This window comes from Dyella sp. KRB-257 (assembly GCF_049445995.1).
In the GTDB taxonomy this organism is placed as follows: domain Bacteria; phylum Pseudomonadota; class Gammaproteobacteria; order Xanthomonadales; family Rhodanobacteraceae; genus Dyella_A.
In genome coordinates, this window is record NZ_JBMSDZ010000010.1 from 55435 (window position 1) to 113105 (window position 57671).

The following is a 57671-nucleotide window of genomic DNA, read 5'->3' on the forward strand; positions in this document are numbered from 1 at the left end:
CCGGCGCCAAGATTGATGGTGCGTGCTTCTGGCTGACCGACGCCCAGCCGGTGGTGGCGCTGTCGTTGCGGCTCGATCGCATCGACAACTTCTGGTTCGTGCTGCGTCACGAGCTGGAGCACGTCCTGCAGCGCCATGGTCAGGACCGTGGCTACATTCTCGACCAGGATCTCGACGGCACCGCCGGCGATCAGGTCAGTGAAGAGGAAACCGTCGCCAACACGGCGGCCGCCAACTATTGCGTGTCGCCGGACGAGATCACCGGCTTCATGGCCCGGGTGGCGCCGTTCTTCAAGGAAGAACGCGTTGTGCTATTTGCCCAGCGCCTCAACGTGCATCCAGGCATCGTCGTCGGCCAGCTGCAACGCCGGCTGGGTCGGTACGACCTGTTTCGCAAGTACCAGGTCAAGGTTCGGCAATTCGTGACGTCCTCCGCCCTCACGGACGGCTGGGGCGTGGTTCACACGGCCTAAGAGGGTGTCGACAAAATAATCAGCTTGCGAGTCTGGTAGCAAGGATACGCGCCTCGACCAGCCAAACCCAAGCCACCGGTGCCCATGACGAACGGTCGTGGTGCGCCATCAGGCGGCGGGCGCGCTCGTTCCACGCATGGGTACGCTCGACCACCCAGCGTTTGGCCAGCACGACAAAGCCTTTAGCGAGTGGCTCCGGCAGCAAGGGCAACTGGACATCGTCCCAAGTGCCCGTGTTGCGATTATTCGGGTGACGGACGATCTCCACATTCAAGGACGGGTGTACCGCCTCGATGCCCTCTTTGCACTTGTTGGATCAGAACTGATACTGGGCGGTGAGCACAAAACCAGACCCCAGTTGGCTGGGGTTTTGACCGGCCTTAAGTCCGTCGTAGATATTCTTCGACCCGGTATTAAGATAGGCGGCTACGAAAGTGACTTTGGGTGTCGGCAACCAGGCCAAGGTAATGTCGTACATCCGCGAAGTTTTCATCGGCCGTCCGAGACGGTCGTAGCCCACATTGCTGGAGTCTGCGTATTCGGCACCCAAAGCCATATGCCCTGACATGAATTTGGGGGCAGGCAGACCTATGGCGATGGAAGCGAAATAGGGGTTGTCCCATTTCTGGCCGAAACCCTCGACCCCCATGAGATAAGCCTTGGTCCGACGCATGCCCACATTGAGAGAAATCGGCAATGGCAGGCCCACGTTCTTGTAGAACGTTTCGGTGAGTGCAGCATAGTAATCGCCACCACTGTCATCCGGGTACAGCCGCGTACCGCCAATACCGGGAACGAAGCTGGGGATCATTGTGGCGTTGTCGGTATTCTTGTTGATGTAGCCCACGGCAAAAGCTGGCGTCAATGCGCCAAACTGCCCGGGTTTGATTACCTGCAACTTGGCCGTGATCGTGGTGAAAGTGACCGAACCCGCCCCGGTAGCCTTGCTGGCATCCACGTTGCTTTGGCTGAACCCCACCTCAAAGCGGTTGAAGAAAGACATCTGAGCCGACAGGGCGGTCCACGTAAGGTTGGAGTCGGGAAGATTCACGTACCACACGCCAACTTGCGGTATGCCGACAACGGAGGATCCATTCAGTCCTTCGCCGGGCTTGGCAATCGGATTGGCGATTTCGGCGGTTGCATTGAGGCCGCCACCGCTGACGCCTTCAATATTGGACAAAGGCGGTCCGGCAAGTGCCGGAGCGGATGCCAGCATGCCGATGCCTCCGGTGACGAGGCAGCGGGTGATTAGCGACATTTTCCTGGTCTTTGGCATAGCTAGTGTCTCCCCTTTGTTGATTTTGGACGAGCCGATTCGCGACCGGCACAAGGCATGGATCTGATCGATCTGATCCCTCAGGTTCCCAGTTGGTGATTCTTGTATTGCTCCCGCAATTTGGTCTTGAGCAGCTTGCCGGTAGCGGTGTGCGGAAGCGTCTCGACGAACACCACGTCGTCCGGCAGCCACCACTTGGCGACACGCGACTCCATGAACGCCAGCAGCTCTTCGCGTGTCACCGGCTTGCCGACCGAGCTGCGAACGGCCAGCAGCAGCGGTCGCTCCTGCCACTTGGGGTGGGTGACGCCAATGACGGCCGCCTCGGCGACGCCTGGGTGCGACACCGCGGTGTTTTCCAGATCAATCGACGAGATCCATTCGCCGCCGGACTTGATCACGTCCTTGGAGCGGTCGACCAGCTGCATGTAGCCATCCGGGTCGATCGTGGCTATATCGCCTGTGGGCATGTAGCCCTCGGCATCCAGTATTTCGCTCTTGCCCTTGTAGTAGCCGCTGGCGATCCACGGGCCTCGCACCATCAGGTTGCCGGAAGTTGTGCCGTCCCATGGAAGCGACTGCCCCGCGTCGTCGACGATCTTCAGTTCCACACCCCACACTCCCCGGCCCTGCTTCATCTTCAACGCCAGCTGAGCAGCTGGCGGAAGCGCCGCATGGTGAGGAAGCAAATTGAAATTCGATACGCCCAGAGGGCTGGTTTCGGTCATGCCCCACAACTGCACTGCACGAGCACCCAAGTCCCGATCAAAGCGCTCGATGACGGCTGCCGGCAACGCCGAGCCGCCGACCGCAATGCCTTCCAGCCGGAGCCCGCGGCGGTCTATTTCCGGATGTTCATCCAGGTACTGCAGGAACATGAGCCATACCGTGGGTACACCCACGGAAAAAGTAACGCCCTCGTCGCGCATCAATGTGTACAGGTTCTCCGCATCCATGCGGGGGCCGGGGAGCACCAGCTTGGCTCCCGCCAATGCAGTCGCATAAGGCGCCCCCCAACCGTTGGCATGGAACATGGGCACGACCAGCAGCAGGCTGGTCTGGGCGCCGAATGCCATGCCGTCCCTGGTGCAGACCATCATCGAGTGCAGCACCGTGGATCGATGCGAATAAAGCACCCCTTTGGGATTGCCGGTGGTGCCCGAGGTGTAGCACAGCGAGGACGCGGTGCGCTCATCGAACACCGGCCACTCGAAGTCGTCGCTTTGTGCGGCCAGCAGGTCCTCGTAGCAAAGAAGGTTGGGCACATCGATCGCCGGCATGTGGTCGCGGTCGGTGAGGGCTACGTAGTGGGTGACCGTTTTCAGTGTGGGAGCGAGCTTCGCGACCATGTCGCTGAAGGTGATGTCGAAGAACAACACCCTGTCTTCGGCGTGATTGATGATGTACGTGATCTGCTCTGCAAACAGGCGAGGATTGACGGTGTGCAATATGGCGCCGCTACCGGAGATCCCGTAGTAAAGCTCCAGGTGGCGCCAGGTATTCCACGCCAGGGTGGCGGTGCGGTCCGACGGGCCAACCCCCAGACCCGGCAAGGCATTGGCGATCCGCCTGGCCCTGCGCCTGACCTCGCTGTAATTGGTGCTATGCAGCGGGCCTTCCGCGCTGCGTGAGACGATTTCCGTGTGCGGATGGAACGTCGCCGCGTAGTCGATCAGCGACGAAATCAGCAAAGGCCTGTCTTGCATCAATCCGAGCATGAATGGAGTTCCTGCAATATCTGGGGCGTACCTGAGGGCGGGGCAAGCCTGTAACCCCTCGCATCCGGATCCGTCGCCCGACAAACCGCGCCGGGAGCATGGCGTTAGACCTCGCTTCACGTCGATCGGACGCGGAAACGACGTTTTTCTGACAGGACGGAATCTGCGCCGGATCCGGAGCGCTTGCATCGTCGGAAACGACGATATTGGTCGGGTGCTGCGGGCTGTGGCCGCCATCTGGTGGCGTGTCCCAGCGAGCAGCAGCCCACCTGCGGCGCCTATGCATCTGCGGTCAGCGCGTCGGCGCACACAACTGCTGCGGTCACGCCGTGGACAGGGGTTGCAACGCCTGGAAGTTCGTCGCTTTGGACGATGACCCGTCGCCCGAACCGCTTTCATAATCGCCATGCGTCTGCCTTCCGCTGACTTGGCGACTGGGCTGGGCAGGAAGTGCGAGCAAGATGAGGATGCGCCATGGCCGGTCCGTTGCAGGGTTTGAAGGTGGTCGAAATGGTCGGCCTTGGCCCTGCGCCGTTCTGCGCCATGCTGCTGGCCGACATGGGAGCGGAAGTCATCCGCATCGACCGGCCAACCGGCAAAGCCTCCGCGATCGATCAGCCCATGCGCACCGACGTGACGGCGCGCGGACGCCGATCGGTGGCCATCGACCTCAAGGCGCCAGGCGCCAGCGAGGCAGTGCTGCAACTCATTGACCAGGCCGACGTATTGATCGAGGGCTTCCGTCCCGGCGTAATGGAGCAACTGGGTTTGGGGCCTGAGATCTGTCTTGCGCGGCGCCCTGCTCTCGTATACGGCCGCATGACCGGCTGGGGGCAGTATGGCCCGCTGGCCAAGGCCGCGGGCCATGACATCAACTACATCGCCATCAGCGGCGCGCTGCACGCGGTCGGTCGTCAGGGCCAACCGCCCGCCGTGCCGCTGAACTACGTCGGCGATTTCGGCGGGGGAGCCATGCTGTTGGCCTTCGGGGTGCTGGCCGCCCTGCTCGAAACGCGGCAATCCGGCCAGGGCCAAGTGGTCGATGCCGCCATGACCGACGGCGCGGCGCTGCTTTCCGCGATGATGTATGGATTCAAGGCTGCCGGCCTCTGGAGCAACCGGCGCGGCGAGAACATGCTCGACAGCGGCGCCCATTTCTACGATGTCTACGCATGCGCCGACGGCAAATACATTGCCATCGGCGCCATCGAGCCGCAGTTCTACGCCGAGCTGCTGCGCCGCTGCGGCATCGATGATGAAGCGTCCAAGCCGCAGATGGACCCGCGCCGCTGGCCACAGCTCAAGCAACGCCTGGCAGACGTGTTCATGACCCGCAGCCGCCAGCAATGGTGCGATCTGCTGGAAGGGTCGGACGCCTGTTTTTCGCCGGTGCTGGACTGGGACGAGGCCCCCGCCCATCCCCACAACCTGGCACGTGGAACCTTCATCGATCTGGAGGGTGTCACGCAACCAGCACCAGCCCCGCGTTTCAGCCGCACCCCAGCCGGTACCCCGACGCCTCCCTCAGCCAGGGGCGCCGACAGCGTCGAGGTTCTGCGCGACTGGGGCGTGTCCGCGGAACTGGTGAAACAGTTGCAGGATGCCGGGGCGCTGTAACGTACCTGGCACAACCCTTCGTCCCGAACAATTTCGTCCCGAAACAGCTCTTTCTCCGGAGATCCACCGTCATGTCGATTGATTTCAGCCCTTCCTGGATGGATGACGATCTTGCCATGTATCGCGCGAGCGTCGCGCGCTTCCTGGTCCAGGAAATGGTTCCGGGCGACGAGGAGGCGCGCAAACGCGGCCATGTGGGGCATGCGCTATGGCACAAGGCCGGCGAGCTGGGCGTGCTCTGCTCGGACATTCCTGAAGCATACGGCGGCGGTGGCGGCGACTTCCGCCATGAAGCCGTAATGGTCGAGGAAATGGGCAAACGCGGCCTCACCGGCATGAGCACCACGGTGCATAGCATCGTCGCCCATTATTTCTACAATCACGGCACCGAGGAGCAGAAGCATCGTTACCTGCCGGCGATGGCCCGCGGCGAGTGTGTGGGTGCCATTGCCATGACCGAACCGGCTGCCGGCTCCGATCTGCAGGGCATTCGCACGCGCGCCCATCGCGCCGGCGACGACTATGTCATCCATGGTTCGAAGACCTTCATTTCCAACGGCTACCTCGCCGGCGTGGTGCTGGTGGTGGCCAAGACCGATCCGTCCCAGGGTGCGCGCGGCATATCCATCTTCATCGTCGACACCAAGGATTGTCCCGGCTTCCGCGTCAGCCGCCTGCTGGACAAGATCGGCCTGAAAGCCCAGGACACCGCCGAACTGTTCTTTGACGACGTGCGGGTGCCGGTCGACAATCTGCTGGGTGGGCGCGAGGGCCAAGGCTTCTTTCAACTGATGTCGGACCTGCCTTACGAACGCACGCTTATCGGCGTGGGCGCTGTCGCCGCGATGGAAGGCGCCTACCAGGCCACGCTGGACTATGTGCGCGAGCGCAAGGCGTTCGGACAGGCGCTGGCGGAGTTCCAGAACACGCGCTTCAAGCTGGCCGAGATCGCCACTCGGGCCAAGGTCGCACGCGCCTTTGTCGACCGCTGCGTCGAGAGCTTTGTCGCCGGTCGCCTGGATACCGTTACCGCGTCGATGGTCAAGTTGTGGACCACGGAAGCGCAATGCCAGGTCGTCGACGAATGCCTTCAGCTGTTCGGCGGCTACGGCTACATGAACGAGTACCTCATCGGACGCATGTATGCCGACGCCCGCATCCAGCGGATCTATGGCGGAGCCAACGAGATCATGAAGGAAGTGATCGCACGGGCGCTCTGACAGAGCGTCGAAAAGCGTCTTTCAACCGCCGGCTGCCACGCCAGGAACGACACCGCCCCGTTCGCGATCAGACGATGCCGATGCGTCGCGCAATCGCCACCGCCTGGGTTCGACTGTGTGCATTGAGCTTGGAGTTGACGTTGCGCAGATGGGTGCGCACCGTGCTGTCCGATACGAACAATTTTCCCGCGATGGCCCGGTTGGAAAAGCCTTCGGACAGCAATTGCAGCACCCGGCTTTCCTTCAAGGTCAACGGCTCGGGCAACGGAACCTGGCCGGGCCGTGCAACAGCGGTGCTATCGGCGACGTCGCCGAAGGCTTCGAGCAGATTGCTGACGTAAGCGACCAGCGTGGGATCGTGTCTGCGCGCATTCGCCATCTGCGCATGGCAAAGCCCGACCAGCACCGCGACCATCGGCCCCTCATCGACGATCAACCGGACATAGCCCTCCGCGCAACTCTCGTGGAGGATATCGCGCATGATCACCTGGGCCTTGCCTGCGTCGCCGCTTCGATAGTGCGCCATGGCCAGCAGCACTCGCAGCTTCAGCGCACGACGATGGCGCGACTCAGCCACGGCACGGTCGATTTCCTGACCAAGGCTCGCACAAGCGGCGCGGGAATCGCCGTACCCCACCTGCCAGCGCAAGCGGCTGAGGACAATGTCCTCCAGTTCGCTGGCCGGTAGCCGAAAACGTTTGATGCGCTGCCAAAGGACTTCGTCACCAGCGCAATCCAGCTCCATCTTCGCTGATGAGCCCTGTCCCTGCATCATGAACAGGCGGCCTCGCTCCAGACGGGCATTGGCCACCACCCGCGGTATCCGCCGGGCATGGCCGCTGTATTCCAGCTCGGTCAGTATGCGCAGCGCCCGATCCATGTCTCCCTGGGCATGGGCGATACGGGCGAGCACAACGTCGCCGAGAATGATGGGGTCCGCCAGGCCAACCTCCTTGACCAGCGGCACATAGCATTGCAGCAGGCGCGATGCCTGAACCAGGTCATTGGCCTCGTACAGCGAACATGCATGCAACACTCCTGCCCATGCGTTGCCGTTGGCGTGGTGACTGAACGACGATGGATGACGCGTAGCTTCCACCGCCAGCCGGAAGCGCACCGCTGCCTGGCGCTGCCGCCCCTCCTGCAGGTCGATGAGCCCGCCAATTGACTCCGAATACATTCCATTGAAGGCGCTTGCCTGCGCATCCAGCGCATCGCGGGAGCCATCCAGAAGCGCCCTCGCCTGTTCACACCGCCCCATGAACAAGCCGATGAGAGCCATGACATTGGCCAACATTGCGTTGGCAAAGGGAGTGCCATTGGTTCGCAGGGAAAGCGCCTCCTCACCGCAGGCATAGGCCTCTTCAAAGCGATCCATCATCAGCAGCAGCGATGGGCGCACTGCACGCACGTGCGCCTGCCATTCGGGAACTTTGCTCTGCAACAGTCCACTGCGACTCAGTGCGTCCATGGCATGGTGCGGCCCGCGACTGAAACACAGGGCCCACACGTAAACCACCTGCAGCGCGGGATAGTCGCCAAGCAGGGAAAACGGTACCGCGTCGAACATGCGCGCCAGCAGGAGCATGCGCCCCTCGTCCAGCAGTCGTGGGGCACGTGCCGACAGCAGTCGCAGCGCGCGCGGGAAATCCCGTCCTTCAATGGCGTGATCGATGGCCGGCACCGGGCGGCCCTGATGTTCGTACCATTCCGAGGCGGCCCGATGCAGGCGCAACACCTCGGTAGGGAACTCCTTCGCCAGACGGGCGCGGAGGAACCCGGCGAACAGACTGTGGTAGCGATAACCCTGCTCATCCCCCTTGATAGGGATCAAAAACAGGTTGTCCTTTTCCAGTTCCGCAAGCAGGCGCTCGCTTTCGACATCGGGCAGCAGTGCACGACACGCGCCGACGCAGACATGCCTAAGGACACTGGTACGCAGCAAGAAGTCGCGCACCTGCGGGGTCTGGCGAGCCAGCACCTCCTCGGCAAGGTAGTCGGCCACGAGACGGTCGGTGCCGGAAAAATGACTGATAAACTGAGAGGGAGCGTCATGCCCGTCCAGTGCCAGCGAAGCCAGCCACAGAGCGGTTACCCAACCCTCGGTCCGGGCGTGGATCTGATCGACATCTTCCGACGACAGGGGCACGCTCAGCTCGCGTTGCAGGAAATGCTCTGTTTCATCCTTCGAAAAGCGCAGTTGATCGACGCCGATCTCCAGCAGATGCCCGCGCGCCCTCAGCCGTCCCAGTCCGAGGTCGGGACGATGGCGCGAGCCGACCACCAGAAGGCCGTGTGGCGGCAAGCGGTTGACCATCTCGCGCACCCAGCCGATCACGGTGGATTCCTGGATGCACTCGAAGTCGTCAATGAACAGTGCAAACGGTGCCGGCTCACCGGCCATGCGGGCGGCAATCGCCAGGGCGCGTTCGCCGACGGGGCGGTCTTCCGCGGTCGCGCCACCCTCTCGCTGTACCCCGGTGATGCCGTCGAGGGCAGCATTGAAACAGTCGAGAAAACGCACCAGGTCGTCGTCCGCACTGTCGAGCGTGAGCCACGCCGTGGCCCTGCCCTGATCCTTGAAATGCGCCATGCACTGGATCATGGCTGTCGTCTTGCCGAAGCCAGCCGATGCCTGGACCAGCAGCAACCTAGTCCCGGCGAAAGCGCTCACGCGGTCAAGAATGCCGGAACGGAGTATCTGTGAACTCAGCGAGGCCGGGGGATTGAGCTTGCTGGCCAGTGCGGCTTGCGAAGTCATCGGTTGTGCTTTCTCGGAAGCTGTCGGATAAGCCAGTGACATCGATAGTAAGGTTGTAGCGCCAATGGCCGGGAAAGTCAGGTTGCAGCGCAATATGGCCCCGCCGCCGATGCCGGCCGCTGACGATGGCGACATTGTGGCTACGTCGCCTTCGCATATCGCCTGCAGACAGGCCAGCGCGTACATTCGGATGACCATCAGCTCGGTGCCGGAGCCGCCCCCGGATGGCCCAAGGCGATGGCGCCGCGGTATTTGTTGGGGTGTGTCGGATCGGCGCCGATGAGCTTGACACGCACCGCCATCGCCGAGGCACAGGGACGAAGGCCTCGTTGACCTCGAACAGTTCAATGTCGTGCATCGGCAGGTGTATATCCGCCCGTCGGCGGCGCGCTTCTGCGTGCGGACCAGCAGCGGCAGGATCCACTGCCTGTGCCGATCCGCCGATGGTTGCAGCACCCAAACCGCCTGGAAGTCAGCATGCATTGCAATACCCCCAGATACTCGGCTGCTGCAGTGCGGCAAGCGCTATCTCCCTCGATAACCTAGAGTCGGCTGTGGACTGTGCACTGTCCGCAGCGCTTCGCGGTCCGGCGCGGTGGCCAGCCTCGGGGTTTTGGCATTATGAAGCATCGCAGAATCATCGCGACCAAGCTCGGTCCGCCACAGACGAGCAGCGCCCTGGTGCAGCGGGAGCGACTCGCGCCGCCACCTGACTGGATGTCTGGCCGTCACCGCTTGGCCATCGTCACCGGCCCAGCCGGTTACGGCAAGACCACGCTGCTATCGGATTGGTATGCCAGGCTCCGCGCGGAAGGCGGGGCGGTTGCCTGGCTGAGCGTCGACCCGGCAGACGAGGATCCGGCGCGCTTTGCCGCCTATCTGGCCCATTGCCTCGGCCGCGCCGTGCCTGGTATCGGTCAGTCGGCGCTGGCGTTACTGGAAAGCGGTGCGCAACCATCCCTGCAGCCGGTGCTGGAGTCCCTGCTCGTCGATCTAACCCAGGCTGCGCGACCCATCAGCCTATTTATCGATGACCTTCATTTGGTGACTGGCCAGGCGCCTTTGGAGATGCTTGGCGGCCTGCTGGCCCATGCTCCGGATCAAGTGGTTTTCGTCATCGGCAGTCGCAGCAAGCCGCGGCTCAACCTGCAAGAGTTGCAGCTTCGAGGCAAGATGATCGACATCACGATGGCTGATTTACGTTTCTCCGCCGGGGAAGCGCAAGAGCTGCTGCATATTTTTTCGGATAGGGATATCGATCCTGTCACGGTGCAGCGACTATGTCAGCACACTGAGGGCTGGCCGGCCGCCCTGCAACTGGCTTCGTTGTCCCTGCGTGGCAACGATGCGATCGAAGCGATGGTCGAGGGGTTCACCGGCAGTGACCGGCAGATATGCGACTACCTCGGCGAGGTTGTGCTTGCCCGGTTGCCGGCGGAGCTTCACGATTTTTTGCTGCAAACCTCGGTGCTCGACCGCCTTTGCGCCGATCTCTGCCGTGCGGTGACCGGCTGCCGGAACAGTCAGGCCATGCTAGAGGATCTGGAAGCGCGCAATCTGTTTCTGATACCACTGGATAGCACGCGCGAGTGGTATCGGTATCACCACCTATTCCAGGATTTCCTGCGGCAGCGGCTGAAAAGCATCGATCTCGATGCGCCGGCCGCGCTGAAGGCGCGTTCGGCGCAGTGGTTCCGGCAGCACGGTCTGGACGAGGAGGCCATCAATGACGCATTGGCCGCCGGGGACTACCAGCACGCCGCGTGCTGGATCGCCGAGTCCGGCGAAGACCTTGTCCAGCGGCGAGGCGCGCACGTTACCTTGCTGAATTGGATGCGGCGGCTGCCTGAACCTTACCTCGCCAAGTGGCCGGCGATCCGCATTCACCGGGCGTGGTCACTGGCTTTCAGCCTCCAGTTTGCGGAGGCTGAGCGCGAACTGGAAACCGTCGAAGCCTATCGCCATAAGCTGCTGAAGGAAGGTTGCAAGGAAGCTGCAAGCGAAGTGGCCGCGATCGACTGCATGGTGCAGTTGCAGCGAACCATCCTGGCCGCGCTGCGCGATCGGGCCGAGGAGAGTCAGCGGCTCAGCGAGGCTTGGCTGCAGTCTTGGCCTGCAGCCGATCCGTTCAAACGCGGAGCGGCGCTGGCTGTGTTGGGCTTCGCCTGCAAGTGTCGCTGCGATTTCGAGCGTGGATGGGAAAGTCTGCGCATGGCACGGCTCATCTTCGACGAGAGCTACGGCTATTACGGCACAGCCTGGGCGATCATGATCATCACCGTCCTGCTCGCCAAACAGGGCCGGCACCGGGAGGCCATGGACGAATGCGCGCGTGGCCTGGCGTTGATAACCCATCAGCTCGGTCCACACGCGCACGCGGTATACATGTTGTCGGCGCTGATGGCAGCGATGCACTATGAGCGCGATGAACTCGCCGAAGCGGAAGCCCACCTCCGCTCGGGTCTTTCCCATGTGCGCGAGCAAAGTACCGTCGATCCGTTGATTGCCGCTTACCAGACCGCAGCTCGACTGGCGTTTCACCAAGGGGAAAACGCACGCGGCGATTCGCTGCTTGTCGAAGGCATCGCGCTGGGGGAACGGCGCCATCTGCCGCGGCTGGTAGCCTCGCTGCAGGCGGAGCTTGCGACCGCACATCTGCGCCGCGGCGAAGTCGCGCAGGCTGCGGATGTCTTGCGCGCGGGCACCCGGCACTGGCGAATGCAGATGGTGCCCGATCATGCCGCCGAGGAGACCAGCCCCTGGGGCTTGGTGCGGGCGCGTATTGACATCGCCAACCACGAGCCTGAACGTGCTCTGATCATTCTGCACAAGCTTCTGTCACGGGCGCATCGGCTTGGGCATCGACGCAAGGAAGTGGAACTGCTGGTGCTCAAGACGATGGCGCGGGAGCAAATGGGTCGTCAGCGCGAAGCGCTGCGTGCGTTGCGGGACGCGCTGGCCATGGCCGCGCCGGCGGGTTATCTGCGCGTGTTTCTGAACGAGGGGGAGTCGCTTCGCTGGCTGGTCAAGATGCTGCTGGAAACAACAGTCGACGACCACGGCTTGGCGCACGACCATCTGCAGCGACTCGCTCACGCTTTTAGGATCGAGGCCACCGGCGGCGGCACAGATGCGGCAGCTGATCCGACGGACGTGCTGGAGCCGTTGACAGCCAAGGAAACGCAGGTGCTGCGTCTGGTCGCTACCGGACGCAGCAATGAGGAAGTGGCCGAATCGATGTTCGTGTCTCAAGGGACGGTGAAATGGCATTTGCATAATGTCTATGCAAAACTTCAAGTGCGCAATCGCACGGCGGCACTTTCGCGCGCGCGAGGCTTGCGGCTGCTCGACTGACGAAATACCGCCCTCTGTGCAAGGCAGCCCGGCGCTCGCCGTGGATGCGGTTCGTCGTCAGGTCACGGGACACCACCCAAAAGCCTGACACGACATGACCTGGCCAGAAGCCGCTCCGGTCACCGCAACCCGTTCACTTCATCGAGTGCGCGCACGGCGCTTCCAGGAATCCCGGGCTCAAGCTACAGAGCTTGGGTGCCTCGCACATGGAAGTGCGAAAACCTATCTTTTGGTAGGCACATCTCCTGCGCGATACCTGATCTGATCAAAGGCATCCCAAGCGGTAGGAGGAAGTGATGAATGTGAATACTCCTTTAGACGGTACCTTGCAGGAGCACAACATCGGTCGAATCGTCAGTTATCACGACAAGAAACGCTATCTGTGGCTGTTGTCGATAGGTTGGTCACTTTTTCCATTGGTCGGTATTTATCTTGCCGACAGAACCGGAATGGCGGTGTTCAATTGGCTGACGCTGATTCTATGGTATGTCATCGTCCCGGCATTGGACCTGATGTTTGGAAATGACACCAGCAATCCACCGGAGGATGCGGTTCCGGCTCTCGAAGAGGATCGTTATTACCGATGGCTCGTCTATCTCATGGTGCCATGGCATTACATCACCTTCCTGGTCGGTGCGTGGTATGTTGGCACTCATGACTTGAGCTGGGTCAGCATGCTCGGGCTCGCCCTCTCGGTGGGCATCATCAATGGCCTGGCCATTAACACCGGCCACGAGCTGGGACACAAGAAACCCGCGATAGAACGCCGACTGGCCAAGATCGTGCTTGCTGTGGTGGGTTATGGACATTTCTACATCGAACATAACAAGGGCCACCACAAGCATGTAGCAACGCCGGAAGATCCGGCCAGTGCGCGCTTCGGCGAAAGCATCTATCAATTCGTGCTGCGCGAAATCCCCGGCGCTTGGCGGCGGGCTTGGGTGACGGAGCGGGAGCGCCTCGCCCTTCAAGGAAGGGGACCTTGGACATGGGAAAACGAAGTGTTGCAGCCACTGCTCATCACCATACCGATGTACGCGGCGCTCATCATTCTTTTCGGCGCCGCGATCATTCCCTATCTGCTCATGCAAGCCGTGTTCGGCTGGTGGCAGCTGACCAGTGCCAACTACATCGAGCACTATGGCCTGCTGCGTCAGAAGCTGCCCGATGGCCGCTATGAGCGCTGCCAGCCATGGCACTCATGGAACAGCAACCACATCATGTCCAATCTGATCCTGTTCCATTTGCAGCGTCACTCCGATCATCACGCGTATCCAACCCGTCGCTACCAGGCACTGCGCGACTTCCCACAGCTTCCCAGCCTCCCCAGCGGCTATCCGGCAATGTTTGCCATTGCCTTGGTGCCACCTCTGTGGCGGGCATTGATGGATCGGCGTGTATTGGCGCTCTATGGCAACGACATCAGCAAGGTCAATCTCACGCTTCGTCCCCGAAAGCGCTCCCGCATCCTGCACAAGCTCTCCGCCAAGTGAGGAAAGCAGGGTTACATGAGACCGGCCAACCGAGGCATCTCGGCTGACCGCTGGTTGACACACCTATGAGCGATGGGAGGCGATGTATCATGAGCCGTTATCAATGCCCCAGTTGCGGCTACGTCTATGACGAACGGATCGGCGATCCGCACGAAGGACTGGCGCCCGGTACCCCATGGAGCCAGGTTCCCGAAAACTGGGCATGCCCGGATTGCGCGGTCGAAGACAAGGTGAATTTCATCGCCGTGCGGGAAAACGAGCCGTTGTCGTTCTAATGGTTTCTCTCCAGCAAGCTCGTAGGCGCGCAACAATTTGCCGGCGCACCGCTCAAGGAAGTCCATGAATCGCTGCTTGGTAAAATGGCGTTGCGTTGTGTGTGGGTTTGAATACGATGAAGAAAAAGGCATGCCTGAAGAGGGCATCGCTCCCGGCAAGGCTTGGGAAGACATTCCCGATGATTGGATTTGTCCGGACTGCGGTGCACCGAAATCCGATTTTGAAATGATTCAGGCAGGGATTTGATCCATGCAACCCTTGACCATCATTGGCACGGGTCTGGCCGGATATGGCGTGACACGCGAACTGCGCAAACTCGATCCGGATCTGCCCATCCGCCTGATCACTGCCGAACCGGGGGCTTCCTATTACAAGCCCAATCTTTCCAAATCGTTTGGTGCCGGTCAGTCTGCTGTCGATTTGACCTTGGCTTCAGCGGAGAAAATGGCTGCCCAGCTGAACGTGGAGATTCTTACTGAAACCCGCGTGTCGGTTATCCGGCCGCAGCAGTGTGCGCTAACACTCGATAATCGCGAGCTCGCCTACAGTCGTTTGGTGCTGGCCTGCGGAGCCGATGCGGTGATTCCGCGTATCGACGGCGCCAGCGCACTTTCCGTGGTCCACAGCCTGGAGGACTACACGCGTGTCCGCGAGGCATTGCTGGAGCAGCGCGAGGTCGTTGTGATCGGCGCGGGACTGATTGGCTGCGAATTCGCCAACGACCTGGCCGCCGCGGGCTACTCGGTCACGGTGGTGGACGTGGAGGCGTGGCCGTTGGCACGTCTGGCGCCACGCGCTGTCGGCAAAGCGCTTATGGCGGCATTGTCCGCCTTGAATGTGAGATGGGCGCTGGAATCAGGGGTGGTTGCCGTGGAAAGCCTGGGCGACCGGCATCGGGTCCACCTTGTGGATGGGACAATCCTGCCTGCTGGATTGGTGCTGTGCGCCATTGGTCAGCGCCCGCGCACCGCGCTCGCTGCCGCTGCCGGGCTGGCTGTCGGTGCCGGCATTCAGGTAGACAGCTACCTTGGCACCAGCGATTCGCGCATCTACGCGTTAGGCGATTGCGCCGAGATCGATGGCCAGGTGCACCCGTTCGTTGTGCCCATCGCCCATTCGGCCAAGGCCTTGGCGCGGACGCTGGCTGGAACATCTACGGCGGTGGCCTTTCCGGCGATGCCCATTGTGCTGAAGACACCCGCCTGCCCGGTCGTGTTGCTGCCTCCGGCGGTCGCGGGTGTTGTCGGCCACTGGTCGGTTACGGGCGAAGGGATCGATCTGGTGGCTCGCTACCATGACGAACACGGGCGGCTGCTGGCCTTTGCGCTGACGGGGCACGCCGTGGCGAACCGGGTTGCGTTGGTACAGGAATGGAATGCCGCGCGCGAACGCGTGGGGGTACCTTCATGACGACACTCTCTGCGAGTTCATCTCAGGGCTGCGCATCAACTGTCCAGCGAAATCACCCACGAGGTCTCGGAGCGACCCTTCTGGGCAGAGTTCAGTCGCCCCGGCTACCCGATAACCGTCCAGGCAGCGCATGCGGGCAGTCCTATGGGACAAATCGACCCGCGTGGAATCTCGTCGCATCCGACGAGGCTAGCCGCGGTGCATGGGAGGATAATGAAGCCAGTGCGGCGATCCGGCCGCCCCGCCCATCATCCAACGGACCCGGACTCAGCGATGACAAACGCCGTCTCCAGACACGCATTGCAACAATTCCTGACGGCGGAATTTCCCCAGATCGACATGACCGTGGAAACCGTGGAGGACGACGCGGTCTTGATCCGTCAGGCCATCGATCATCAGCACCTGCGTCCGGGGCGGACGGTGTCCGGCCCCACGATGATGGCGGTTGCGGATTGCGCGGCCTATGTCGCCCTGCTGGCACGCATAGGCATCGTGCCATTGGCGGTCACCACCAGCCTCAACATCCATTTCCTGAACAAACCCAGCCCGGACCGGGCGATATGCGCGAAAGCCACTCTGCTGAAACTCGGCCAGCGCCTGGCGGTATCCGAGGTCGCCATCCATTCCGAAGGAACCCCCGGGCTGGTGGCCCACGCGGTGGTCACTTATGCCATTCCCGCACAACGACGGCGGTGAATCTGCGCATGGACCAGCGCAACGGGCGCTCGACACCGGATAGGCACAGCCCGGTGCTGGCGCAGGCCGCCCGGCAAGCGGCACGAACGGGCTTATCACTTGGAGAAGCATCATGCTGATCGACGCTGCAACGCTCGTTACCCTGGAACAGCCGGCGCACGAACCCGAGCGCGAGGTGTTCCAACGCCAACGACGTTTCGCGCCCCGCCTGCGCCAGACCAGCGCAAGCGAGCGCCTGGCCAAGCTGGACAAGCTCAAGAAGGTGCTGGAAGCCCGGCGCGGGGATATCCAGAAAGCGGCGGCGGCGGATTTCGGCAAGCCCACCGCCGAAGTGGAACTCAGCGAGATCTTTCCGGTGCTGCATGAGATCAACCACGCCAGGCGGCAGCTCAAGCGGTGGATGAAGCCGGTTACCGTGCGCCCAACTCTGGCGATGCTGGGCACGCAGGCCCAGGTGCACTACGAACCCAAGGGCGTCTGCCTGATCATCTCGCCCTGGAACTACCCCTTCAACCTGAGCTTCGGGCCGCTGGTGTCCGCCATCGCCGCCGGCAACACCGCGATCATCAAGCCGTCGGAAATGACCCCGCATTGCTCGCGGCTGATCGGCGCGATGATCGCCGAGATATATCCACCCGAGGAGGTGGCGGTATTCGAAGGCAAGGCCGACGTCGCCGAGCGGCTGCTGGCCCTGCCCTTCGACCATGTGTTCTTCACCGGCAGCCCGGCGGTTGGCCGGATCGTGATGGGTGCCGCAGCCAGGCATCTGGCCTCGGTCACGCTGGAGCTCGGCGGCAAGTCGCCGACGCTGGTCGACGAGACGGCCGACCTGGACAGGGCCGCGCGCAACATCGTCTGGGGCAAGTTCACCAACAATGGCCAGACCTGCATCGCCCCGGATCATGTGTATGTACACGCGAGCGTGTGCGATCGTTTCGTGGACAAGGTTCGGCAGTACATCGCGCAAATGTATGGCGACACCCCGGAGGCGCAACGCAACAATCCCGACTATTGCCGCATCGTCAACGATCGGCACTTCCAGCGCCTCACGGCGCTGCTTGACGACGCCGTCGGGCACGGTGCCCGGGTCGTGACCGGCGGCATGACGGAGGCCACAACCCGATTCATCGCGCCGACCGTGCTGGTCGATGTGCCGCACCAAGCGCAGATCATGCAGGAGGAAATCTTCGGCCCGCTGCTTCCCGTGCTGTCCTACACCGATCTTGAGCAGATGCTGGCGGACATCAATGCGCGGCCCAAGCCGCTGGCGCTGTATGTGTTCAGCAAGAACAAGGCGCGGATCGCGCAGGTGGAAACCAGGGTTTCGGCCGGCGGCAGCTGCGTCAATCAGTGCGTGGTGCATTTCCTGCACGGCAACCTGCCGTTCGGCGGGGTCAACAACAGCGGGATCGGCAGTGCGCACGGTCTGTACGGTTTCAAGGCCTTTTCGCACGAGCGCGCGGTGTTGGTGGATCGCTTCAGCATCACCCACATGCTGTTTCCACCGTACACCAAATTGGTGAAAAAGCTGATTGCCCTCACCTCACGCTATTTCGCCTGAAAGCCGGGGCGTGTTCGACCATTGAAGGAGACAGTCTCATGCACGACTACATCATCGTGGGCGCCGGCTCTGCCGGCTGTGTGCTGGCCAACCGCCTTTCCGCGGATCCGGCCGTGAAGGTTCTGCTGCTCGAGGCGGGCCCGCCGGACACCAGTCGAGCGATCCATATTCCGGCGGGCGTCGCCGCGGTGATGCCCGGCTACCTGTATCGATCGCTCAACTGGGCCTTCAAGACCGAACCTCAGTCCGGCCTGAACCAGCGGCGGGGTTACCAGCCGCGCGGCCGCACCCTGGGCGGGTCCAGTTCGATCAACGCCATGATCTACATCCGAGGGCAGCGCAGTGATTACGACCACTGGGCGGCGCTGGGCAATCCAGGGTGGTCGTACCAGGACGTGCTGCCCCACTTCAAGCGCACGGAGAACAATGAGCGCGGCGCAGACGTCTACCATGGCGTCGGCGGCGAACTCAATGTCGCCGACCTGCGCTCGCCGATGGCCATCGACGAGGCCTTCATCCAGGCCGCGGAGCAACAAGGCCTTCGCCGCAACGCCGATTTCAACGGCGTCGAGCAGGAAGGCGTGGGCTTGTACCAGGTCACCCAGAAAGACGGCGAGCGCTGGAGCGCTGCCAAGGGCTTTCTCACCCCGGTCCTCAAGCGGCCCAACCTCACCGTGCTCACCGGGGCCCACACCACCCGGCTGCTGCTGCAGGGCAAGCGCGCGGTAGGCGTCGCCTATCGCAGAAACGGCAGGATCGAGGAGGCCAGGGCCAAAACCGAGGTGATCCTGAGCGCCGGCAGCTTCCAGTCGCCGCAACTGCTGATGCTCTCGGGCATAGGGCCGCGCGACGAACTGGAGAAGCACGGCATCGGCGTCGTCCACGAACTACCGGGCGTGGGCCAAAATCTGCAGGATCACCTAGACTACGTCAGCTGCTATACCTCGTCCTCAACCGACCTGTTCGGCTACTCCCTGGCTGGCGGCTTCAAACTGCTCGGCGCGCTGGGCGAGTACCGCAAGCAGCGCTCCGGCATGCTCACCACCAATTTCGCCGAGGTCGGCGCTTTTATGAAAAGCGATCCGAACTTGGAGGCACCCGACCTGCAATTGCATTTCGTGGTCGGCATCGTCGATGACCACAGCCGCCGGTTCCACTGGGGCCATGGTTACAGCTGCCACGTCTGCGTGCTGCATCCCAAGAGCCGCGGCCAGGTCGGCCTGCATAGCGCCGATCCCTTCGCTGCGCCACGCATCGATCCGAATTTCCTGGGCGAGGACGAGGATGTGCAACGGCTGCTGCGCGGCGCCCGGCTCATGAACCGGATCATGGAGGCACCGGCGCTGGCGCCCTTCCGCGGGCGCGAGATCTATGGCGGTGCGAGCATGAGCGACGCGCAGCTGGTGCAGCTCATCCGCCAACGGGCGGACACCATCTATCACCCGGTGGGCACCTGCAAGATGGGTAGCGACGCGATGGCGGTGGTCGATGTCCAACTGCGCGTGCACGGCATGGAAGGGCTGCGCGTGGTTGACGGATCCGTCATGCCTACGCTCGTTGGCGGCAACACCAACGCGCCCATCATCATGATGGCCGACAAGATCTCGGAAAACATCCTGGCGGACAGGCTGCCATCGGCATCGGCCGTGCAGACGGCCATGCCGGCGACCGTGCTGGCCTGAGCGCCGGCAGATTGCCGACGCCTAGTCCACTCTGGCGGGATGGAGCTGGTGCGCGTCATGCGCAAGCCGGCGCACACGGGTTACGTGCCGCGCCAGTTCCGCCACCGCGTTAGATTGAATCGCATCGGCCGCGGAAGCAGTCCGCAAGCACGCGGTTCGGTCCAGATCCGTTGCGACATCACCTCCCTTGTGCGGGGTGGTTTGCGTTCAGGACGGGAGGCCACGCCCGCGCCCCGGCTGCACGAGCCGGCCAGACAGCGGCGCAGGGTCGCCTCGCAGCAAGCCCATGGCCGGGCCGCCCGCTGCAAGTCCGCCGGCCTACAACCGCTCGACGATGGTGATGTGGGCCATGCCGCCGCCTTCGCACATGGTCTGCAGCCCAAAGCGGCCGCCGGTCTGGGCCAGACCATACAGCAGCGTGGTCATCAGTTTGGTGCCTGAGCTGCCCAGCGGGTGGCCCAAGGCGATGGCCCCACCATGCACGTTGAGGCGGGCCGGATCGGCGCCGGTAACCTGCAGCCAGGCCAGTGGCACCGGGGCGAACGCCTCATTCACCTCGAACAGGTCGATGTCGCGGATCGACAGGCCAGCCTTCTTCAGCGCGCGCTCGGTAGCCGGGATCGGCGCCTCCAGCATGATCACGGGATCATGGCCGATCACGCTCATGTGATGGATGCGCCCCAATGGCTTGACCCCCAAAGCCTTCAGGCCGCGCTCGTTCACTACCATGACGCCGGAGGCGCCATCGCAGATCTGGCTGGCGTTAGCCGCCGAGATGCAGCCGCCTTCCCGGATCGGCTTGACATTGCTGATACCCTCCAGCGTGGCGTTGAAGCGGATGCCCTCGTCGAGGGTGTGCATCTCACCGTTGGCGCCACCTTCCTGCAGGCGTACTTCCAGCGGCAGGATCTCCTGCATGAACTTGCCCGCCTGCGCCGCCTGAGTCGCGCGCTGGTGGCTCAGCAGGGAAAACGCATCCAGCTGATCCTTGCTCAGATGGTATTTGGCGGCCATCATTTCCGCGCCGGCGAACTGGCTGAATTCTTCCACGCCAGGGTACCGGGCGCGGATCGCGGGGCTCATGTAATCGCCCAGCCCCGCCTTGCGCGGCAACACCACGGCGGCGCCCATCGGCACCCGGCTCATGCTTTCCACGCCAGCGGCGATCACCACGTCCATCGCCCCGGACATCACCGCCTGCGCGGCGAAATGCAGGGCCTGCTGCGAACTGCCGCACTGGCGGTCGACTGAAGTGGCCGGCACCGCCTCGGGCAAGCGCGAAGCCAGCACGGCATTGCGCGCGATGTTGGAGGCCTGCTCGCCGACCTGCCCCACGCAACCCATGATCACATCCTCGACCAGGGCCGGATCGGCGCCGCTGCGATCGAGCAGCGCATTGAGCACCTGCCCGGCCAGGTCCGCCGGGTGCCAGCCGGAAAGCCGGCCGCCCTTGCGGCCGCCGGCGGTGCGGGTGGCCGCCACGATGTAGGCTTCAGCCATGTCTGTATCCTCGGATGGATGCCGGATCGACCCGGCGTGCAGGGAGTGCCATGTGGCGCGAAGTGCGCCGGGCGGAAGTGATTCAGCGAGGAGGCATGCGGATCGCGCCATCCAGGCGCACGCTCTCGCCGTTGAAGTACTCGTTTCCGATAATCGCCTCGGCCAGTGCGGCAAATTCCGCAGGTTGACCCAGGCGCTTGGGGAATGGTACCGAGGCGGCCAGCGCCTGCTTGACGTTGTCGGGCAGGCCGGCCATCAAGGGCGTATCGAAGATGCCCGGCATGATGGTATTGACGCGGATCCCTTCATTCATGAGGTCACGGGCGATCGGCAAGGTCATGCCGACGATGGCCGCCTTGGAGGCGGCATAGGCGGCCTGCCCGATCTGGCCATCTTGCGCCGCCACCGATGCGGTGTTGATGATCACGCCGCGCTCGCCATTGGCCAGCGGCTGGAGTTGCAACATGCCGGCGGCCGATTTTGCCGCGCAGCGGAAGCTGCCGACCAGGTTGATCTGGATGATCTTGTCGAACTCGGCCAGCGGAAAGTGGCTGATCGCACCGGTCTCCTTCGCACGGGAGGCCGTCTTGAAGGCGTTGCCGGTACCGGCACAGTTGACCAGGATGCGCTCCTGGCCGATGGCTTCGCGCGATTTCGCGAAGGCGGCATCGACATCGGCCTCGGAGGTGACGTTGGTGCGGCAGAACACGCCGCCCAGTTCTTTCGCCAGCGCCTCGCCCTGGTCCGGGTTGATATCGAACAGCGCCACCTTGACGCCGGCGGCAGCCAGGCGGCGGGCCGCCGCCGCGCCCAGACCGGACGCACCACCGGTGATCACGGCGGTGATGGAGGAATCGAGTTTCATGGGGTCGTCCTGAAAAAATGGCAGTGCAGGAGGGGCCTACACCTTAGCCCCGGTGCCAGACCGGCAGCATCGTCCGAATCGACGATCCGGCGCGCAGGCGTGAGGGCACAAGCGCTGGCCGCCTGCCGGTGCACCGACGGCGGGTCGCGCTCACCGGCCCGTCCAGCGCGGCGGGCGCTTTTCATTGAAGGCGGCCATGCCTTCGCGCGCATCCTCTGTCAGGGCCAGTGTGCCGATCTGGGTTTCGGTGTAGGCAATGGCCTGCTCGAACGACATCGCCTCGATCGCCCGCATGGCCGCCTTGCCGCGGCGTATGGCCGTGGGTGACTTGTCCACCACGCGCGCCAACAGCCAGTCCACTTTGGCATCGAGCTCGGCCGCCGGCACCACGTAATTGACCAGTCCGTGTTCACGCGCGACATCGGCGTCGAACGGCTCGCCGGTGATGCACCATTCGCGCAGCACCCGCGGCGGCACCAGCCGCTGCATCAGGCTAAGCACCTGCATCGGAAACACGCCCACCCTGACCTCGGGCAGGCCGAAGCGCGCGTGATCGGCCGTCACCGCCATGTCGGCCATGCAAAGCAAGCCCATGCCGCCGGCCATGCAGACGCCGTTGATTCGCGCGATGCTGGGGAGTGTCGAATTCGCGGCCAGCCGCAACAGGTCGGCATACGCCGTGGTGGGTTGGGCGTAATCGAAGGCGAAGCCCGCGCCCGGCTGCAGATCGGCCCCGGCGCAGAATGCCTTTTCGCCGCTGCCGGTGAGCACGATGGCGCGTACCTGTGGATCGGCGTGGGCATTGGCATAGCCCGCCCGGATGCCGTCGATCACCGCCTGGTTGAGCGCATTGCGCTTGTCCGGGCGATTGAGCGTGATCCAGTAGGCCGCTCCCCGCCGTTCCAACAAGACCCATGGCTGTTCTGTCATTTCATGTCTCCTGTCGTATCGGTCGGCGGCTCATCGCTGCGCAATGGCCGACCATCGTTGTATAGGCATGGGAGCGGATCGACCGTGAAATCGCTTTCGGTCACCGCCTTCCGGGTCAGCCCCGCCTGAATGCCTCAGAGGCTGTGAAAAATTCGACCGCCGTAGCGAGGGCGTCGCCGGGCGTTCGTGACAAGGTGCGTTGTGGGCAAATCCGGGGAGTTTGGTGAACCAAATGACCTGGATTTGCCCGCAGCGCGCCGCCGGCACGAGCGTCCGGCGGCGGTCGCAGTAGGTGGGCGATTTTTTCACAGCCTCTCAGGGCGCTGGCTCAGAAGGCGGGGACGCGGGCTCGATTTCCGCGAGCACCCGCGTGGCCGCCACCTGATCGCCCTCGGCAACGCTCACGGCGAGCACCTTGCCGGCCACCGGCGTCTGATGCACGTGCTCCATCTTCATGGCCTCCAGCACGAGAATGGGCTGGCCGGCCTGCACGATGTCGCCCTCGCTGACCAGCACGCTCACCACCCGTCCGTTCATCGAGGCGCGGATCTTGCCATCCCCCCCGGTGCCTTCCCCACGGCTGGCGGCGGCATGAGTATGATCCTCCACACGATAGGCTTGCCCGCGATAACGCAACAGCAGCAGGTGGCGGTCGCGCACGAACGCGGCGCGCTCGCCGAGGCCGTCGCCGACGAAGCGCACCTGGGTGCCCTCGATCTGCATCGTTTGCAAGGTGAAAATGCGTTCGGCCAGCATGATCTGGAATTGGCCGTCCTCGCACTTGTTCACCGCGAGCGTGCATCGTTCGGCGCCGATGCCGAGATGGAACACCACCGAACCGCGCGCGGCGATCCGGCTGACGCCGTGATCGCCGCCATGCTCATCGGTGGCATACAGCAGCATTGCCGCCAGCGCACTGGCGCGGGCGCGATTTTCCGGATCATCTCCCCATAGCGCGGCACCGTGCTCGGCGACGAAAGCCGTGGTGGCCTCGCCGGCAATGAAGGCCGGCTGGCACAGGCACTGGATGAGAAACGCCTGGTTGGTTTCCACACCCAGCGCAACGGCATCTTCCAACCCTGCAAGCAGCTTGCGCCGCGCCGCTTCGCGATCGCTGCCGCTGCCGACCAGCTTGGCGATCATGGAGTCGTAGAACGGCGGAATCTCGGCACCCGATTCCAGCGCGTGCTCGACCCGGATCGACTCGGGCATCTGCCACAGCAGCATTCGACCGCTCTGCGGCATGAAAGATTGCGCCGGGCTTTCCGCACACAGGCGCACTTCGATGGCGTGTCCGCACAGGTCGACATCGTGCTGCTGCAGCGCCAGCGGTTCGCCGGCCGCGATGCGCAGCTGCAGCTCCACCAGATCCAGGCCGGTGACCGCCTCGGTCACCGGGTGCTCCACCTGCAATCGGGTGTTCATTTCCATGAAGTAGAACTGGCCCTGCCCGTCCAACAGAAACTCCAGCGTGCCGGCGCCTTCGTAGCGGATCGCCTTGACCGCGGCGACCGCGGTGGCGCCCATCCGCTCGCGCAGCTCCGCGCTGACGGCCGGCGAGGGCGCCTCCTCCACGACTTTTTGGTGCCGGCGCTGGATCGAGCAGTCGCGCTCGCCCAGATGGATCGCATGCCCGTACCGATCGGCCATGATCTGGATTTCGATATGGCGTGGCGCCACGATCGCCCGCTCCAGGATCACTTCGGGATCGCCGAAGGCGCTTTGTGCCTCTGAGCGCGCGCGGCGCAGTGCCTCGGGGAAATCCACCGCCTGCTGCACCAGCCGCATGCCGCGCCCGCCTCCGCCGGCGGTGGCCTTGATCATTACCGGGAAGCCGATCCGCGCGGCCTCCTGGATCATCCTGGCCTCGCTTTGGTCTTCGCCATGGTAGCCGGGTACGCAGGGCACGCCGGCGTCCATCATCAACTGTTTGGCGCCGGCCTTGTGGCCCATGGCGACGATGGCCTCGGCCGACGGGCCGATGAACACGATGCCGGCCTTCTGGCAAGTGCGGGCGATCGCGGCGTTCTCGGCCAGGAAGCCGTAGCCCGGGTGAATCGCATCGGCCCCGCTGAGCTTCGCCGCTGCGATGATCGCCTCGATGCGCAGATAAGACTGGGCCGGCAATGCCTCGCCAATGCATACCGCCTGGTCAGCCGCCGATACATGGCGCGCCAGCCGGTCGGCGGTGGAATACACCGCCACCGTCCGATAACCCATGGCTCGGGCAGTGCGCATGACCCGCAGGGCGATTTCACCCCGATTGGCGATGAGGATCTTGCTGAAGGGCGTGGCTTGGATCATGAAGATTGCGTTCCGTGAAGGAAATCCGGGCTGCGCGAGCGCTCTGCCGCCGGGGCGGCGGCAACGTGGTGACGATCGAATGCGGCGCCGCGCAACCTCAGGGCCGCGCCACCGAGAACTGCATCGGCTGCGGATGGCTGGCGTCGGCTTCGCGACACACCGAAAACACCAGGGCGAGCACCGCGCGGGTATCGCGCGGGTCGATCACACCATCGTCGAGCAACCTGGCGCTGGTGGCGAACACGTCCATCTGGCTCTCGAAGGTGCGCACGATCTGCTGCTCCAGCGCATCGAGCTTCTGCCGGTCCACCTCGCCACCCTTGCGGAGCATCGCCGCTGCGGTGACCATGCTCATGGTCTTGGCGGCCTGCTCGCCCCCCATCACCGCCGTCTTGGCGTTCGGCCATGAGAAGCAGAAACGCGGATGGAAGCCGCGCCCGCACATGCCATAGTTGCCAGCGCCGAAGGAGGCTCCGCAGTACAGCGTGACCTGCGGCACGGTGGCGTTGGTTACCGCCTGGATCATCTTGGCGCCGTGCTTGATGATGCCGCCCTGCTCGTAGTCGCGCCCAACCATGAAACCGGTGGTGTTGTTCAGGTACAACAGGGGGATGCGCGCCTGGCAGCAGGCCTGGATGAAATGCGTGGCCTTGGTGGCGCCGGCCGGGTCGATCGGCCCGTTGTTGGTGATGATGCCGATGGGCATGCCCTCGAGGGCGGCATGGCCGCAGACCGTGGCCGGACCGTAGTTGGCGCTGAACTCGAGAAAGGCGGAATCGTCGACGATCCGCGCGATGATTTCCTTCATGTCGACCGGACGCTTGTGGTCCATCGGCATGATACCCAGCAGTTCCTCGGCATCGTAGCGTGGCGCGCGCACGGCGCGCACCGGATCCTGCACACGGTGACGGTTCCAGTCCAGGCTGCTGATGATCTCGCGCACCAGCCGCAGGGCATCACGGTCATCCTCGGCCAGGTAATCGCCCAGGCCCGAGATGCTGGTGTGCATCTCCGCGCCGCCGAGTTCCTCTTCGGTAGCGACCTCACCCGTGGCGGCCTTGAGCAAGGGTGGCCCTGCCAGGAACGCGCGCGATCGCCCGCGCACCATGATGATGTAGTCCGACAAGCCGGTCTGGTAGGCGCCGCCGGCGGTAGAGGAGCCATGTGTCACCGTGATCACCGGCAACCCGGCGGCGGACAGCCTCGCCAGATTGCGGAACATGCTGCCGCCGTAGATGAACTGCTCGACCTGATACTTCAGCAGATTGGCGCCGGCACTCTCCACCAGCTGCACGAACGGCAGCTTGTTCTCCAGCGCCAGCTCCTGGATGCGCAGCTGCTTGTCCAGCCCCATCGCCTGCATCGCGCCGGCTTCGATGCCCGAATCCGAGGCACTGAGCATGACCCGCACGCCGCAGATGTAGCCGATGCCCGCGATGATGCCGCCGCCGGGCACGCTCTTGTCCGGATCGCTGGTATCCATGCCGTAGCCGGCCAGGGTCGACAGCTCCAGGAATGGCGCGCCCGGATCGAGCACCAACGCGATGCGCTCGCGCGGCAGCAGCTGGCCGCGTTTCTCGAAGCGCGCGCGCGAGGCCGCCGAGGCGTCACGGGTGCGCGCCTCCAGCTTCCGTACCCGGCCCAGCAGCGCCAGCATGCCCTCGCGATTGGAACGATAGGGCTCCGCGCCCGTGGACATTCTCGATTCGATGACAGTCATATGGCCAGCTTGGCAGATATCCCGTTCAAGGCGTCGGGGGCGCAACGGCATGTACCCTCACCACCCAGCATGAGTGCACTGTATCGGCGCCCCGCCATGGGTGTCTTGTGCCAAGTGGCTGTACCGACGGACGCGATGCCGCCTCGCCTGTTCATACAGGCGACGCACCCGGGATGCCTCGCACCAGAGGCCACGGATAACCGGCGACGCGTTACCCGCCGGGCGCGGACAATGGCCCGCTACTGATGCCCTGTTCGGCCGCGGCATGACGCTGACGTTCCAGTGCCTTGACATAGCCAGGACGCTGCGCGAGCCGTTCCCAGTAGGCAGTCACCGCGGGGGGAAACCGCCCGGAAAGCCCGGTCATGTGGGCCAGCATCAGTGCATAACCGACCGAGATGTCGGCAACGGTGAAACGACCGGCGCACAGGTAATCGCTGCCTGCGACCAGCCCATCGATGGCTCGTAGCCGGGCAAGGAACCATTGCCCGTAGTCTTCCACCACCTGGGGCAGACGGCGCTCCGGTGGTTCGAACCGGCCATAACGCAGCACCAGGGTTTGGGGAAAGGTCAGTGTCGCCTCGCCGAAATGCAGCCAATTGAGGTATGGGCCGTAGGCCGGGTCGGATGCCGGCACGTCGAGATCGGTAGGACCATAGCGGCTGGCAAGGTACTGGCAAATCGCCGCCGATTCGGTCATCAGCATCTCGCCGTCGAAAAACGCGGGTATCGTGCCGAGCGGGTTGATCTGCAGGAAACTCTTGTCACGCACGCGCGGCGGAAACGGCAGCATCGTGAGTTCGCAAGTCAGGCCCATCTCCTCCATGGCCCACAGGGGGCGAAAGGAACGGGCATTCTCGCAGTGATACAGCTTGAGCATCGTATGGACTCCGTGATCTGGCTTCTAGGACGCTGAATGCGCATGGCGGTCATCATCACCGGAGGCATTGATGCCAAGCAGCTGGCGTGCCGCCTTCACCACGAGATCGGTGCGCTCCATGGGCACGAAGTGGGTGGTTCCCACTACCGACTCGATGCGCGCCTGCGGCAGCAGTCGATGGAGCAGGCGCCGCGATGACATCGGAAAGGTGGAGTTGCTTTCACCGCCCAGCGCGATGATCGGACAGCGTACCTTGCGCACCGCCGGCCAGGGATGGTGTTCGGTCGCCGCGAACGAGGTGCTCTCCCACTCCGGCGTGCAGACGAGACGGACGCCGACGTCGTCTTCCATGAAGGCATGGGCGACATAGGCCTCCACCCATGCCGCCGGCCAGGTGGCGAAAGCACCGCGCCCCAGGTAGCGCTGCAAGGCCTCCTGACGCGTGGAAAACTGATTGCGCCGCCGCGCCGCACCCGCAGCATAGACGGTCCTGTGCGCCCGCCGAAGGTGCTTGGCCAGGGCCATTTTCAGACCTTCCCAGCGCCCTATCAGCACGGGTTCGACCAGCAGCAGACCATGCACCTTGTGCGGAAAGCGCGATGCCGCCATCAGGCTCACCGTGGCGCCCACGGAATGCCCGGCGAGCCACAGCGGTTCTTCGCTGGCTTGCAGCAGGTCGCACAGGTCGTCGTAATAGGTCGACCAGCCATGGAAACTGCCCAGCGGGGCGATGCTGCGGCCATGACCGCGCATGTCCCAGGCGCTGACGTTGGCGAACTGCGCCAGTTCGTCCAGCAGCGGGGTATAGGTGCGTGCATGAAAACCGGTGGCGTGCGCCCAGTGCAGCGCCGGGCGACCTGGAAGCTGCGGCCAGCGCCAAACCGCCAGGGTGACGTCGTCACGCGTGTGCAGTCGCTGCGGATCGCCGAGTGGTCCGCTGCTGGGGACAGCGGGTGGGACGGGCCGCGTGCCGGCGGGCAATAGGGGCTGAATCATCAGGCGATGCGGCTTCCATCAGGGTGGGGCGGCCTTGTGCCGAGGGGGCCATGGCCTCGGCGGGATTGACCCGAAGCGTACATTTTCTTCCAATCGACGCCCTGCATCCTTCGTCCGAAGCGACGATTTCGCGCCAATGAGCTCTGGCACGCACGCCGATTCGTCCGAAGCGACGAAGGCAAGTCGACCTTGCCGCTGCAAAATGTCGCCCATGGCCACGCCCCGGACATGTGGTATCGCAAGGAGTCTGCCGCATCTATGATCCTGCATTCGCCGTCGATGATTGAGCGCTATACCCGGCAGGGCTACTGGGGCAATCGCACGCTGCTGGATCGCTTCGCCGCCTCATGCGCCGCGCACCCACAGCGGCCGGCGGTGGTCGATCCGCTCGACCGTGACCAGCTGCTCGGAACGCCCCCGCGCAGCCTGCACTACGCCGAACTGCAGGCCGCCGTCGACGCAGTCGCCGGCGCACTGCAGCGCCGCGGTCTGCGCCAGGACGATATCGTCATCGCGCAGCTTCCCAATGTGTGGGAGCTGGCGATGCTCTACCTGGCGGTGGCCAAGGCCGGAGGCATCCTGTCGCCTCTGCCGATGCAGTGGCGCAGCCACGATGTCGGTTATGTCGCCGGACTGGCCGAGGCGCGTTTCTACATCGGCACGGAAGGGTTCAAGGGTTTCGACTACCTGGGCATGGCCCACGAGCTGGGCATCGAGCAGGTGATCTCGCTGCACGAGCTGGACGCGATGGCGCAAACGCCCGGCGCCGCGCCGGTCGATGTGCGGGTCGATGCCAACGACGTCTTCACCCTCTGCTGGACCTCGGGGACCGAGGCCGAGCCCAAGGGCTGCCCGATGACCCACAACGTCTGGCAGTTCATGGGCTCCCGGCTGGTGCATCTGTGCGGCCTGCAGGATGGCTGTCGCCAGCTTTGCGTGGCGCCGCTGGTCAACATGACCGGGGTCGGCGTCAACTTCATTCCCTGGCTGCTGACCGCCGGCACCCTGGTGCTGCACCATCCACTGAATGCCGAAGTCCTGCTGCGCCAGCTGACCGGGGAGAGTATCGCCTTCACCATCCTCGTGCCGGCGATACTCAACACCATCGTCAAGCTGCCCAACGTGGATCAGCTGGACTTGTCCAGCGTGCGCACCATCACCACCGGCTCGGCGCCACCGTCGGCCTGGAGCCTGCAGGAGTTCAAGCGACGCTGGGACATCGAGATCGTCAATATCTGGGGCCAGAACGAAGGCAGCCATCTGGTCGCCGGTCCCGATGACGTCCCCGAGCTGGAAAAACGCGTCGATCACTTTCCCTTCTGGGGCTTGCCCGGTCGCCACTGGCCTTCGGGCATGGAGGATGGCCTGAGCCTGAAGCTGCTCGATGACACTGACAACGAGCTGCGCGCGCCAGGAGCCATCGGCGAGCTGTGCTTCCGCGCGCCCAGCCTGTTTCCCGGCTATTTCAAGCGGCCCGACATCACTGCACGTTCGTTCACGCAGGACGGATACTTCCGCACGGGCGACCTGTTCATATTGCACGATGCCAGCTCGCTGGGTTTCTACGACCGCAAGAAGGACATGGTGATCCGTGGCGGTTTCAATATCTCCAGCGCCGAGGTCGAAAACGCGGTCCAGGGGCATCCGAAGGTCGCCGATGCCGCCGTCATACCGGTGCCCGACGAGATCATGGGCGAGCGCGTGTGCGTTTGCGTGGTGCTGCGCGACGCCAGCGTCACGCTCACCCTGGAGGAACTGGTCGACTGGCTCAAGCAGGACGGCATGAGCCTGTACAAGCTGCCGGAACGGCTGCGGATCGTGAGCGAAATCCCGCGCAATCCAGTCGGCAAGATCCTCAAGACGAAGCTGCGGGCATAGCCACACGGGACATAGCCGCACGACTGCCACACACCGTGGCATGCCGGTGCGTGCCGCCTCGCCGAACGCCCCTATTCCGGCACCACGCCCCACCGGCGTGCTTCCTCCGGCGGCACCGCGATGGGCATGTCCAGCAGCATCTGCCCGTAGGTCTTGCCTTGCGGGTCCAGATGCAGCGACACCACGCCGCCGCCGTCCAGCGTGGCATGCAGCAGGAAGTTCATCGCATGGATGCCAGGCAAATCGAAACGCTCGACGATCCCTTGCGTGAGGTGGGCGAAGTACCGTTTCACCACATCGGCGGTCAACGCGGCGCGCAGCACCGGTAGATATTCCGCGCGGCGGGCGATCACCCCGATATTGGCCTGGTCGCCCTTGTCGCCACTGCGGGCCACCGCCAGCCGCCACAGCGGCACCTGCATGGCATCGGCTGAGGCAGGTGTGGCCAGCGCCGGCTGGCCGGAACGATCCGCCACGCTGCCCGGCACGCCGCCGCGCCCCTTGGTGACAATATGCGTGGCGGCGACAGGCTGTCCATCCACGCGCACGTCCACCGTGACCTGATCTTTGTCCAGCAGGAACGAATACAGGCGCACCAGCGGGGTCGGCCGGGGGCGGCCGGGGGACAGCGCGGTCAGCCCGGGCGACATCGACAACGCCGAACCGACGAATTCCTTGGAAAACAGCTCCACGCCTTCGCGACGCGCGTGGTGCACCCCCAGGCGCAGCACCACCTCGCGATTCTGCAAGGCGCGCGGCGCGGCATGCGGACCGTAAAGCGATTCGCTGCCGACGACCTGCAGGGCGGTTTTGCGGTAATCGCCCAGGTGCAGCTGTTCGAGCATGCCTCGCGTCTTGCCCAGGATCGCCTCGCCCTGCCGCTGCGCACGCTGCACCGCCTGCCGCCCGGCGACCACGAAGGTGCCGATGCATCCGTAGCCATCGGCGTAGGTCGCGCTGACCTTGTAGCTCGCCGAGGGTTCGCGTCCGCGCGCGCCCGTCACGCGCACCCGATCCGCGCCGACCGCCTGCATGGCGACGTGGCTGAAATCGCAGCTCACATCCGGCAGCAGATAGGCCGCCGGGTCGCCGATCTCGTACACCATCTGCTCGCCGACGCTGAGCGGGGAGACGAGGCCGCCGGTACCGGCCGGTTTGGTCATCACGAAGCTGCCATCGGCACGGACCTCGGCAATCGGATAACCGGTGTTCTCCCACCCTGTTTCGGTGGCCTCCCAGTCGGTGAAATTGCCGCCGGTGGCCTGCGCACCGCACTCGAGCAGATGGCCCACGAGCCCCGCGGCGGCCAGCCGGTCGTAGTCGTCGGGTTTCCATCCGAACTCGTGGATCAGCGGACCGGCGGCCAGCGCACTGTCCACGCAGCGCCCGGTGACCACGATGTCGGCGCCCGCCTCCAGCGCGGCGGCAATCGGGAATGCACCGAGATAGGCGTTGGCGCTCATCAGCCGTTCGGGCAGGGGCTCGCCGGTGGTCATCTCGCGGATGTCGCGCCGGCGCAACTCATCGGTGCACGGCAGCAGGTTGTCGCCCTCCACCGTACCGATCTTCAAGGGAACGCCGGCCTCCCGCGCCAGCTGCTCCAGCGCCCGGCGGCAGGCACCAAGGTTGACACCGCCGGCATTGGCGATGACCTTGATGCGTCGCCGCGAGATTTCGCCGAGCAGTGGCTTCATCACGCGCGAAATGAAGTCGGTGGCGTATCCCTGCTCGGGGTCGGCGGCTTGCGCCTTGGCCAGGATCGACATGGTGATCTCGGCAAGATAATCGAGTATCAGGTAATCGACATGGCCCGACTGCACCAGCTGGAATGGCGCCGCCGCCGAATCGCCCCAGTAGCCCGAGGCGCCGCCGATTCTCACTACCTTGTCCGTCATGGAGCCGTCACCTTTTGGGATGTTTTTCTTTGCGCAAGCCGGGGAAACGTCAGAGGCCGAGCTGGCGCGCGGCCAGGTCGCGCATGATTTCCTCGGCGCCGCCGCCGATGGCATTGACACGCACCTCGCGGTAGATGCGTTCGGATTTGCTGCCGCGGATGTAACCGGCCCCGCCCAGCGTCTGCACCGCCTCGCGAGCGCAGAACTCCATCGTCAGCGTGGCCTGGTTCTTCAGCAGGCAGGTATCGGCCACCGGGTTGTCGCCGTGCTCGACGCGCCAGGCGAGGTTTTCGAGATAGGCTTGGGTGGCGTGGATGCGCATGGCCATGTCGGCCAGCTTGTGGCGTACCACCTGGTGCTCGATCAGCGGCCGGCCGAAGGTCCTGCGTTCGCGCGCATATGCCGCCACCTCATCGAAGCACGCCTGCGAAAAACCATTGCAGCCGGCGGCCAGGAACAGCCGCTCGTGGTTGAAGTTCTGCATGATCAATTGCGAGCCGCCATTTTCCTTGCCCAGCAGGTTTTCCACCGGCACGCGGCATTCGTCAAAGTACAGCGTAGCCGTGTCCGAACACCACCAGCCCATCTTCCGATCCAGCGCGGTTCGCGTGAACCCCGGACGATCGCGTTCGATCAGCAACAACGAAATGCCTTTGTGGCCACGCTCGCCGGTGCGCACCGCGACGGTGTAGTAATCGGCGCGCATGCCGGAAGTGATGAATGTCTTGGAGCCGTTGACGATGTAATGGTCGCCCTCGCGCCGGGCGGTGGTGCGCAACGCCGCCACGTCGGAGCCGCCGCCGGGTTCTGTGATCGCCAGCGCGCTGATCTTTTCGCCGGCAAGGATCCCCGGCAAGACGCGTGCCTTCAGTTCCGGGCTGCCGTTGCGCGCGATCGGCGGGGTGCCGATGGTGTGGCTGAGCAGGCTGGCCGGCAGCCCGCCAACGCCAGGGCGAGCCAGTTCCTGCGCGCCGATGATCAGGTAGAACAGATCGGCCTCGATGCCGCCGTAGGCTTCCGGATAACCCATCGGAATCAGGCCGATCTCGGCCGCCTTCCGGTACAGTTCGCGGGGAAAGCTTCCCGCCTCGTCCCAGTCGGCCGCGAAAGGCTCGACCTCGCTGGCCACCCAGCGCCGCAGGCTGTCGCGGTAGGCCTCGTGTTCGGCAGTGTAATAGGGGCTGCGTACAGTGCTCATGATCCATGCTCCAGAAATAAGGCCGACGGGAATGATGAGAGGCATTGGCCGCAGGCGCCCGCTTCGGCGCGCCCGGCAGCTCCACCGTCAGCTGATGGGTGGCTTGTCGGTGCCGATCAGGCTCCGGCGCAACTCGCGCTTGAGCACCTTGCCGGTGGCTGTGCGCGGCAGCGCGGGCACTTCGACCACCTGCTTGGGCACCTTGAAATGGGCCAGTTTGCCTTCGCAGAAGCGGCGTACCTCATCCAGCGCGAGGTGCATGCCCTCCTTGGGTGCCACCACCAGCAGCGGCACTTCGCCCCACTGGGCGTCCGGCACCCCGATTACCGCGGCCTCGCGCACCGCCGGATGACGGTAGAGCACCTGCTCGACTTCGGTGGGGTAGACGTTTTCGCCGCCGGAAATCAGCATGTCCTTGATGCGGTCGACGATGTAGAAGAATCCTTCCTCATCCTGACGGGCCAGATCGCCACTGTGAAACCAGCCGCCCCGGAAAGCCTCCTCCGTGGCCTCGGAACGGTTCCAATAGCCGATGAAAAGGTTCGGCCCGCGCAGGACCAGCTCGCCGGTTTCGCCCGGGGCGACGTCCTGGTCGTCCGCATCCACGATGCGCATCTGCATGTGCGTCAGCGGTTTACCCACCGAGCCGTTCTTGCGCAGGGTGTCCTGACTGCTCAGGAAACAGGCATTGGGCGCAGTCTCGGTCATCCCGAACCCCTCCAGGAAACGCAGGCCGCGCTCCTGGAAGAACTCGATCACGGTGATTGGACACGGGGCCCCGCCGGACATCAGCACGCGCAGCGACGACAGGTCATAGCGGTCGATGTCCGGCAACTGACTGATCGCCAGCCACATGGCCGGCACCAGGAACAACGTGGTCACACGCTCGCGCTCGACCAGGCGCAAGGTCTCGGCGGGGTCAAAATGCGGATGCATCACCACCTTGGCGCCCTTGTACAGGGCGGGCAACGTATGGATGTTGAGGCCGCCGATGTGGAACAGCGGCGCCACCGTGAGCACCACGTCATCAGTGACCAGTGCGCTTTCGCTGAGCAGCAGGTTGAAGGCGTTCCAGGTGGTGTTGCCATGGGTCAATACCGCACCCTTGGGGCGCCCGGTCGTGCCGGAGGTGTACATCATCAGATGCGGATCATCCTGCGCCACGGGCGTGACCGATGTGAGCGCCTGGGCCGCCGCCAGCACGTCCTCGTAGTCCTCGTCAGCGGGCATGGGGTCGCCGGCGGCTGTCACATAAAGCGCGTGCTCCAGCGGAGTGTTGCGCCGGATCGGTGCCACCAGCGGGGAAAAGGTGGTGTGGTAGACCAGCACGCGCGCGCCGCAATCGTCGAGAATGAACTCCACCTCGGCGGGACTGAGGCGAAAGTTGATCGGCACGGCAATCGCACCGAGCTTGGCGCAGGCAAACAGCGTCTCGATGAACGCATTGCCATTGAACAGCAGCAGCGCCACGCGGTCGCCCTTGCGTACACCGCGCGCTGCCAGCACGCCAGCCATGCGACGACAGCGGTCACTCAACTGACCATAGTCCAGTCGGCGGTCACCGACGACCAATGCCTCGCGATGGGGATGATGCAGGGCGTGATAGTCCAGCCAGTCGCCGATGCCGCCGACGTAGTGGACGTTGCGTGCGTGCTCGCCTTGCGCGTGCTCGCCTTGCGTGAATGCAGCCATACCCGTCTCCGTAGTTTTTTCTGCCAGAGCCGGAGCTTCGATCCCGCGGTGGCGCGGGTTGCCGCGCTTCGCGCACCGCCATCTCCGCTGAGCCAGCCGGCGCCAGCTCCAGCGGCCTGGCCTGCGGCTGCCGGCGCGTGGTGTCACTCGCCGGATCCGCCTGGCCACACTCCTGCCTCTTCGCTGAGCTTAGCGAACCAGCGTGAAGAAGGTCTTGCGTGAACTGGCTGTCCCGCGCACGCTCAGAATGGCACCCCGCCGGTGCAAAGCAGGGTTTGACCGGTCACATAATTGGATTCGGGCGTGCATAGCAGGTACACCGAACCGGCCGCCTCGTCCGGCGTTCCGCCACGACCCAGCGGAATCGAGCGCTCCATCATGGCCAGCAAATCCGGGTTGACGCCGACCTTGATGTTGCGCCCTTCCACGTCGATGGCAGCCTCGCCGCCGGCCGGTGCTTCGGTCAGCCGGGTTCGGATCAGGCCGAAGGCGACGCAATTGACGTTGACCTTGTAACGCCCCCACTCCTTGGCCAGCGCCATGGTCAAACCCACCACGCCGGCTTTGGCGGCGGAATAGTTGGCCTGCCCGGCGTTGCCGCCCAGGCCGGCGATCGACGAGATGTTGACGACCTTGCGGTATACCTCGCGACCGGCGTCGGCCTCCTTCTTCGCGGCGGCGCGGATGAACTCCGAAGCAGCCCGAAGGATCTTGAACGGGGCCGTCAAATGCACGTCGAGAATCGCCTGCCACTGCTCGTCGGTCATTTTCTGGATGACGTTGTCCCAGGTGTAGCCGGCGTTATTGACGATGATGTCCAGGCCGCCGAAACCCTCGATGGCGGCCTTGACGAAGGTCTCGGCGAAGCCGTCGGCGGTGACGTTGCCGACACACATCATGGCCTGGCCGCCAGCGGCCTGGATGTCTTTCAACGTCTGTTCGGCCGGCGCCGGATCGAGATCGTTGATCACCACGCGGGCGCCTTCGGATGCGAGCTTCATCGCGATCGAGCGGCCAATGCCGCGGCCCGAGCCGGAAACGATGGCTACCTTGCCTTGAAGTTTGCTCATGGTGCCTCTCTTGGATCTTCTGGATGAATGGGATGAACGGATGGAGCGTTCGTGATGCCGCGGTGGCTGGCTCAGTCGAGTGCGATGATCGCCTCTCCCGTCAGGGTGATCTCGCCCGACGGCTTGGCGACGGATAGCTCGACGCGCACGCACGGTCGTCCCGCGTGCTCGAGCGCCTCCACCACCGTGCCGTGGCAACGCACCGAATCGCCGACGTGGGTGATCGCGGCGAAACGCACGCCATAGCTCAGCAGCTGGCGCTGCGGCACCCACTCGGTGAGCGTACGGGCCAGGTAGGCCATGGACAGCATGCCCTGCGCGAATACGTCGCCGGCACCGGCACGGCGGGCGAAATCGATATCAATGTGAATCGGGTTGTGGTCGCCCGAGGCGCCGGCGAACAAGGCCAGCGTGGTGCGACTGATCGGCGGCATTTCCAGCGTCGGCATGGTATCGCCGACCTTGATGCTGGTCTGCCTGGATGTGACATTGCTCATGACGGTTTCATCCCTGTCAGGCGTGGCGAACGACGAGGACCGAATGCAGGTCGGCTACGTGTTCGCCGAACTGGTTGGTCACCACCGTGTCATAGACAACGAATTCGAGCGCACCGCTCTTCTTGGCGTAGATGTCGCTGACCGTCGACTGCAGGGTCAGCGTATCGCCTGCGCAGATAGCGCGGTGGTATTCGAAACGCTGCTCGCCATGCAGGATCTTGCCCAGGTCGATCTGCAGCGTCTCGAGGAGTTTCATCATCGCGCCCGAATCCCCGTCGGCGGCGAAGACGAAGGTGGGTGGTGCCACGATGCCGCGATAGCCTGCCGCCTTCGCTGCCGCCTCGTCGAAATACATCGCGTCGGTCAGCCCGATGACGTTGGCGAAAAAGGCAATGCGGCCTTTTTCCACCTCCCATTGCGTGGCCGGCGGCGCGTAGCCGATGTGTTTCTGGTCGATCATGGGAACGTCTCCGGACTCACGTGGCCTGATAGAGCGTCACCACGCAGGCGCCGCCCAGGCCAAGGTTGTGCTGCAAGGCCACCCGCGCGCCAGGCACCTGGCGCGTGTCGGCCGTGCCACGCAACTGGTGAGTGAGTTCGTAGCATTGCGCCAGGCCGGTGGCGCCCAGCGGATGCCCCTTGGACAGCAGCCCGCCCGACGGGTTGGTCACCACCTTGCCGCCGTAGGTGTTGTCACCGTCGAGCACGAATTTTTCCGCGCCGCCTTCCGCGCAAAAGCCGAGCGCCTCGTAGGTAATCAGTTCGTTCTGGGCGAAGCAATCGTGCAGCTCGACCACATCCACGTCCTCCGGTCCGATGCCGGCATGCTCATAGACCTGGCGCGCCGCCTCGCGGGCCATGTCGTAACCGACCAGGCGCATCATGTCGTGCAACTCGAAGGTGCCGGGAAAGTCGGTGGTCATCGCCTGCGCCGTGATCTGCACCGTGGTGTCGATGGAATGCCTGCGCGCGAAGTCTTCGGAACACAGCACCGCGGCTGCCGCGCCGCAGGTGGGCGGACAGGCCATCAGACGGGTCATCACGCCTTCCCACAGCATGGGTGCGTTCATCACGTCCTCGACCGAGACCTCCTTGCGGAACAGCGCCAGCGGGTTGTTCAGCGCATGGCGGCTGGCCTTGGCACGGATAGCGGCGAAGGTTTCCAGCCGGGTCCCGTACTTGTCCATGTGGGCCTTGCCGGCCCCGCCGAAGTAGCGGATGGCCAGCGGAATCTCAGGATGCCCGACCAGCTCGTCGGTCACCCGGTCGAACTCCTCAAACGGGGTTGGCCGGTCATCGAACTGGGCCTTGATGGCCCCTGCAGCCATCTGCTCGAATCCAAGCGCCAGCACGCACTCGGCCGAACCGCCGACGATGGCCTGGCGCGCCAGGAACAGCGCACTCGAACCGGTGGAACAGTTGTTGTTGACGTTGACGATCGGGATGCCGCTCATGCCCACCGGATACAGCGCGCGTTGCCCGCAGGTGGAGTCCCCGTAGACATAGCCGACGTAGGCCTGCTGGATCAGCGCGTAATCCAGGTGCGCATCGGCCAGCGCCTGCCGCGCGGCCTGCGCGCCCATCTGGTGATAAGGCGCGCTGGCGCCCGGCTTGCTGAAAGGGATCATGCCGACCCCCGCCACGATGACTTTCTGATTCATGAAATGCTCCTGGGAAATTCGGCCTGCCCACGCCGGGGCGGCGAGGCCGGGTGAAAAAGTTGGCATGCCGGTACCCGGTTGACCGTTGGCGAACGCATCGATCATGCACGACCACGGTCGTGCATGATCGATGGATACGGCCAAGACCGGAGCATGGCGACATGCCGACGATCGGCCATTTCCACTCAGCGCCCATGAAAGCTAGGCGCTGCGGACTTCGGCGGCAAAGTCGGCATCCACTGGCGCGGCAGCGGCCATGCGTGGATACAGCCGCCGCATCTCGGCCATCAGCATCTCCACTGGCACGTCCTGCCAGCTGCCGTGGTATCGCAGATACTCCATGTACTGCTGACCCGCGCTGTTGTAGCGGTGGAACAGCGCGTCGTGGCGGCCGTCGAATTCCAGCAGCGACACGTTCAGCCGGCGGCATAGCCGCGCGTCGAAGGTCGGCGTGACGCGAACCCAGCGATCCTCCAGGTACAACTCCGCAAAGCCGTGGTAGTAGAAAACATCGCTGTCCATCAGCTCGCGCAAGCGCACCGAGGTGAGGTGATTGCGCACGTCGGCAAGCCCGATGCGCGCCGGTACGCCCAGGTGCCGCGCGCTGGCCGCAAGCAGCGCCGCCTTGCCCACGCAATAACCACGGCCCGCCGCCAGGCAACTGCTCGCGCGGTAGCTTTCGCGATCGGTGAGATCGGCATATGGGGTATAGCGGATCGCGTCGCGCACCGCCACGTAAAGCGTGCGGGCGACATCGATCGGCGTTTGCGCGCCGCGTGCCGCATCCTCGGCAAAAGCGCGCACCTGCGGGTGCGCGGCGTCGATATATTCGGTGGGCGAGAGATACTCGCCAGGGGCCAGGTCCTGCGGTTTTGAAGTCATGGCGGGCACCCTTCGTCGTGTCTGTGGTGGTGGAAGCTAGTCCAGCTTGCCGCGTGGAACAAGCGGTGAAATAACGAAAACGGACGGCAGCCAGTTGGCGCAAGACAGCTTGCGGTCGCGAAGAAACAATGCAAGGTCGGCGCCGCACCGTGCCTATCGTCCAGACACCCTTCGGTGTGCAGACAGGAGAGCCTTCAGGATGTCATCCGAATCCCGTTCACCCGAAGCCGCTGCCACGTCTTCCCCCGCCTTGGACCGCAACATGATCGAGCGTGTCTGCGCGGGTGACATCCTCATCCGTTCGGCGCAACGGTATGCCCAGCGACCGGCGATCATCGACGGCGATCGCGTCATCAGCTACCGCCAGCTTGATGACCGGGCCAACCGGCTCGGGCAGGCCCTGCTCGCGCTCGGACTGACGTCGCAGGACGTGGTGGCGGTGATGGCCCGCAACATCCCCGAGTTGCTGATCACCTATTTCGCCTGCGCCAAGGCAGGGCTCATTTGCGCCCCGCTGAACCTGGCACTGAATGGCGAAGACATCACCTATTGCCTGAGTGACTCGCGCGCGCGCGTTCTCATCGTGGACAGTGCCCTGGTCACCGCGGCCCAGGCGCTTCCCGCGCAGCTGCCCGATCTGCGCCATGTCTATTGGATCGGCAGCGACGCGCACATGGAGGTGGCCAAGTCCGCAGGCACATTCGATGCGCTGGTCGCCAGTGGCACCATCGAGGAGCTTCAGGTACCGGTGCATGATCGCGATGCCGTGCAACTGCTTTACACCAGCGGCACGACGGCCTCGCCCAAGGGCGTGCTGACCAGCCATCTGGCGGTCACCATCACCGCCCTGTCGACGGCCCTGGTGCAGAAATTCACGCCCGAATCGAACCTGCTGTGCATCCTGCCGCTTTTTCATTGTGCCCAGCTCAATGCCGCCACCTTGCCGGCCTTGATGACCGGTGCTTGCGTGGTGCTGACCCAGGGCTTCGATGCGGGGAAGGTGGGAGAGCTGATCGAGCAACACCGAATCAGCATGGTGTTCATGTTGCCGATGATGTACGGCGCGCTGCTGGCCGAACCGAGCACGGCCAAACGTGACTTCAGCTGCGTGACGCGCGCCATGTACGCGATGGCGCCGATGTCGCAGGAGCGGCTGGAGGCCGTGCATGCCTTGTTGCCCCATGCCGACGTGGTGCTGGGCTCCGGCCAGACCGAGTTCACCCCGCCAACCTGCTTCCAGCTGCCCGAGCAGCAGTGGGACAAGGCCGCCTCATGGGGGGTGGCTACGCCGATGACGCGCATCGCGATCATGGACGATGACGGCAATCTGCTGCCGCCCGGTGAAACCGGCGAGATCGTCTACCGCGGCCCGCAGGTGATGAATGGTTATCTCAACCTGCCCGCGCCGACCGCCGAGAGCTTCCGGCACGGCTGGTTCCACAGCGGCGACATCGCCTGGATGGACGAGGAAGGCGTGGTGTGGTTCTGCGACCGCAAGAAGGACATGATCAAGACCGGCGGCGAGAACGTGGCCTCGATCGAGGTCGAGCGCTGCCTGCTGGCGCACCCGGATGTCGTCGATGCGGCGGTGGTCGGCGTGCCGCACGAGCACTGGGGCGAAGCCGTGGTCGCTGCGGTCGTGCTGGTCGCCGATGCCCTGGCCGATGAGGCGGCGCTGATCGAACACTGCCGGCAGCGGCTGTCCAGCTTCAAGGTACCCAAGACGGTGCATGTGCTACCCGAATTTCCACGCACCGGCACTGGCAAGATCCAGAAACACATCTTGCGGGAAAAGCTGCACAAACCCTGATCGATGGCACCGGGCTGCGCGGAAAAGATCCGCTCTACATCCACTTCACTCAAGACTACAGCACCGGAGAATCCACGGATGCAGTTCACTGCCGAACACGACAACCTGTCCGCCTCGGTCAAGAAATTCGTCGCCGAGCAGATCAATCCCTTCGTCGATGAATGGGAGAACGCGGGCATCTTTCCCGCCCACGAACTGTTCCGGAAAATGGCCGCACAGGGTTTTCTCGGTATCGCCAAGCCGGAGCGTTTTGGCGGCATGGGCCTGGACTGGAGCTACAACCTGGTGTTCTGCGAGGCACTGGGCGAAGTCAATGGTGGCTCCATTCCGATGGCGGTGGGCGTGCAGACCGACATGGCCACCCCGGCGCTGGCGCGATTCGGCTCCGATGCGCTGCGCGAGGAGTTTCTCAAGCCGGCCATCGCCGGCGAGTACGTCGCCTGCATCGGCGTGTCCGAACCCGGCGCCGGCTCCGACGTGGCGTCGCTGCGCACCACCGCGCGCAAGGATGGCGACGACTACGTCATCAACGGCGGCAAGATGTGGATCACCAACGGCACCCAGGCCGACTTCATGTGCATGCTGGCCAACACCAGCGAAGGACCGGCGCACCGCAACAAATCGCTGATCATCGTGCCGATGAAAAGCAAGGGCGTGACCATCGCCCGCAAACTCGACAAACTCGGCATGCGCGCGTCGGACACGGCGCAGATCTTCTTCGAAGATGTGCGGGTGCCGCAGCGCTACCGCATCGGCGATGAGGGCCACGGCTTCACCTACCAGATGCAGCAGTTCCAGGAGGAGCGCCTGTGGGCGGCGGCGGCCGCGCTGCGTTCGATGGAGCGGGCGATCGAGAACGTGATCGACTACACGCGCCAGCGCATCGTGTTCGGCAAGCCGCTGCTGGACAACCAGACGGTGCACTTCCGCCTGGCCGAGCTGCAAACGGAAATCGAGTCGCTGCGTGCGCTGGTCTATCGCGCGGTGGAGCGGCATGTGCAGGGCATCGATGTCACGCGGCTGGCGTCCATGGCCAAGCTCAAGGCCGGGCGCCTGTCGCGCGAGGTCGCCGACAGCTGCCTGCAATACTACGGCGGCATGGGCTTCATGAACGAAACCCCGATCAGCCGCCTGTACCGCGATTGCCGTCTCACCTCCATCGGCGGCGGGGCGGACGAGGTGATGCTCGGCATCCTGGCCAAATTCATGGGTACCCTGCCCCGCACGCGCTGAACGGGTCGCCATGTATCGTCACCGCCAAACCGCCCAGCAAATGAAGAGGATAAAACCATGAGCAACGATCGACTGGCCATCCACATGATGGGACGCCAGACCCTGGGCGACCTGTTGTGGCGCAGCACCTGCCGGGTGCCGGACAAGACCGCCATCATCTACGGCGATACGCGGCTGAGCTATGCCCAACTGGACGAGCTGGCCAATCGCACCGCGCATGCGCTTGCCGAGCGCGGTATCGGCAAGGGCGAGCGGGTCGCGTTGCTCTCGCACAACCACTACTTGTTCGTCGTGCTGCATTTTGCGCTGGCGCGCCTGGGCGCGATCCTGGTTCCCGTCAACTTCATGCTCACCGGTGAAGATGTCGCCTACATCGTCGACCACTCCGGCGCGACCGGCCTGATCGTGGAGGATGCGCTGTTGCCGGTGGCCGAGGCGGCGCTGGCACTGGCGCACCATCCGGTCGGCCTGCGGGGGGTGATACCGGAACTGGGACTGGCCTTGCCAGCCGGATGGGAATCGGTGGAAGACTGGACCCGACATCCGTCCACGCAGATGCCTCAGGTGGAGATTGCCGATGACGATCCGCTGCAGATCCTCTACACCAGTGGCACCGAATCCAGGCCCAAGGGTGCGACGCTGTCCAGCCGCAACCTGATTGCGCAATACGCCAGTTGCATCATCGACGGCGAAATGTCGGGCAGGGACACCGAGGTCCATGCGCTGCCGCTGTTCCACTGCGCCCAACTGCATGGGCTGCTGGTGCCGGCGCTGTCGCTGGGCGCCACCAACATCATCCTGTCCAACCCCGAACCGGCGCGCCTGCTGGCCACGGTCGAGGCCGAACGCGTGAGCAAACTGTTCTGCCCGCCGACGGTGTGGATCTCGCTGCTCCGGCATCCCGACTTCGACCGGCGCGACCTGAGCTGTCTGACCAAGGGCTACTACGGCGCCTCGATCATGCCCGGCGAGGTCATCAAGGAACTGCTCCGGCGATTGCCGCAGATCAGGCTGTTCAATTTCTACGGGCAGACCGAAATGTGTCCGGTCGCCACGCTGCTGCGCCCGGAGGACCAACTGCGCAAACTCGGCTCGGCCGGACGCGCGGTGCTGCACGTGGAAACCCGCGTAGTGGATGACGACGGCCAGCCGCTGCCGCCGGGACAGATCGGCGAGATCGTCCATCGTGGCCCCCATGTGATGCTGGGCTACTGGAATGACCCGGAAAAAACCGCCGAGGCCTTTCGCCACGGCTGGTTCCACAGCGGCGATCTGGGCGTGCTGGATGACGAGGGTTACCTCACCGTGGTCGACCGGAAGAAGGACATGATCAAGACCGGCGGCGAGAACGTGGCCAGCCGCGAGGTGGAGGAGGTGATTTACCAGCACGCTGCGGTGGCCGAGGTGGCGGTGATCGGCGTGCCCCATCCGCATTGGATCGAGCAGGTTACCGCCGTGGTGGTCCTGCGCACGGGCGAAGCATTGCCTCCCGACGAGTTGCTGGCGTTCTGCCGCGAGCGGCTGGCCCACTTCAAGGCGCCCAAGGAAATCGTCTTCGTCGATGCGATGCCCAAAAATGCCGCCGGCAAGCTGCTCAAGCGGGAACTTCGCACGCTGCTGGCGGATCGCACGCGGTAATCACGCTGGTGGCGCACCGGCACTACGGAACGGATGACGCTGGCCGGCGTGCCGCCGAGCGACTGTCGCACGCCGGTCAGCTTGACACGAACCTGCTCCGGCGTGCGGATCCGGGCGCGCATGAACGGAAAAGTAAAATCGATGGAAGCTTCATTCTGGAAATCGGTATGGACCAAGCGCGCCCTGGGTTTTCACCTGCCGTTTGTCCATCCCATCCTCAAGCGGTCGCTGCCACTGTTCGACCTCGCGCCGGATGCCCGGCTGTTTCTGCCGTTGTGTGGAAAAACACTGGACATCGCGTATCTGCTGTCGCTTGCCGGGTTTCACGTCACCGGCATCGAACTCAGCGAGATCGCCATCGGTGAACTGTTCGAGCAGCTGAACCTCGAACCCCTTGTGTCGACATGGCATGGCGGTCGCCTCTGGCGCAGTGGCAGGCTGAGCGTGTTCGAAGGCGACTTCTTCGAACTGACACCGGAGGAACTCGGTCCGGTAGCGCTGACCTACGACCGTGCCGCGCTGGTGGCACTGCCGGCCGATCTGCGTGCGCGTTATGCACAGCGACTCGTCCAGTTGACCGACACGGCGGAACAATTGTTGATCAGTTTCGAATACGACCAGTCGCGCATGCCCGGCCCGCCGTTCGCGGTAACCGGGGCTGAACTCGAACGACTGTATGGGCCGCACTATCGCCCCCAGGAGCTGTCGCGCAAGGACGTGATCGCGAACCAGCCCGCCTTTCTGGAACGCGGGCTGCAGCATTTCGAGGAAGTCGCCTGGCGGATGATTCCACGATAAGGGCCGCCTCGTCGTGACAGACCGCATCGTGTTTCGTCGGAATGGACGATTGCCACGGCTCTCCGACGTCCCAAAAGATAGTGATGGTTCGAGCACACGGTCAGCAAGCGCTTCGTCACCCGCCCTGCGTGGCATGAGCGTCGGGTGCATCGATCGAAAAAGGATGACACACCATGAATCTCGACTTCAGCCCGCAGGAACTCCAGTTCCGCGAGGAAGTTCGCCAGTGGATGCGCGAAAACGCGCCGCCGGATCCCGCCGGCGTCAAACTCGGGATACCCCTGGACAAAGCCACCCAGATGGCGTGGGAGCAGCGCCTGGCATCCAAGGGCTGGCTGGCCTATACCTGGCCCAAGGAATACGGTGGTCCCGGCTGGACCGTCACCCAACGCCACATTTTCGAGGAGGAACGTGCCGCCGCCGGCGCGCCCAATTCAGGCCCGTTCGGTCTGGCCATGCTGGGGCCGGTGCTGATGGCCTTCGGCAACGAACGGCAGCAGCAGCGTTACCTTCCGCGCATCGCCGCGGGCACTGAGTTGTGGTGCCAGGGTTATTCCGAACCCGGCGCCGGCTCGGACTTGGCCAGCCTGAAAACCCAGGCGCGCCGCGATGGCGATCACTACGTCGTCAATGGCCAGAAAATCTGGACCACCCAGGCCCACTGGGCCGACTGGATGTTCTGCCTGGTGCGCACCCACCCGGACGTACCCAGACAACAAGGCATCTCGTTCCTCCTGATCGACATGCGCAGCCCCGGTATCGAGATCCGGCCGATCATCACCATCGACGGTCACCATCATCTCAACGAAGTATTTCTCACCGATGTCAGGGTGCCGGTGGAAAACCTGGTCGGCCAGGAAGGCCAGGGCTGGACGATCGCCAAGTATCTGCTCACCTTCGAGCGCACCACGATCGCCGGCGTGGCCGATTCGAAATACGAGATCGGACGGCTCAAGGCGGTGGCCGTCCGGCATCGTGTCGATGGCCATGCCCTCATCGACGAACCGGGCGTAAGCGAACGCATCGCCGAGCTGGAAATCGACCTGCTGGCGCTCGAATACACCAACCTGCGTGCGCTGGACCGGCTGGCCCGGGGCAAGGCACCCGGCGCCGAGTCCTCCGGCCTGAAGATCCGCGGCACCGAACTGCAGCAGGCGATTTCCGAGGCGATGGTGGATCTGGGCGGTCAAGACGCCCTGCCCTGGCTGAGCACCGAGCCGGCCGGCGACCCGGCTTTCGACAGCGCCACGGTGCGCTACAACTTCCTGCGTGCCAGCTCGATCTACGGCGGCAGCAACGAAATCCAGAAAAACGTGATCGCCAAGCAACTTCTTGGCGGCGGACACTGAGGAAAATCCGCATGGACTTCTCCCTCAGCGACGAACAGCGGATGATCCGCGACAGCGTCGAGCGATTCATCGAGAAAAACCACGATTTCAAACAGTACCTCGCGACTGTTGCGCAACCGGGTCAGATCGATACCGGGACATGGGCGCAATTTGCCGAGTCCGGCTGGCTGGGGTTGCCATTGCCGGAGCACGCTGGCGGCTTCGGCGGCACCGCCATCGAAACGATGCTGATCATGGAGGGCTTTGGCGCCGGCTTGGTCACCGAACCGTTCATCCCCACCGTGGTGCTCGGCGGCCGACTGGTGGCGAACAGCGGCAACGCCGCCCAACGGGCGCGCGTGCTGGAACCGCTCATCGACGGCAAGCTGCAGCTGGCGGTGGCGATGTACGAGCACGGCGCCCGTTACCGCCTGAGCCACTGCGCCACGCGCGCCAAGCCCAGTGGCAGCGGCGGCTACCGCCTCAACGGCGAGAAGACCATGGTGCTCAATGCGCCCAATGCCGACCTGCTGGTGGTGGTCGCGCGCACCGCCGGTACGCTGCAGGATGAAGCCGGGCTCAGTATGTTCCTGGTCGATCCCAAGACCGCCGGTGTGTCGCTGCGATCCTGCGCGGTGCTGGGCGGCGGCGTGGCTGCCGAAGTGCGGCTGGAAGGTGTGGAGGTATCGGCCGACGCGCTGCTGGGTGAAGCCGGTCAAGCGTTCGCGGGGCTGGAGCAGGCCCTGGATCATGCGACCGTGGCGACTTGTGCCGAGGCATTGGGTGCGATGCAGGCATTGTTCAAGCGCACCGTGGATTACAGCAAAGTGCGCAAGCAGTTCGGCGCCCCGATCGGCAGCTTCCAGGTGCTCCAGCACCGCATGGTGGATATGTTCAACGACCTGGAGCAGTCGCGTTCGATGGTCTACATGGCCTCGGTTCGCGTCGAGAGCAAGGTGCCCGACGAGCGTCGCCGCGCCGCGTCGGCGGCCAAGGCCTATCTCGGCAAGACCTCGCGCTTCATCGCGCAGCAGGCGGTGCAGATCCACGGCGGCATCGGCATGACCGAGGAGCTGGATGTCGGCCATTACTTTCGCCGCCTCACCGCCTTTGGAAATCTCTATGGCGACCGCGCCCATCATTTGCGCCGGTTTGCCGGTTTGCCGGCGGCGAACGCCGATGCGACCTGAGCACCGTACCGTACGCGATGGTCGGCGTACCGGGAGGGTTGTGCCTTGACACAAACCAGAAACTCCTCCGGCGGCCGGCACCACAGCGAGCGCGAGCGCATGCTGTTGATGACGCCGGATCGGGTGTTTTATCGAGGCTTGCTGGGCACGCCGTCGCTGCGCAATTTCGGCTCGATCACGCTGTACGCGTCGATGGGCTGCCCGTTCGGCCTGAGCCTGGATGGTCAACGTTGGGAGCAGCATGAACTGGCGGTGGTGCCGCCGCACACCGCGCATCGCATCGTCACGCAAGATCCGCTGATCGGCTCGATCATGATCGAGCCGGAAAGCGTCGATCCGGCTCGGCTCCCGGCGGTGTTGCGTCCATCATCCCGTACCGACATGGCCTCGCTCGAACGCATCCGTGCGGCTTACGCCTATCTGCAGACCTTTGACGGCGGCCGGCCGCTGGACACGCGCGATTCGGATCGGTTGTTCTGGGGTCAAACATTGGCTGCGCGCAACCTGGATCACCGTGTTGCGGCCACCATCGAGAGAATCGCGCGCGACCCTGCCGGTCACCACAGTGGGGAAGTCTGTGCCGATGAGGCCGGCTTGTCGTTTTCGCGTTTCCTGCACCTTTTCAAGCAGGAAACGGGCGTCGCCTTTCGCAAGTTTCAGGCGTGGAAGCGCGCTCGCTCGCTGCTCCATCACGTCAATCGGCGCAGTTCGCTGGTGGATATCGCGCTGGACGTGGGCTATCCGGACTCGACCCATTTCAGCCACGTCATCCGGCAGGTCTACGGCTTGCCACCGAGGGAAATTTTCGCCGGTTCGCGCCGGCTGGTGATTCTCCGCCAGGAACCGTCACCCGCCGATTTCTGCCGGCAGCGACGCCCTGTCGCTGCGTGATCTTCCATCGATTCCAGCCGGTCGTGTTCTGCGCGCCGCTGATCAAACATGCGCACAACGAGGAAACCTCCCGTGAACAAGCCCCTGGTAATCCTGGAAGTCCGCGAAGACGTGGCCTTGGTCTGCATCGACAATCCGCCAGTGAACGCATTGTCGCGCGGTGTGCGCGAGGGACTAGTCAAGGCGCTGCGCCAGGCGGCCGCCGACAGCCGGGTCAGTGCGGTCGTGCTGTACTGCGCCGGCCGCACTTTCGTCGCCGGCGCGGACATCGCGGAATTCGATTCCGGGCAACCGTCCACCGAGGACATCCATGAACTGTTCGGCCTGCTCGACGGCTACGCCCGACCGGTCGTGGCAGCGCTGCACGGCACCGCGCTGGGCGGCGGCCTGGAGCTGGCGCTGGTCAGCCACTTCCGGGTGGCCTCACGCTCGGCCAAGGTCGGCCTTCCCGAAGTGCACCTGGGACTGCTGCCGGGCGCCGGCGGCACCCAGCGCCTGCCGCGGCTTATAGGGGCCAAGGCCGCCCTGGAATTGATCCTGTCCGGCAAACAGGTGGCTGCCGATCAGGCTCTCGCACTGGGCATCGTCGATGAGGTGGTCGACGGTGACCTGCTGGACGCGGCGATCGTCTTCGCCCACCGGGTGATCGAGGAGCATCGCCCCCAGCGGCGGGCCAGCGCCTTGCCGGTGAATCCGGCCTCGGTGCCTGCTGGTCTGTTCGAACAGGCCCGGCAGACGCTGGCGCAGCAGCGCAGCGGCAATCCGGCACCCGTGCGTATCATCGCGTGTGTCGAAGCGGCCGTGACACAACCATTCACCCAGGGGCTGGCCACCGAGCAGCGCCTGTTCGGCGAATGCCTGCATTCGCCCGCGTCGGCGGCGTTGCGTCATCGCTTCTTTGCCGAACGCGAGGTGAGCAAGATCCCTGGACTCTCCGGCAACCTGACGCCGCGATCGATCAGCCGTGTGGGCGTGGTGGGCGCCGGTACCATGGGCGGCGGCATCGCCATGAACTTCGCCAACATCGGCATGCCCGTGGTCATCGTCGAGACGACCCAGGCCGCGCTGGACCGCAGTCTGGGCATCGTGCGCAAGAACTACGAGGCAGCGGTCGCCAAGGGGCGCCTCAGCCCCGCGCAGCTTGATCAGCGCATGAGCCTGCTGCGTGGTGCGCTGGATTACCCCGAGCTGGCCGAGTGCGACCTGGTCATCGAGGCGGTGTTCGAGGACCTGGCCCTGAAAAAACAGGTCTGTGCCCGACTGGGACAGGTTTGCCGGCCGGGCGCGATCATCGCCAGCAACACCTCATCGCTGGACGTGGATGCGCTGGCCCAAGCCAGCGGGCGACCCGCCGATGTGCTGGGCATGCATTTCTTCAGCCCGGCGCATGTGATGCGGCTGCTGGAGGTGGTGCGCGGCGCGCACACCGGCACGGACGTGCTGTCCACGGTGGTGAAGCTGGCCCGCACCATCGGCAAGGTGCCAGTGGTGTCCGGGGTGTGCTACGGCTTCATCGGCAATCGCATGGCGGAGTGTTACCTGCGTGAAGCCGAGCAGCTGCTGCTGGAAGGCGCGACAGCGCAACAGGTGGATGCGGCGGTGGAATCACTGGGACTGCCGATGGGGCCGTTCCGCATGCTCGATCTGGCCGGCGTGGATGTGGTCGCCAAGGTCGTGATCGAGCGCGGCAAGAGCGGCCAGCTGCTGGCGGGTCCGACCTACCGGGCGGTGGCGCTGAAGCTGATGGAACTGGGCCGGTACGGGCAGAAGACCGGCAGCGGGTTTTACCGTTACGAGGGTCGCACGCCACTGCCCGATCCAGCCATCGAGCAGATCTGCGCGGCGCTGGCCGCCCGCCATGGCATAATCCGCCGCCACGACATCGCCGAGCAGGAGATCATCGAGCGGTGTTTTTATCCGCTGATCAACGAGGGCGCCAAGGTTCTGGAAGAAGGCATCGCCTATCGCCCGGGTGACATCGACGTGGTATGGATCAACGGCTACAGTTTCCCCGACTATCTCGGCGGCCCGATGTTCTGGGCCGATCAGCTGGGCCTCTCCACCATTGCCGCGCGCATGGATCACTATGCCGCCCAACTGGGCAACGAACATGGTTATTGGAGCCAGGCCGCACTGCTGAAACGCCTGGCTGCGGCCGGCCGGGGCTTCGCCAGTCTCACCGAGAGCGAACTGGGGGGCGCGACCGGATGAGCGGCCGGCCAAAGACGCCGGTATACGCCCGCGCCGGGGCCGGACCGGGAACGCCGGTGAAATTGCAGCACTTTCAAGGCAGCGCAGGCATCCGCCTGGCAGCGGATGTCGGTGGCGATCCGACCCGCCCCACCGTGGTGCTGCTGCATGGTGGCGGCCAGACCCGGCACTCCTGGAACAAGCTGGCACGGCATCTGGTACAGCTCGGTTACCACGCCGTGTCGCTGGATCTTCGCGGCCATGGCGACAGCGACTGGGCACCGCAGGGTGACTATAGCGTCGATGCCTTTGTCGCCGACCTGCATGCCGTGCTGGGCCAGCTGCAGCGTCCACCGGTGTTGATCGGCGCGTCACTGGGCGGCATCACCTCGTTGCTGGCGGTGGGCGAGTGCGAGCGAACGATCGCGCGCGGGCTGGTGCTGGTGGACGTAGTGCCGCGCATGGAGGAAGCCGGCCTGCGGCGGATACACGCCTTCATGCGCGCCAACCTGGACGGCTTCGACACCCTCGACGAAGTGGCAGCCGCCGTCACGGCCTATCTGCCACAACGCCCCCGGGCGCCCAATCCCCAAGGCCTGCGCAAGAATGTCCGACAAGCCGGGAACGGAAGGTTTTACTGGCACTGGGATCCGGCGCTGATCCACAGTGACCGTCGTCCCGATGGAACCCGGGCGGCTCAGCGGTTGCGCCGCGCCGCACGCGCCATCACGCTGCCCACCATGCTGGTGCGCGGCAAGCTGAGCGACGTGGTCAGCCAGAAGGGGGTGGATGATTTGCTGGCGCTGATCTGTGGCGCACGAGCAATCGAAGTCGACGGGGCCGGCCACATGGTGGCTGGCGATCAAAACGATCCGTTCAATGACGCGGTGGAACAATTCCTGGTCGAACTTGGCGAGCCGGCGGCAGCACGCCAGCCGTAGCTGGCGCAGCAGCGTTGATAGCTGCCGGAAGCAAGGCTTGCAGCGTGGTCCCGAAAGGACGTGCTTGTGCGACGCACTCACCGCACACCTGTCGCACCAAAACATGCACTGAACAGATCAACCGATCTCCGCGCTTTGTTCACTTCACTGCGACTTCGGGTTCCGAATAGTGCGCCCGCGCATCGCACATCATTCATCGTCGACCGAGATCTCAACGTGCATGCGGGCATCGTCGTCGGCCAGTTGCAGCGTCGATTGGGTCGGTATGACCTGTTTCGCAAGTACCAGGTCAAGGTTCGGCAATTCGTGACGTCCTCCGCCATCACGGACGGCTGGGGCGTGGTTCACACGGCATAACAGGAGCACACCGCGATGTCGGGTTATTTCGAATGCAGTCAAAGAGTACGTCGAGCGCTACAAGGCGGAGGTCGGCGCCGACGGGCTGCTCGATCCTCACGCCGTCGCCGAGTGGGCGTACCGCAACGGCTTGCACAAGCCCAACCTGACCACGGTCATCGACGCGATCGCCAGCGACATTGCGCAAGCGTTCCGCGAAGAATACCGCGTGGATCGTCACGGCCGACGCTATCGCGCCAAACACGCGGCGCTGGAAAAGCGCGGCACCAAGTCGATCTCCCTGTGGGCCGATATGGACGATCCCAACGCGCCCCATACCCACTTTCAGAAATCGTTCGCGCAGCGACGCCATCAGATCGTCGATGACTGCGTGCAGCTCAAGACCGACGTTGACGTCTACAACGACAAGCGCAACGCCGCCCAGCCGATCCAGGTTCCGCTCGATTTCACCCTCGACGTGGCTGAGCTGCAGCAGGTGCTGCGCAAGGTCGCCTGACTTCGTAACCATCAAAAAAGGCTTCCTCCGCGCACGCACTACCCATCAGTGCGGCATGCGGGACATGTCAGGCGAGTCTAGCGCGCTAGCACGAGACGCCATCGTGACGATGATCAAGCGTGACGTCTTGCACGCACTCGTGCTGCAGGCATTCGACACCCCCGCATCGATGTCACCGCGGCGCAGATGTTACGCGGCGCCGACCGGCCAACCCGCGCCCTGTATGGCGGCCTTGGCCGCATCGGTCGCGGGGAGGTCCGTGCGCCAGCGCGAGGCATCCAGTCGTTGTCCGCTGATACTGTCCGACGCGTCGGAAACGAGCCAAAGCAGTGGTGGCACGATAATGTCCGGGTCGAGCAGCTGTGCGCGAACCTGTTCGGGCACCGAGGCGGGGATCATGCCGGTGGCGGTGGCGCCGCCGGGCAGCAGGGCATTGACCGTGATGCCCGTGCCGGCCAGGTCCTGCGCCCAGATCAGGGTTTCCGATTCCAGCGCGGCCTTGGACGGGCCGTAGGGCGAGAAGCCACGCCGACGCATGGTCTCGTGGTTCATCGAGATATTCACGATGCGGCCCCGGCCGGCCTGCAGCATCGTGGGCGCGGCCGCGCGCGCCATCAGGAACGGGCCGTTGACGTTGGTGTCGATCACCATCTGCCACACCTCCGGGGCCACTTCCCAGAAGCGCGCCGGTTCGCTCAGAAACCGCTCGCTGACGTACTTCATGCCGCGGCCGGCGTTGTTGACCAGGATATCCAGCCGGCCGAAGTGCTCCAGCGCCGTGGCCACCACGCGCGCGCAATCGGCGGCGCGAGTGACGTCGGCCACCAGTGGCAACACACGACCGTCGCCCGCCTCGCGCGCCACGGCGTCGAGCTCGGCCGACTCCCGCGAGGCGGTGGCCACGACGTGCGCTCCCGCGCGGGCCAGCCCGAGGGTCATCGCCCGGCCCAGTCCGCGCCCGCCACCGGTGACAATCGCCACCCGCGAGGTCAGCGACGGCGGAAGCGGTGAGAGATCGTCTGTCATGTCGAATCCTTAGTTCTTGTGAATGGCTCGAGGTCCTGCGCCTGCCGGCGAAGACGTCCCGTGGGAGAGCTGCGAGAGCTGCGGCGCGTCAGCAGGCGCCACCACCGGTAGGCGGGCTGGATGGGCGGGCGAGGTGGCCGGTTTTCACCCACAGTTGGCAGCCGTCGCGTCCGGCGTGCGCATCGAGCGCAGCACCCGGTGGCAGCCGTAGCCACGACAGCCGGCCGAAGTGCTCGTTACTTTCGTGGAACATCCCGTCGACCACGAGGATTTCGCCGCCGCCGGGCAGTACCGGCCACCGCACGCGGGTGTGCGGTCCCCAATGTTCCAGCCGGACCTCCTCGCAGGCGTCACGGAACAGCGGCTTGACCGCGACACCGGCTCGCAACTCCTCTGGCGTGAACTCCAGCGCAGAGGGATGCAGGCGCAGGGAAATGCGGTCGAGCGGGTCGAATTGCCAGAGCTTGACGAAGATCGTGCAGCCGCTCGCCGAGCCCGGCGCATGGCGGCTTTGCGGTGGGTTGCGCACGTAGCTTCCGGCCGGAAAGTCGCCGGTTTCATCCTGGAACACACCGTCGAGCACCAAGAACTCCTCGCCACCGCCATGGGTATGCGGCGAAAAGTGGCTGTTGGGCGCGTAGCGGACGATGGAGGTCGCGCGCGCGACCTCCCCGCCGATCCGGTCCAGCATGCGCCGATCGATACCTGCCACGGGTGAAGGAACCCAATCCAGGGTCGCGGCGTGGACTGCGACGCGCTGTGAAAAATCCGCATTCAGCTGCATGTCGGCTCCAGTGCAGTCGGTGTGCTCAGACGGCTGCTGCGCTGGCGCGCGCGGCCACGCGGGCACGCCAGGCTTCGAGATGGCTGAGCCCGGCGGGCGTCTCGATCTTGGCGAAGCCGGCAAAGTTGAGCCCCGCGAACGCGGTGATGTCGGCCATGGAAAAGGCGTCCCCGGCCAGGTAGGGGCGCTCGGCCAGCACGCTGTCCAGATAACGCATGCCGGCAATCGCCCGCTCGCGGCGCATTTCGCCCCATTCCTTGTTCTGGTAGCTCTCCAGATCCGGGCCCAGCCCTGGCGTGGCGTGGTGAAAGTAGTCGGTAGCCGCATCAAGCAGGCCGGCCTCAGCGCGGCGCTGCATCATGTGGATGATGGCGCGCTCGCGCGCCGTGTTGCCCGTCAGCGTGGGATTGCCATCGAGGTGGTCGAGGTACTCGGTGATCGCCGTGCACTCGGAGATCATGGTGCCGTCGTCGAGCTCCAGTGCCGGAACGGTACCCGAAGGGTTTCTAGCCAGGAACGCGGGTTGCCGGTGTTCGCCGCCAGGCACGTCGACACCGACAAACGTGATCCGATCCATCATCCCCTTCTCCGCCAGTGCCATACGCACGCGCGCAGGATTGGGAAAGCCTTTGATGTCATAAATCTTCATGGTTTGCTTCCTTGGGTGGTGTGGAAAAGCGCGGCACGCCGTCAAGCGCAGGCGCGGAGTATTTTCGGAACGGCTGCCTGCTGCGTGGGCGCATGACCCATCACGGAGGCGGCATCCAGACGCAGGACAGACGTTTGCAATCGGTCACAAAATCATCTTCGGGTTGTCGCGGTCGAGCCGGGTGAACTCCAGCATCCAGTGCGGATACAGTCGCGGCGGGGTGCTGACGGCATCAAGTGCGGCGACTTCCTCGGCCGAGAGCTGCCATTCGACGGTCTGGAGGTTGTCCTGCAACTGCTCGGGCTTGGTGGCGCCGATGATCACCGAGCTGACCGGCGACTTGCACAGCAGATAGTTGAGCGAGACCTGCGCCGCACTCACGCCGCGGGCCTTGGCGATGCGCTGCACCTCGTCCAGGATGGCGTAGGCCTTGCCCTCGTCGAGCTGGATGAAGTTGTGATCCTCCTTGCTGCGCCGGGCGTCCTGCGGGCCCTTGGCGCCGCGCGGGTATTTGCCGGTGAGAAAACCCGCACCCAGCGGCGACCACGGCGTGATGCCCAGCCCCTGGTCCTGGCACAGCGGGGCCAGTTCGATCTCCACGTCGCGCGATACCAGCGAGTAGTGCGCCTGCAGCGAGACGAACTTCTCCCAGTGGTGCTTTTCGGAAATCGACAACGCCTTCATCAGTTGCCACGCGAAGTAGTTCGAGCAGCCCAGGTAGCGGATCTTGCCCGAATGCACCAGATCGTTCAGCGCCGAGAGCGTTTCCTCCAGCGGCGTCATGAAGTCGAAGCTGTGCACGATGTAGAGATCGAGATAGTCGGTGCCCAGGCGCCTGAGGCTGTTCTCGCAGCTCTGTATGATGTGGCGCCGGCTCAGGCCCACGTCGTTGATCTCCGGGCTCATACGCCCGCGTACCTTGGTGGCCAGCACCACCTTGTCGCGCTTGCCCTTGAGCGTCTTGCCGAGGATTTCCTCGGACTGGCCGTAGGAATAGACATCGGCACTGTCGAAGAAATTGATGCCGGCATCGAGGGCAGTATCGACCAGATGCTGGGCCGCTGGCTGGTCAAGCCCGCCGATTTTCTCCCAGTAGCCCTGCTTGCCGAAGCTCATGGTGCCGAAGCACAGCTCGGAGACGAGCAGACCGGATTTGCCAAGGGGACGGTAATGCATGATGCGGTACTCCTGTTGAGCTAACGAGAGATAAAGCGAGAACCGTTGCTCCGCGCTCAAGGGCGCCGTCATCCGACGATGGCGGCTTAATCTCAAAAAATGGGGGCTGCGGCTCCGCATCTCAAGCGGGCCCAGTAGGCTGCTGGATGCGGTTTAAGGCCCGCCACGATGCCTTGGCCAATTTACTGCAAAAGCGACCATGCCAAGGCTTCCTTCATCACTTGGAATTCGTGCGCTCCTGCTGTGCAAACAGGTTCGCACGGTTTTCGAAGGCCTGAAGAACTCGGGTCGCCGTCGCGATGTCTTCCCGAGGGATGTCTTCGAGCAGGGTGCAACGAAGCGCTTTGAGTGCCGACTCCATCACTTGCGCCAATCGACACCCTTCCGGGAGGAGGTGGACTGCTCGGATGCGTCGGTTTCCCACGACCTCACGCCGCTCCAGCAAGTTCGCTCTCTGCGCTTGATCAAGCGTCCGCAGGAGCGCTGCTGGATGGACGCCGATGCGGTCGGCCAACACGTGCTGCGGCACCCCATCGCCCATACGCGAGACCAGCAAGACGGGCGTCGCCAGCGAGATCGACAGACCAGACGCCGTCAACACCGAACCGGCTACCGAGTGCCAAGCCTTCTTGGTCGGCTGGAGCGCGGCGGTGAATGCGTAGAACGCATCGTGCTTAAGGGGCATGGATCACTCAATCCCGGTTGGCCTTCGTCCGCCCAGATGGTAACGGCGGGCATCACCCGTGCAAAATCAATGTTTGCCTTGACAACTATGTATTAGACAGTAAAAATCAGAACGACTCCAGCCGCAATCCGGGTACGTTCAATGATTGGCTCAAGCAATTTTGGCAGTTGCCTTGGGGGCGGAGCCGCCGTGACCGCGGGCCTCGACGGGATCGGCGCAGGGTGTCCTCTATGTGTCTAGTCCCGACTGATCCCTTGGATTCCTGACGTGCCATGACGAACGGCCAGTTTCGCCCGACCAGCCTGGTGGTCGCCACGCTGGGGCTTTCGCTGGCCACCTTCATGCAGGTGCTGGATACCACCATCGCCAACGTGTCGTTGCCCACCATCGCCGGCAACCTGGGCGTCAGTTCGAGCCAGAGCACATGGGTGATCACTTCCTTTGCCGTCAGTCTGGCGATCTCATTGCCATTGACGGGATTCCTCACCCGTCGCTTCGGTCAGGTGAGGCTGTTTGTCTGGTGCACGTTGCTGTTCGTATTGGCGTCCTTCATGTGCGGCGTCTCTCGCAGCATGGGCATGCTGATCCTTTTCCGAACCATCCAGGGCGCGGTGGCCGGGCCCATGTACCCCATCACGCAAAGCCTGATGATCGGCATCTATCCACCGCAAAAGCGCGGCATGGCGCTGGCACTGCTTTCGATGGTGGCTATGGTGGCGCCGATCACCGGTCCCATCCTCGGCGGCTGGATCACCGAGAATTATTCGTGGCCCTGGATCTTCTTCATCAACGTGCCGATCGGCATGCTGGCCAGCATGGTGGTAGCCAATCAAATGAAGGGTTACCCCGCACCGAACGAGCGGCCGAAGATGGACTATGTCGGTCTCATCACGCTGGTCATCGGCGTGGGCGCCCTGCAGATCATGCTGGACAAGGGCAACGACGAGGACTGGTTCAACTCGCCGTTCGTC

The 57671-nt window shown here is 64.2% G+C and carries 46 protein-coding genes and 1 pseudogene (2 of these 47 only partly in view); 23 read left to right on the top strand and 24 right to left on the bottom strand.

Annotated features, from left to right (window positions below; translation table 11 throughout):
- A protein-coding gene (locus ACO2Q2_RS09875) for a HigA family addiction module antitoxin (RefSeq protein ID WP_423255598.1) crosses the window boundary here: on the top strand, nt 1–473 show its 3' end. 643 nt of this gene lie to the left of the window's left edge; only the last 473 of its 1116 coding nucleotides appear in the window; the start codon falls outside the window, past its left edge; its stop codon occupies nt 471–473.
- 19 nt (nt 474–492) lie between these two features.
- On the opposite strand, the pseudogene ACO2Q2_RS09880 reads toward ACO2Q2_RS09875, so the two are convergent.
- The 3 genes and pseudogenes from ACO2Q2_RS09880 to ACO2Q2_RS09890 all read right to left on the bottom strand — a co-directional run.
- Nucleotides 493–660, bottom strand: a pseudogene (locus tag ACO2Q2_RS09880) (IS5/IS1182 family transposase); the annotation flags it as partial.
- A gap of 129 nt (nt 661–789) precedes the next feature.
- Nucleotides 790–1734: a DUF3034 family protein gene (locus ACO2Q2_RS09885; RefSeq protein WP_423255599.1), complete on the bottom strand. Its 945-nt coding sequence runs from the start codon at nt 1732–1734 to the stop codon at nt 790–792.
- 98 nt (nt 1735–1832) lie between these two features.
- The gene (locus ACO2Q2_RS09890) at nt 1833–3470 is read right to left on the bottom strand and encodes a long-chain-fatty-acid--CoA ligase (RefSeq protein ID WP_423255600.1); all 1638 of its coding nucleotides are present in this window, start codon (nt 3468–3470) and stop codon (nt 1833–1835) included.
- Between the two features lie 474 nt (nt 3471–3944).
- Between ACO2Q2_RS09890 and ACO2Q2_RS09895 the strand changes: the two genes are divergently transcribed.
- A complete protein-coding gene (locus tag ACO2Q2_RS09895; RefSeq protein WP_423255601.1) occupies nt 3945–5087 on the top strand; it encodes a CaiB/BaiF CoA transferase family protein in 1143 nt (380 codons plus the stop codon).
- Between the two features lie 71 nt (nt 5088–5158).
- A complete protein-coding gene (locus tag ACO2Q2_RS09900) occupies nt 5159–6307 on the top strand; it encodes an acyl-CoA dehydrogenase family protein (protein WP_423255602.1) in 1149 nt (382 codons plus the stop codon).
- 67 nt (nt 6308–6374) lie between these two features.
- Here ACO2Q2_RS09900 and ACO2Q2_RS09905 read toward each other — a convergent pair whose 3' ends face one another.
- Complete coding sequence (locus ACO2Q2_RS09905) at nt 6375–9254, bottom strand: LuxR C-terminal-related transcriptional regulator (protein ID WP_423255603.1); 2880 nt, start codon at nt 9252–9254, stop codon at nt 6375–6377.
- A 435-nt stretch (nt 9255–9689) separates the two neighbouring features.
- Here ACO2Q2_RS09905 and ACO2Q2_RS09910 point away from each other — a divergent pair, with 435 nt between their 5' ends.
- The 8 genes from ACO2Q2_RS09910 (at nt 9690) to ACO2Q2_RS09945 (ending at nt 19540) form a co-directional block, all read left to right on the top strand.
- Entirely contained in the window at nt 9690–12422 is a 2733-nt protein-coding gene (locus tag ACO2Q2_RS09910) for a LuxR C-terminal-related transcriptional regulator (RefSeq protein WP_423255604.1), read from the top strand.
- A 296-nt stretch (nt 12423–12718) separates the two neighbouring features.
- On the top strand, nt 12719–13915 hold the full coding sequence (locus tag ACO2Q2_RS09915; protein WP_423255605.1) for an alkane 1-monooxygenase: 1197 nt from the start codon (nt 12719–12721) through the stop codon (nt 13913–13915).
- Between the two features lie 89 nt (nt 13916–14004).
- Complete coding sequence (locus ACO2Q2_RS09920) at nt 14005–14190, top strand: rubredoxin (RefSeq protein ID WP_423255606.1); 186 nt, start codon at nt 14005–14007, stop codon at nt 14188–14190.
- 64 nt (nt 14191–14254) lie between these two features.
- Nucleotides 14255–14437, top strand: coding sequence for a rubredoxin (locus ACO2Q2_RS09925; protein WP_423255607.1), 183 nt, complete (start codon nt 14255–14257; stop codon nt 14435–14437).
- 3 nt (nt 14438–14440) lie between these two features.
- Entirely contained in the window at nt 14441–15601 is a 1161-nt protein-coding gene (locus ACO2Q2_RS09930; RefSeq protein WP_423255608.1) for an FAD-dependent oxidoreductase, read from the top strand.
- A gap of 273 nt (nt 15602–15874) precedes the next feature.
- Complete coding sequence (locus tag ACO2Q2_RS09935; protein ID WP_423255609.1) at nt 15875–16297, top strand: PaaI family thioesterase; 423 nt, start codon at nt 15875–15877, stop codon at nt 16295–16297.
- Between the two features lie 112 nt (nt 16298–16409).
- The gene (locus ACO2Q2_RS09940) at nt 16410–17858 is read left to right on the top strand and encodes an aldehyde dehydrogenase family protein (protein WP_423255610.1); all 1449 of its coding nucleotides are present in this window, start codon (nt 16410–16412) and stop codon (nt 17856–17858) included.
- 38 nt (nt 17859–17896) lie between these two features.
- Nucleotides 17897–19540: a GMC family oxidoreductase gene (locus tag ACO2Q2_RS09945; protein WP_423255611.1), complete on the top strand. Its 1644-nt coding sequence runs from the start codon at nt 17897–17899 to the stop codon at nt 19538–19540.
- Between the two features lie 318 nt (nt 19541–19858).
- On the opposite strand, the gene ACO2Q2_RS09950 is transcribed toward ACO2Q2_RS09945, so the two are convergent.
- The 7 genes from ACO2Q2_RS09950 to ACO2Q2_RS09980 all read right to left on the bottom strand — a co-directional run bounded on the left by ACO2Q2_RS09950 (nt 19859) and on the right by ACO2Q2_RS09980 (nt 28720).
- Nucleotides 19859–21040: an acetyl-CoA C-acetyltransferase gene (locus ACO2Q2_RS09950; protein WP_423255612.1), complete on the bottom strand. Its 1182-nt coding sequence runs from the start codon at nt 21038–21040 to the stop codon at nt 19859–19861.
- Between the two features lie 82 nt (nt 21041–21122).
- Nucleotides 21123–21905 carry an SDR family NAD(P)-dependent oxidoreductase gene (locus ACO2Q2_RS09955; protein ID WP_423255613.1) on the bottom strand — a complete coding sequence of 261 codons (783 nt, stop codon included), beginning with the start codon at nt 21903–21905 and terminating at the stop codon, nt 21123–21125.
- Between the two features lie 150 nt (nt 21906–22055).
- Complete coding sequence (locus tag ACO2Q2_RS09960) at nt 22056–22835, bottom strand: enoyl-CoA hydratase/isomerase family protein (RefSeq protein WP_423255614.1); 780 nt, start codon at nt 22833–22835, stop codon at nt 22056–22058.
- Between the two features lie 315 nt (nt 22836–23150).
- Nucleotides 23151–25139: an acetyl/propionyl/methylcrotonyl-CoA carboxylase subunit alpha gene (locus ACO2Q2_RS09965; protein WP_423255615.1), complete on the bottom strand. Its 1989-nt coding sequence runs from the start codon at nt 25137–25139 to the stop codon at nt 23151–23153.
- 97 nt (nt 25140–25236) lie between these two features.
- Nucleotides 25237–26838 carry an acyl-CoA carboxylase subunit beta gene (locus ACO2Q2_RS09970; protein WP_423255616.1) on the bottom strand — a complete coding sequence of 534 codons (1602 nt, stop codon included), beginning with the start codon at nt 26836–26838 and terminating at the stop codon, nt 25237–25239.
- A 232-nt stretch (nt 26839–27070) separates the two neighbouring features.
- Nucleotides 27071–27739 (bottom strand): glutathione S-transferase family protein, encoded by a 669-nt coding sequence (locus ACO2Q2_RS09975; protein ID WP_423255617.1) that lies wholly within the window; start codon nt 27737–27739, stop codon nt 27071–27073.
- Between the two features lie 24 nt (nt 27740–27763).
- Nucleotides 27764–28720, bottom strand: coding sequence for an alpha/beta fold hydrolase (locus ACO2Q2_RS09980; protein WP_423255618.1), 957 nt, complete (start codon nt 28718–28720; stop codon nt 27764–27766).
- A gap of 273 nt (nt 28721–28993) precedes the next feature.
- Between ACO2Q2_RS09980 and ACO2Q2_RS09985 the strand changes: the two genes are divergently transcribed.
- Nucleotides 28994–30613 carry a class I adenylate-forming enzyme family protein gene (locus ACO2Q2_RS09985; RefSeq protein WP_423255619.1) on the top strand — a complete coding sequence of 540 codons (1620 nt, stop codon included), beginning with the start codon at nt 28994–28996 and terminating at the stop codon, nt 30611–30613.
- 71 nt (nt 30614–30684) lie between these two features.
- On the opposite strand, the gene ACO2Q2_RS09990 is transcribed toward ACO2Q2_RS09985, so the two are convergent.
- The 8 genes from ACO2Q2_RS09990 to ACO2Q2_RS10025 form a co-directional block, all read right to left on the bottom strand.
- On the bottom strand, nt 30685–32508 hold the full coding sequence (locus ACO2Q2_RS09990) for an acyclic terpene utilization AtuA family protein (protein ID WP_423255620.1): 1824 nt from the start codon (nt 32506–32508) through the stop codon (nt 30685–30687).
- 49 nt (nt 32509–32557) lie between these two features.
- Nucleotides 32558–33706 (bottom strand): acyl-CoA dehydrogenase family protein, encoded by a 1149-nt coding sequence (locus ACO2Q2_RS09995; protein WP_423255621.1) that lies wholly within the window; start codon nt 33704–33706, stop codon nt 32558–32560.
- Between the two features lie 87 nt (nt 33707–33793).
- Nucleotides 33794–35545 (bottom strand): acyl-CoA synthetase, encoded by a 1752-nt coding sequence (locus tag ACO2Q2_RS10000; protein WP_423255622.1) that lies wholly within the window; start codon nt 35543–35545, stop codon nt 33794–33796.
- A gap of 95 nt (nt 35546–35640) precedes the next feature.
- Complete coding sequence (locus ACO2Q2_RS10005; RefSeq protein WP_423255623.1) at nt 35641–36468, bottom strand: SDR family NAD(P)-dependent oxidoreductase; 828 nt, start codon at nt 36466–36468, stop codon at nt 35641–35643.
- A 71-nt stretch (nt 36469–36539) separates the two neighbouring features.
- Entirely contained in the window at nt 36540–36965 is a 426-nt protein-coding gene (locus tag ACO2Q2_RS10010) for a MaoC/PaaZ C-terminal domain-containing protein (RefSeq protein WP_423255624.1), read from the bottom strand.
- Between the two features lie 16 nt (nt 36966–36981).
- The gene (locus ACO2Q2_RS10015) at nt 36982–37425 is read right to left on the bottom strand and encodes a MaoC family dehydratase N-terminal domain-containing protein (protein WP_423255625.1); all 444 of its coding nucleotides are present in this window, start codon (nt 37423–37425) and stop codon (nt 36982–36984) included.
- 16 nt (nt 37426–37441) lie between these two features.
- Complete coding sequence (locus ACO2Q2_RS10020) at nt 37442–38626, bottom strand: lipid-transfer protein (RefSeq protein ID WP_423255626.1); 1185 nt, start codon at nt 38624–38626, stop codon at nt 37442–37444.
- A gap of 201 nt (nt 38627–38827) precedes the next feature.
- The gene (locus ACO2Q2_RS10025) at nt 38828–39508 is read right to left on the bottom strand and encodes a transglutaminase-like domain-containing protein (RefSeq protein ID WP_423255627.1); all 681 of its coding nucleotides are present in this window, start codon (nt 39506–39508) and stop codon (nt 38828–38830) included.
- A gap of 94 nt (nt 39509–39602) precedes the next feature.
- On the opposite strand from ACO2Q2_RS10025, the gene ACO2Q2_RS10030 reads away from it, so the two are divergent.
- The 10 genes from ACO2Q2_RS10030 (at nt 39603) to ACO2Q2_RS10075 (ending at nt 52380) form a co-directional block, all read left to right on the top strand.
- Nucleotides 39603–41318, top strand: coding sequence for a class I adenylate-forming enzyme family protein (locus ACO2Q2_RS10030; protein ID WP_423255628.1), 1716 nt, complete (start codon nt 39603–39605; stop codon nt 41316–41318).
- Between the two features lie 78 nt (nt 41319–41396).
- Complete coding sequence (locus ACO2Q2_RS10035; RefSeq protein ID WP_423255629.1) at nt 41397–42551, top strand: acyl-CoA dehydrogenase family protein; 1155 nt, start codon at nt 41397–41399, stop codon at nt 42549–42551.
- 57 nt (nt 42552–42608) lie between these two features.
- On the top strand, nt 42609–44189 hold the full coding sequence (locus ACO2Q2_RS10040) for an acyl-CoA synthetase (protein ID WP_423255630.1): 1581 nt from the start codon (nt 42609–42611) through the stop codon (nt 44187–44189).
- Between the two features lie 33 nt (nt 44190–44222).
- A complete protein-coding gene (locus ACO2Q2_RS10045; protein WP_423255631.1) occupies nt 44223–44987 on the top strand; it encodes a hypothetical protein in 765 nt (254 codons plus the stop codon).
- 173 nt (nt 44988–45160) lie between these two features.
- On the top strand, nt 45161–46336 hold the full coding sequence (locus ACO2Q2_RS10050; protein WP_423255632.1) for an acyl-CoA dehydrogenase family protein: 1176 nt from the start codon (nt 45161–45163) through the stop codon (nt 46334–46336).
- Nucleotides 46337–46347: 11 nt separating this feature from the next.
- On the top strand, nt 46348–47505 hold the full coding sequence (locus ACO2Q2_RS10055) for an acyl-CoA dehydrogenase family protein (protein WP_423255633.1): 1158 nt from the start codon (nt 46348–46350) through the stop codon (nt 47503–47505).
- Nucleotides 47506–47550: 45 nt separating this feature from the next.
- Nucleotides 47551–48396, top strand: a complete 846-nt coding sequence (locus tag ACO2Q2_RS10060; protein ID WP_423255634.1) for a helix-turn-helix domain-containing protein — start codon at nt 47551–47553, stop codon at nt 48394–48396.
- Between the two features lie 72 nt (nt 48397–48468).
- A complete protein-coding gene (locus ACO2Q2_RS10065; protein WP_423255635.1) occupies nt 48469–50607 on the top strand; it encodes a 3-hydroxyacyl-CoA dehydrogenase NAD-binding domain-containing protein in 2139 nt (712 codons plus the stop codon).
- Nucleotides 50608–50663: 56 nt separating this feature from the next.
- Nucleotides 50664–51527, top strand: coding sequence for an alpha/beta fold hydrolase (locus tag ACO2Q2_RS10070; RefSeq protein WP_423255636.1), 864 nt, complete (start codon nt 50664–50666; stop codon nt 51525–51527).
- 487 nt (nt 51528–52014) lie between these two features.
- Nucleotides 52015–52380: a hypothetical protein gene (locus ACO2Q2_RS10075; RefSeq protein ID WP_423255637.1), complete on the top strand. Its 366-nt coding sequence runs from the start codon at nt 52015–52017 to the stop codon at nt 52378–52380.
- A 189-nt stretch (nt 52381–52569) separates the two neighbouring features.
- Here the strand turns inward: ACO2Q2_RS10075 and ACO2Q2_RS10080 are convergent, their stop codons facing one another.
- The 5 genes from ACO2Q2_RS10080 to ACO2Q2_RS10100 all read right to left on the bottom strand — a co-directional run bounded on the left by ACO2Q2_RS10080 (nt 52570) and on the right by ACO2Q2_RS10100 (nt 56700).
- The gene (locus tag ACO2Q2_RS10080) at nt 52570–53406 is read right to left on the bottom strand and encodes an SDR family NAD(P)-dependent oxidoreductase (RefSeq protein WP_423255638.1); all 837 of its coding nucleotides are present in this window, start codon (nt 53404–53406) and stop codon (nt 52570–52572) included.
- An 88-nt stretch (nt 53407–53494) separates the two neighbouring features.
- Nucleotides 53495–54190 (bottom strand): cupin domain-containing protein, encoded by a 696-nt coding sequence (locus ACO2Q2_RS10085; RefSeq protein ID WP_423255639.1) that lies wholly within the window; start codon nt 54188–54190, stop codon nt 53495–53497.
- Nucleotides 54191–54215: 25 nt separating this feature from the next.
- Nucleotides 54216–54839 (bottom strand): glutathione S-transferase, encoded by a 624-nt coding sequence (locus tag ACO2Q2_RS10090; protein ID WP_423255640.1) that lies wholly within the window; start codon nt 54837–54839, stop codon nt 54216–54218.
- Between the two features lie 144 nt (nt 54840–54983).
- The gene (locus tag ACO2Q2_RS10095) at nt 54984–56015 is read right to left on the bottom strand and encodes an aldo/keto reductase (protein WP_423255641.1); all 1032 of its coding nucleotides are present in this window, start codon (nt 56013–56015) and stop codon (nt 54984–54986) included.
- 217 nt (nt 56016–56232) lie between these two features.
- A complete protein-coding gene (locus ACO2Q2_RS10100; protein WP_423255642.1) occupies nt 56233–56700 on the bottom strand; it encodes a MarR family winged helix-turn-helix transcriptional regulator in 468 nt (155 codons plus the stop codon).
- A gap of 272 nt (nt 56701–56972) precedes the next feature.
- Between ACO2Q2_RS10100 and ACO2Q2_RS10105 the strand changes: the two genes are divergently transcribed.
- A protein-coding gene (locus tag ACO2Q2_RS10105) for a DHA2 family efflux MFS transporter permease subunit (RefSeq protein ID WP_423255643.1) crosses the window boundary here: on the top strand, nt 56973–57671 show its beginning. 831 nt of this gene lie beyond the right edge of the window; the window shows 699 of its 1530 coding nt (coding positions 1–699); the start codon lies at nt 56973–56975; the stop codon falls past the right edge of the window.

Bases quoted from the DNA above. Each gene is read 5' to 3' on its own strand.
- ACO2Q2_RS09975 (WP_423255617.1), bottom strand. From the start codon at position 27,739: ATGCTCAAGCTGTATCACTGCGAGAATGCCCGTTCCTTTCGCCCCCTG.
- ACO2Q2_RS10095 (WP_423255641.1), bottom strand. From the start codon at position 56,015: ATGCATTACCGTCCCCTTGGCAAATCCGGTCTGCTCGTCTCCGAGCTG.
- ACO2Q2_RS09910 (WP_423255604.1), top strand. From the start codon at position 9,690: ATGAAGCATCGCAGAATCATCGCGACCAAGCTCGGTCCGCCACAGACG.
- ACO2Q2_RS10050 (WP_423255632.1), top strand. From the start codon at position 45,161: ATGAATCTCGACTTCAGCCCGCAGGAACTCCAGTTCCGCGAGGAAGTT.
- ACO2Q2_RS09940 (WP_423255610.1), top strand. From the start codon at position 16,410: ATGCTGATCGACGCTGCAACGCTCGTTACCCTGGAACAGCCGGCGCAC.
- ACO2Q2_RS09985 (WP_423255619.1), top strand. From the start codon at position 28,994: ATGATCCTGCATTCGCCGTCGATGATTGAGCGCTATACCCGGCAGGGC.
- ACO2Q2_RS10025 (WP_423255627.1), bottom strand. From the start codon at position 39,508: ATGACTTCAAAACCGCAGGACCTGGCCCCTGGCGAGTATCTCTCGCCC.
- ACO2Q2_RS09900 (WP_423255602.1), top strand. From the start codon at position 5,159: ATGTCGATTGATTTCAGCCCTTCCTGGATGGATGACGATCTTGCCATG.
- ACO2Q2_RS09995 (WP_423255621.1), bottom strand. From the start codon at position 33,706: ATGAGCACTGTACGCAGCCCCTATTACACTGCCGAACACGAGGCCTAC.
- ACO2Q2_RS09990 (WP_423255620.1), bottom strand. From the start codon at position 32,508: ATGACGGACAAGGTAGTGAGAATCGGCGGCGCCTCGGGCTACTGGGGC.
- ACO2Q2_RS09895 (WP_423255601.1), top strand. From the start codon at position 3,945: ATGGCCGGTCCGTTGCAGGGTTTGAAGGTGGTCGAAATGGTCGGCCTT.
- ACO2Q2_RS09890 (WP_423255600.1), bottom strand. From the start codon at position 3,470: ATGCTCGGATTGATGCAAGACAGGCCTTTGCTGATTTCGTCGCTGATC.
- ACO2Q2_RS09930 (WP_423255608.1), top strand. From the start codon at position 14,441: ATGCAACCCTTGACCATCATTGGCACGGGTCTGGCCGGATATGGCGTG.
- ACO2Q2_RS09925 (WP_423255607.1), top strand. From the start codon at position 14,255: ATGAATCGCTGCTTGGTAAAATGGCGTTGCGTTGTGTGTGGGTTTGAA.
- ACO2Q2_RS10055 (WP_423255633.1), top strand. From the start codon at position 46,348: ATGGACTTCTCCCTCAGCGACGAACAGCGGATGATCCGCGACAGCGTC.
- ACO2Q2_RS09945 (WP_423255611.1), top strand. From the start codon at position 17,897: ATGCACGACTACATCATCGTGGGCGCCGGCTCTGCCGGCTGTGTGCTG.
- ACO2Q2_RS09960 (WP_423255614.1), bottom strand. From the start codon at position 22,835: ATGACAGAACAGCCATGGGTCTTGTTGGAACGGCGGGGAGCGGCCTAC.
- ACO2Q2_RS10045 (WP_423255631.1), top strand. From the start codon at position 44,223: ATGACGCTGGCCGGCGTGCCGCCGAGCGACTGTCGCACGCCGGTCAGC.
- ACO2Q2_RS10035 (WP_423255629.1), top strand. From the start codon at position 41,397: ATGCAGTTCACTGCCGAACACGACAACCTGTCCGCCTCGGTCAAGAAA.
- ACO2Q2_RS09885 (WP_423255599.1), bottom strand. From the start codon at position 1,734: ATGTCGCTAATCACCCGCTGCCTCGTCACCGGAGGCATCGGCATGCTG.
- ACO2Q2_RS10090 (WP_423255640.1), bottom strand. From the start codon at position 54,839: ATGAAGATTTATGACATCAAAGGCTTTCCCAATCCTGCGCGCGTGCGT.
- ACO2Q2_RS09950 (WP_423255612.1), bottom strand. From the start codon at position 21,040: ATGGCTGAAGCCTACATCGTGGCGGCCACCCGCACCGCCGGCGGCCGC.
- ACO2Q2_RS10005 (WP_423255623.1), bottom strand. From the start codon at position 36,468: ATGAGCAAACTTCAAGGCAAGGTAGCCATCGTTTCCGGCTCGGGCCGC.
- ACO2Q2_RS10085 (WP_423255639.1), bottom strand. From the start codon at position 54,190: ATGCAGCTGAATGCGGATTTTTCACAGCGCGTCGCAGTCCACGCCGCG.
- ACO2Q2_RS09915 (WP_423255605.1), top strand. From the start codon at position 12,719: ATGAATGTGAATACTCCTTTAGACGGTACCTTGCAGGAGCACAACATC.
- ACO2Q2_RS10080 (WP_423255638.1), bottom strand. From the start codon at position 53,406: ATGACAGACGATCTCTCACCGCTTCCGCCGTCGCTGACCTCGCGGGTG.
- ACO2Q2_RS09905 (WP_423255603.1), bottom strand. From the start codon at position 9,254: ATGTACGCGCTGGCCTGTCTGCAGGCGATATGCGAAGGCGACGTAGCC.
- ACO2Q2_RS09920 (WP_423255606.1), top strand. From the start codon at position 14,005: ATGAGCCGTTATCAATGCCCCAGTTGCGGCTACGTCTATGACGAACGG.
- ACO2Q2_RS10015 (WP_423255625.1), bottom strand. From the start codon at position 37,425: ATGATCGACCAGAAACACATCGGCTACGCGCCGCCGGCCACGCAATGG.
- ACO2Q2_RS09965 (WP_423255615.1), bottom strand. From the start codon at position 25,139: ATGATCCAAGCCACGCCCTTCAGCAAGATCCTCATCGCCAATCGGGGT.
- ACO2Q2_RS09970 (WP_423255616.1), bottom strand. From the start codon at position 26,838: ATGTCCACGGGCGCGGAGCCCTATCGTTCCAATCGCGAGGGCATGCTG.
- ACO2Q2_RS10020 (WP_423255626.1), bottom strand. From the start codon at position 38,626: ATGAATCAGAAAGTCATCGTGGCGGGGGTCGGCATGATCCCTTTCAGC.
- ACO2Q2_RS10100 (WP_423255642.1), bottom strand. From the start codon at position 56,700: ATGCCCCTTAAGCACGATGCGTTCTACGCATTCACCGCCGCGCTCCAG.
- ACO2Q2_RS10010 (WP_423255624.1), bottom strand. From the start codon at position 36,965: ATGAGCAATGTCACATCCAGGCAGACCAGCATCAAGGTCGGCGATACC.
- ACO2Q2_RS10040 (WP_423255630.1), top strand. From the start codon at position 42,609: ATGAGCAACGATCGACTGGCCATCCACATGATGGGACGCCAGACCCTG.
- ACO2Q2_RS09955 (WP_423255613.1), bottom strand. From the start codon at position 21,905: ATGAAACTCGATTCCTCCATCACCGCCGTGATCACCGGTGGTGCGTCC.
- ACO2Q2_RS09935 (WP_423255609.1), top strand. From the start codon at position 15,875: ATGACAAACGCCGTCTCCAGACACGCATTGCAACAATTCCTGACGGCG.